This window comes from Streptomyces sp. NPDC030809 (genome assembly GCF_055572195.1).
The window spans coordinates 182,422-238,873 of the sequence record NZ_JBVIDV010000001.1 but is presented as its reverse complement, the minus strand read 5'-3'; the positions used below and the strand labels follow the sequence as shown (position 1 = coordinate 238,873).

Annotated in this window: 49 protein-coding genes and 1 pseudogene (1 of these 50 cut by a window edge); 32 read left to right on the top strand and 18 right to left on the bottom strand. The window is 74.2% G+C overall.

The annotated features are described in order from the left end of the window. The 3 genes from ACZ407_RS01035 to ACZ407_RS01025 all read right to left on the bottom strand — a co-directional run. Positions 1-352 carry the start of an AAC(3) family N-acetyltransferase gene (locus ACZ407_RS01035; protein ID WP_468124402.1) on the bottom strand. 467 nt of this gene lie to the left of the window's left edge, so 352 of the gene's 819 nt are visible here — the first part of the coding sequence; the start codon lies at positions 350-352; the stop codon falls past the left edge of the window. Between the two features lie 161 nt (positions 353-513). Beyond that, a complete protein-coding gene (locus tag ACZ407_RS01030) occupies positions 514-1,272 on the bottom strand; it encodes a hypothetical protein (protein ID WP_468124401.1) in 759 nt (252 codons plus the stop codon). Between the two features lie 156 nt (positions 1,273-1,428). Beyond that, a complete protein-coding gene (locus ACZ407_RS01025) occupies positions 1,429-2,349 on the bottom strand; it encodes an alpha/beta hydrolase fold domain-containing protein (RefSeq protein WP_468124400.1) in 921 nt (306 codons plus the stop codon). Between the two features lie 226 nt (positions 2,350-2,575). On the opposite strand from ACZ407_RS01025, the gene tdh reads away from it, so the two are divergent. The 3 genes from tdh to ACZ407_RS01010 all read left to right on the top strand — a co-directional run bounded on the left by tdh (position 2,576) and on the right by ACZ407_RS01010 (position 5,882). After that, on the top strand, positions 2,576-3,604 hold the full coding sequence (tdh, locus tag ACZ407_RS01020) for an L-threonine 3-dehydrogenase (protein WP_468124399.1): 1,029 nt from the start codon (positions 2,576-2,578) through the stop codon (positions 3,602-3,604). A gap of 151 nt (positions 3,605-3,755) precedes the next feature. Further along, positions 3,756-4,955: a glycine C-acetyltransferase gene (locus ACZ407_RS01015; protein WP_468124397.1), complete on the top strand. Its 1,200-nt coding sequence runs from the start codon at positions 3,756-3,758 to the stop codon at positions 4,953-4,955. A 12-nt stretch (positions 4,956-4,967) separates the two neighbouring features. Beyond that, positions 4,968-5,882 (top strand): LysR family transcriptional regulator, encoded by a 915-nt coding sequence (locus ACZ407_RS01010; protein ID WP_468124396.1) that lies wholly within the window; start codon positions 4,968-4,970, stop codon positions 5,880-5,882. Positions 5,883-5,913: 31 nt separating this feature from the next. On the opposite strand, the gene ACZ407_RS01005 is transcribed toward ACZ407_RS01010, so the two are convergent. Then, complete coding sequence (locus ACZ407_RS01005; protein ID WP_468124394.1) at positions 5,914-6,864, bottom strand: LysR family transcriptional regulator; 951 nt, start codon at positions 6,862-6,864, stop codon at positions 5,914-5,916. Positions 6,865-7,514: 650 nt separating this feature from the next. Here ACZ407_RS01005 and ACZ407_RS01000 point away from each other — a divergent pair. Continuing rightward, the gene (locus ACZ407_RS01000; RefSeq protein WP_468124392.1) at positions 7,515-8,408 is read left to right on the top strand and encodes an SIS domain-containing protein; all 894 of its coding nucleotides are present in this window, start codon (positions 7,515-7,517) and stop codon (positions 8,406-8,408) included. After that, positions 8,405-9,286, top strand: coding sequence for a class II fructose-bisphosphate aldolase (locus ACZ407_RS00995; protein WP_468124391.1), 882 nt, complete (start codon positions 8,405-8,407; stop codon positions 9,284-9,286). The genes ACZ407_RS01000 and ACZ407_RS00995 overlap by 4 nt, the downstream gene beginning before the upstream one ends. Positions 9,287-9,313: 27 nt before the next feature. Here the strand turns inward: ACZ407_RS00995 and ACZ407_RS00990 are convergent, their stop codons facing one another. After that, positions 9,314-10,150 carry an MBL fold metallo-hydrolase gene (locus ACZ407_RS00990; RefSeq protein WP_468124390.1) on the bottom strand — a complete coding sequence of 279 codons (837 nt, stop codon included), beginning with the start codon at positions 10,148-10,150 and terminating at the stop codon, positions 9,314-9,316. 117 nt (positions 10,151-10,267) lie between these two features. Here ACZ407_RS00990 and ACZ407_RS00985 point away from each other — a divergent pair, with 117 nt between their 5' ends. The 5 genes from ACZ407_RS00985 (at position 10,268) to ACZ407_RS00965 (ending at position 16,608) form a co-directional block, all read left to right on the top strand. Continuing rightward, positions 10,268-11,458: an acyl-CoA dehydrogenase family protein gene (locus tag ACZ407_RS00985; RefSeq protein WP_468124389.1), complete on the top strand. Its 1,191-nt coding sequence runs from the start codon at positions 10,268-10,270 to the stop codon at positions 11,456-11,458. 233 nt (positions 11,459-11,691) lie between these two features. Beyond that, a complete protein-coding gene (locus ACZ407_RS00980; protein ID WP_468124387.1) occupies positions 11,692-12,768 on the top strand; it encodes a zinc-dependent alcohol dehydrogenase family protein in 1,077 nt (358 codons plus the stop codon). Beyond that, positions 12,765-13,457, top strand: a complete 693-nt coding sequence (locus tag ACZ407_RS00975; protein ID WP_468124385.1) for a helix-turn-helix domain-containing protein — start codon at positions 12,765-12,767, stop codon at positions 13,455-13,457. Before ACZ407_RS00980 ends, ACZ407_RS00975 begins: the two co-directional genes overlap by 4 nt. After that, entirely contained in the window at positions 13,457-14,209 is a 753-nt protein-coding gene (locus tag ACZ407_RS00970; RefSeq protein ID WP_468124384.1) for an HAD family hydrolase, read from the top strand. Before ACZ407_RS00975 ends, ACZ407_RS00970 begins: the two co-directional genes overlap by 1 nt. Further along, positions 14,206-16,608 (top strand): glycoside hydrolase family 65 protein, encoded by a 2,403-nt coding sequence (locus tag ACZ407_RS00965; RefSeq protein WP_468124382.1) that lies wholly within the window; start codon positions 14,206-14,208, stop codon positions 16,606-16,608. The genes ACZ407_RS00970 and ACZ407_RS00965 overlap by 4 nt, the downstream gene beginning before the upstream one ends. Here ACZ407_RS00965 and ACZ407_RS00960 read toward each other — a convergent pair. From ACZ407_RS00960 to ACZ407_RS00945, 4 genes and pseudogenes are all read right to left on the bottom strand, one after another. Then, a pseudogene (locus tag ACZ407_RS00960) lies at positions 16,598-16,960 on the bottom strand (CBS domain-containing protein); the annotation flags it as partial. The gene ACZ407_RS00965 and the pseudogene ACZ407_RS00960 overlap by 11 nt on opposite strands. Positions 16,961-16,974: 14 nt before the next feature. After that, positions 16,975-17,580 (bottom strand): CBS domain-containing protein, encoded by a 606-nt coding sequence (locus ACZ407_RS00955; RefSeq protein WP_468124381.1) that lies wholly within the window; start codon positions 17,578-17,580, stop codon positions 16,975-16,977. Positions 17,581-17,719: 139 nt separating this feature from the next. After that, positions 17,720-18,616: a universal stress protein gene (locus tag ACZ407_RS00950; RefSeq protein WP_468124379.1), complete on the bottom strand. Its 897-nt coding sequence runs from the start codon at positions 18,614-18,616 to the stop codon at positions 17,720-17,722. Between the two features lie 13 nt (positions 18,617-18,629). Continuing rightward, positions 18,630-18,779, bottom strand: a complete 150-nt coding sequence (locus ACZ407_RS00945) for a CBS domain-containing protein (RefSeq protein WP_468124378.1) — start codon at positions 18,777-18,779, stop codon at positions 18,630-18,632. Positions 18,780-19,038: 259 nt separating this feature from the next. On the opposite strand from ACZ407_RS00945, the gene ACZ407_RS00940 reads away from it, so the two are divergent. From ACZ407_RS00940 to ACZ407_RS00930, 3 genes are read left to right on the top strand one after another with little or no spacing between them, the layout of a single operon-like run. Beyond that, a complete protein-coding gene (locus ACZ407_RS00940; protein WP_468124376.1) occupies positions 19,039-19,947 on the top strand; it encodes a universal stress protein in 909 nt (302 codons plus the stop codon). Then, complete coding sequence (locus ACZ407_RS00935) at positions 19,944-20,804, top strand: universal stress protein (RefSeq protein WP_468124374.1); 861 nt, start codon at positions 19,944-19,946, stop codon at positions 20,802-20,804. The genes ACZ407_RS00940 and ACZ407_RS00935 overlap by 4 nt, the downstream gene beginning before the upstream one ends. Before the next feature lie 7 nt (positions 20,805-20,811). Next, the gene (locus ACZ407_RS00930; RefSeq protein ID WP_468124373.1) at positions 20,812-23,391 is read left to right on the top strand and encodes a cation-translocating P-type ATPase; all 2,580 of its coding nucleotides are present in this window, start codon (positions 20,812-20,814) and stop codon (positions 23,389-23,391) included. 142 nt (positions 23,392-23,533) lie between these two features. Here ACZ407_RS00930 and ACZ407_RS00925 read toward each other — a convergent pair whose 3' ends face one another. Then, the gene (locus ACZ407_RS00925; RefSeq protein ID WP_468124372.1) at positions 23,534-24,232 is read right to left on the bottom strand and encodes a response regulator; all 699 of its coding nucleotides are present in this window, start codon (positions 24,230-24,232) and stop codon (positions 23,534-23,536) included. A gap of 230 nt (positions 24,233-24,462) precedes the next feature. Next, on the bottom strand, positions 24,463-24,927 hold the full coding sequence (locus ACZ407_RS00920) for a Crp/Fnr family transcriptional regulator (protein ID WP_468124371.1): 465 nt from the start codon (positions 24,925-24,927) through the stop codon (positions 24,463-24,465). 173 nt (positions 24,928-25,100) lie between these two features. Here ACZ407_RS00920 and ACZ407_RS00915 point away from each other — a divergent pair, with 173 nt between their 5' ends. The 8 genes from ACZ407_RS00915 (at position 25,101) to ACZ407_RS00880 (ending at position 34,318) form a co-directional block, all read left to right on the top strand. After that, a complete protein-coding gene (locus tag ACZ407_RS00915; protein WP_468124369.1) occupies positions 25,101-25,391 on the top strand; it encodes an SHOCT domain-containing protein in 291 nt (96 codons plus the stop codon). Between the two features lie 57 nt (positions 25,392-25,448). Continuing rightward, positions 25,449-25,955, top strand: a complete 507-nt coding sequence (locus tag ACZ407_RS00910; RefSeq protein WP_468124367.1) for a pyridoxamine 5'-phosphate oxidase family protein — start codon at positions 25,449-25,451, stop codon at positions 25,953-25,955. A gap of 205 nt (positions 25,956-26,160) precedes the next feature. Beyond that, positions 26,161-26,559 (top strand): hypothetical protein, encoded by a 399-nt coding sequence (locus ACZ407_RS00905; RefSeq protein ID WP_468124365.1) that lies wholly within the window; start codon positions 26,161-26,163, stop codon positions 26,557-26,559. 764 nt (positions 26,560-27,323) lie between these two features. Beyond that, complete coding sequence (locus tag ACZ407_RS00900) at positions 27,324-27,608, top strand: hypothetical protein (RefSeq protein WP_468124363.1); 285 nt, start codon at positions 27,324-27,326, stop codon at positions 27,606-27,608. 215 nt (positions 27,609-27,823) lie between these two features. Beyond that, positions 27,824-28,312 (top strand): hypothetical protein, encoded by a 489-nt coding sequence (locus ACZ407_RS00895; RefSeq protein ID WP_468124362.1) that lies wholly within the window; start codon positions 27,824-27,826, stop codon positions 28,310-28,312. Continuing rightward, positions 28,309-29,244, top strand: coding sequence for an oxygenase MpaB family protein (locus ACZ407_RS00890; RefSeq protein ID WP_468124360.1), 936 nt, complete (start codon positions 28,309-28,311; stop codon positions 29,242-29,244). Before ACZ407_RS00895 ends, ACZ407_RS00890 begins: the two co-directional genes overlap by 4 nt. After that, positions 29,226-32,570: a serine/threonine-protein kinase gene (locus tag ACZ407_RS00885; protein WP_468124359.1), complete on the top strand. Its 3,345-nt coding sequence runs from the start codon at positions 29,226-29,228 to the stop codon at positions 32,568-32,570. The genes ACZ407_RS00890 and ACZ407_RS00885 overlap by 19 nt, the downstream gene beginning before the upstream one ends. Before the next feature lie 83 nt (positions 32,571-32,653). Then, a complete protein-coding gene (locus ACZ407_RS00880) occupies positions 32,654-34,318 on the top strand; it encodes a phytoene desaturase family protein (RefSeq protein WP_468124357.1) in 1,665 nt (554 codons plus the stop codon). Between the two features lie 48 nt (positions 34,319-34,366). Here the strand turns inward: ACZ407_RS00880 and ACZ407_RS00875 are convergent, their stop codons facing one another. Next, positions 34,367-35,068 carry a YoaK family protein gene (locus ACZ407_RS00875; protein WP_468124356.1) on the bottom strand — a complete coding sequence of 234 codons (702 nt, stop codon included), beginning with the start codon at positions 35,066-35,068 and terminating at the stop codon, positions 34,367-34,369. A gap of 141 nt (positions 35,069-35,209) precedes the next feature. After that, on the bottom strand, positions 35,210-37,189 hold the full coding sequence (locus ACZ407_RS00870; protein ID WP_468124355.1) for a serine hydrolase domain-containing protein: 1,980 nt from the start codon (positions 37,187-37,189) through the stop codon (positions 35,210-35,212). A 147-nt stretch (positions 37,190-37,336) separates the two neighbouring features. On the opposite strand from ACZ407_RS00870, the gene ACZ407_RS00865 reads away from it, so the two are divergent. The 3 genes from ACZ407_RS00865 (at position 37,337) to ACZ407_RS00855 (ending at position 41,288) form a co-directional block, all read left to right on the top strand. Next, the gene (locus ACZ407_RS00865; protein WP_468124353.1) at positions 37,337-38,440 is read left to right on the top strand and encodes an NAD(P)H-dependent flavin oxidoreductase; all 1,104 of its coding nucleotides are present in this window, start codon (positions 37,337-37,339) and stop codon (positions 38,438-38,440) included. Between the two features lie 12 nt (positions 38,441-38,452). Then, complete coding sequence (locus ACZ407_RS00860) at positions 38,453-40,099, top strand: acyl-CoA synthetase (protein ID WP_468124351.1); 1,647 nt, start codon at positions 38,453-38,455, stop codon at positions 40,097-40,099. An 82-nt stretch (positions 40,100-40,181) separates the two neighbouring features. After that, the gene (locus ACZ407_RS00855; protein WP_468124350.1) at positions 40,182-41,288 is read left to right on the top strand and encodes a calcium:cation antiporter; all 1,107 of its coding nucleotides are present in this window, start codon (positions 40,182-40,184) and stop codon (positions 41,286-41,288) included. A 95-nt stretch (positions 41,289-41,383) separates the two neighbouring features. On the opposite strand, the gene ACZ407_RS00850 is transcribed toward ACZ407_RS00855, so the two are convergent. The 4 genes from ACZ407_RS00850 to paaK form a co-directional block, all read right to left on the bottom strand. Further along, positions 41,384-42,130: a YhjD/YihY/BrkB family envelope integrity protein gene (locus ACZ407_RS00850; protein ID WP_468124895.1), complete on the bottom strand. Its 747-nt coding sequence runs from the start codon at positions 42,128-42,130 to the stop codon at positions 41,384-41,386. Between the two features lie 221 nt (positions 42,131-42,351). Next, complete coding sequence (locus tag ACZ407_RS00845) at positions 42,352-42,678, bottom strand: carboxypeptidase-like regulatory domain-containing protein (RefSeq protein WP_468124348.1); 327 nt, start codon at positions 42,676-42,678, stop codon at positions 42,352-42,354. A 9-nt stretch (positions 42,679-42,687) separates the two neighbouring features. Further along, a complete protein-coding gene (locus tag ACZ407_RS00840; RefSeq protein ID WP_468124346.1) occupies positions 42,688-43,623 on the bottom strand; it encodes a trypsin-like serine peptidase in 936 nt (311 codons plus the stop codon). Between the two features lie 291 nt (positions 43,624-43,914). Next, positions 43,915-45,216: a phenylacetate--CoA ligase PaaK gene (gene paaK, locus ACZ407_RS00835; RefSeq protein ID WP_468124344.1), complete on the bottom strand. Its 1,302-nt coding sequence runs from the start codon at positions 45,214-45,216 to the stop codon at positions 43,915-43,917. Between the two features lie 99 nt (positions 45,217-45,315). On the opposite strand from paaK, the gene ACZ407_RS00830 reads away from it, so the two are divergent. Together ACZ407_RS00830 and ACZ407_RS00825 are read left to right on the top strand one after the other, a co-directional pair. Continuing rightward, on the top strand, positions 45,316-46,158 hold the full coding sequence (locus ACZ407_RS00830) for an alpha/beta fold hydrolase (protein ID WP_468124894.1): 843 nt from the start codon (positions 45,316-45,318) through the stop codon (positions 46,156-46,158). 124 nt (positions 46,159-46,282) lie between these two features. Then, complete coding sequence (locus ACZ407_RS00825; RefSeq protein ID WP_468124342.1) at positions 46,283-46,804, top strand: RICIN domain-containing protein; 522 nt, start codon at positions 46,283-46,285, stop codon at positions 46,802-46,804. 243 nt (positions 46,805-47,047) lie between these two features. Here the strand turns inward: ACZ407_RS00825 and ACZ407_RS00820 are convergent, their stop codons facing one another. Continuing rightward, positions 47,048-48,676 (bottom strand): acyl-CoA synthetase, encoded by a 1,629-nt coding sequence (locus ACZ407_RS00820; protein WP_468124340.1) that lies wholly within the window; start codon positions 48,674-48,676, stop codon positions 47,048-47,050. A 160-nt stretch (positions 48,677-48,836) separates the two neighbouring features. Here ACZ407_RS00820 and ACZ407_RS00815 point away from each other — a divergent pair, with 160 nt between their 5' ends. The 6 genes from ACZ407_RS00815 (at position 48,837) to ACZ407_RS00790 (ending at position 56,343) form a co-directional block, all read left to right on the top strand. Then, positions 48,837-49,637, top strand: coding sequence for a crotonase/enoyl-CoA hydratase family protein (locus ACZ407_RS00815; RefSeq protein WP_468124338.1), 801 nt, complete (start codon positions 48,837-48,839; stop codon positions 49,635-49,637). A 15-nt stretch (positions 49,638-49,652) separates the two neighbouring features. Next, positions 49,653-50,612, top strand: coding sequence for a Zn-ribbon domain-containing OB-fold protein (locus ACZ407_RS00810; protein ID WP_468124336.1), 960 nt, complete (start codon positions 49,653-49,655; stop codon positions 50,610-50,612). Then, entirely contained in the window at positions 50,612-51,670 is a 1,059-nt protein-coding gene (locus ACZ407_RS00805) for a thiolase domain-containing protein (RefSeq protein ID WP_468124334.1), read from the top strand. Before ACZ407_RS00810 ends, ACZ407_RS00805 begins: the two co-directional genes overlap by 1 nt. Beyond that, a complete protein-coding gene (locus tag ACZ407_RS00800; protein WP_468124332.1) occupies positions 51,667-52,833 on the top strand; it encodes a thiolase domain-containing protein in 1,167 nt (388 codons plus the stop codon). Before ACZ407_RS00805 ends, ACZ407_RS00800 begins: the two co-directional genes overlap by 4 nt. A gap of 146 nt (positions 52,834-52,979) precedes the next feature. Further along, positions 52,980-53,219 carry a DUF397 domain-containing protein gene (locus ACZ407_RS00795; RefSeq protein WP_468124330.1) on the top strand — a complete coding sequence of 80 codons (240 nt, stop codon included), beginning with the start codon at positions 52,980-52,982 and terminating at the stop codon, positions 53,217-53,219. Positions 53,220-53,502: 283 nt separating this feature from the next. Continuing rightward, on the top strand, positions 53,503-56,343 hold the full coding sequence (locus ACZ407_RS00790) for an ATP-binding protein (RefSeq protein WP_468124329.1): 2,841 nt from the start codon (positions 53,503-53,505) through the stop codon (positions 56,341-56,343). Positions 56,344-56,452: the final 109 nt, after the last annotated feature.

The window sequence follows — 56,452 nt, the reverse complement described above, 5'->3', positions numbered from 1 at the left end:
CGAGTACCCCCATGGTGGGGGCCGGGGTGACCGCCGGGTCGAAGGCGGGCATCCGGTCGCGCAGGGCCGCCACCCCCTCGGGGGGCAGCCCCCGGACCCGCTCGCGGTACTCCGGGGAGGTGTCGGAGTTCTCCGGGGTGAAGGTGGGGACGACCAGGGTCCCCGCCGGGCCGAGCGCGGCCCGCAGGGCGCGCAGCACGGCCTCGGAGCCGCGCCCCTCGGGCGGACCCGCCGGGCCGACCGCGCGCATCGACGCGTGCACCATCAGGACGCCGCCCGGCACCACGCCCAACGCGCGGAACTGGTCGGTCAGTTGGATGTCCGAGTGCAGGGTGGTGCGCTGGGTCTTCAAGCCCGTCTCATTCCTGTGGGGCAGCCCCGTCTCGTTGCTGTGGGGCAGCGGAGCGCCGCCCAGCGTAGGGCGGTCCGCCGGGGGCGGGGCGGCGGCCCGGCGAAGCCACCCGAAAGGGGTATGCGGAACGCCCGCCGAGGACGTTCCGCCCGCGCCGCCGGTCATCCCGCGGCCCGCTCCCCGGAGCCCGGCCCCAGGGCGCTGCGCATCTCGTTCTTGGCCCCCCTGAGACAGCTCAGCACCCGCTCGTGCCGGTCGCCCGCCGCGTCGCACACGCGCAGCCGCAGCTCGATGTCGTACAGCCGGCTCACCAGCCGCATGGAGAAGCGGCCCACGTCGATCGTGCCCAACTGGCCGCCCTCGCCGATGGTGTTGAGGTAGAAGTCCCGCCCGTTCAGCAACCCCTGGCCCGGCGGGTCCGAGGCGTGGCCCCGCATCAGCTCCTCCAGCGCGGCCTCCCCGGTGATCCAGTCGGTCCGCAGCCGCCGGCCCGTCGAGTCGGCCGTCATCCACTCGATCCGGTAGGCCGCGCTCTCCACGGTGGCACTGTGCGTGCCGCCGTTGAGGGCCTTCACCACCCAGACCTTCGCGCTGGTCATGCCGAAGGTGTTCTCCTGCGGCTCCCCGGACCAGCCCATCTGCGGGCGGGCCGAACGCGCGTACTGGGCGCGGGCGAAGGCCACGCCCGCCGTGAGCGCCAGCATGTTCGACACCGACTGGAGGTCGAGCAGCGAGAGCCGCCACGGCCACTCCTGCCGGGTCCCCGCCGGCAGGTTGAGCCGGACCACCTCCCAGAGCAGCAGCAGCGCCAGCAGCGCCAGCAGGACCAGCGGGATCGTGAACAGGACCATGTTCCGGCCCACCCGCCGCTGCACGTTCCCCGCGCCGGGCCCGCCGGTCCGGTCCGCACGCTCGTCCACCGCGGCCTCCTCGACGCCCCCGGGCCAGCACCGCCGCCCATCATGGGACGGCGCGCACCGCTTGAACAGGGCGCACGCACGGCGCTCGCCGCCGGCCCCCGGGGCACGTCCCGGCTGAGCGCCCGCCGCCTCCCACCCGGCCCCGGCCCCGCGGACCTATCCGCCCGACGCGACCCCGTCCAGCAGCCGCGTGATCCGCTCCCGGGCCGCCCGGCCCTCCGGGGTCGGCAGCAGCGGATAGCAGTGCGGCTGGCCGTCGGCCTCGATCAGCTCGGCCGGGGTGCCCGCGAGCCGGGCCCGCGCGAGCAGCTCCCGGCTGTCGGGAGCGAGCACGTCCCGGCTGCTGGTGAACACCGTCATCGGGGCCAGCCCCGCCAGCGAGCCGAAGAGCGGGCTGACCCGCGGGTCGTCGGTCGCGAGGGTGCCCGCGTACAGCCGGCCCGCCTCCCGCAGCCCGGCCCGCGCCAGCAGCGGATCGCGGGCCTCGATGGCCGGCTGGTCCGGGTGGCTCACCGAGAGGTCCAGCCACGGGGAGAGCAGCACGATCCGGCCGGGCTGCACCCCGTTGCGGTCGCGCAGCTTCTGGGCCGCCGCCAGCGCCAGCCCGGCCCCCGCGGAATCGCCGATCAGCACGGTCCCGCCCGGACCGCCGCTCTCGATCAGCCCGCTCAGCAGGTCCGCGGCCACCGGGACCGTCCGGTCCGCGGTCCCGCGCGGGGCCAGGGTGTAGGCGGGCACCACGCAGTGCGCCCCGGCCTCCGCCGTCAGCGTCCGCACCAGGGACCAGTGCGGGCGCACCAGCTCGTTGATGAACCCGCCGCCGTGCAGGTACAGCACCCGGGACGAAGGCTCCCGGTCGCGCGGGGAGACGTCGTACACCGGCCAGGCGCCGACGATGGTCCGCGAGACCTCCGCGACCCGCCCCAGGCTGCGCGGCGGATGGTGCGGCGCGGGCCGGCGGGCGCTCTCGGCCACCCGCGCCCGCACCGCCTCGGCACTGGCCCAGCGGCGCCTGCGCCCCGACGCGGTCATCGCGGCGGACAGCGCCCTACTGCGCAGACTCGGTACGCCCCTCACCCCACACCCCTCCCAGCGGCGGCGGTCCCGCAGCCCCTGCTCCATCACAGCAGGTAGGAGCATAGGCGTGAAGTTCTGCTGGGGGCCTGCTTAAGAAATCCTCGATGGACCGATGGCCGATCTTGTCGGCACATTGGTGCGCGTCGAGAGTACGTGCGGGGCTCGTGTGGCCCACGGTACTCATGCACCCGTCCCTCCCCGTTCTTCCCCGCATGGAGCCGCACCCATGAAGGCACTCGTCAAGCACAAGGCCGAGCCCGGACTCTGGCTCATGGACGTGCCGGAGCCCGAGTACGGCCCCGGCGAGGTGCTGATCAAGGTGCTGCGCACCGGCATCTGCGGGACCGACCTGCACATCCGGTCCTGGGACGGCTGGGCCCAGGGCGCCGTGAAGACCCCCCTCGTGCTCGGCCACGAGTTCGTCGGCGAGGTCGCCGCGGTGGGCGCGGGCGTCCAGGACGTGACCGTGGGCGACCTGGTCAGCGGCGAGGGCCACCTGGTCTGCGGCAAGTGCCGCAACTGCCTGGCCGGCCGCCGCCACCTGTGCCGCGCCACCATCGGCCTCGGTGTGGGCCGGGACGGCGCGTTCGCCGAGTACGTGGTCCTGCCCGCCTCGAACGTCTGGGTGCACCGCACCAAGGTCGACCTCGACGTGGCGGCGATCTTCGACCCGTTCGGCAACGCCGTGCACACCGCCCTGTCCTTCCCCCTGGTCGGCGAGGACGTCCTGATCACCGGCGCCGGCCCGATCGGCATCATGGCCGCCGCGGTGGCCCGGCACGCCGGCGCCCGCAACGTCGTGATCACCGACGTCAGCCCGGAACGGCTGGAACTGGCCCGCAAGGCCGGCGCCACCCTCGCCGTCAACGTCGCCGAGTCCTCGATCGAGGCGGCGCAGCAGCAGCTCGGCCTGCGCGAGGGCTTCGACATCGGCCTGGAGATGTCCGGCCGCCCCGAGGCCATGCGCGACATGATCGACAACATGACGCACGGCGGCCGGATCGCCATGCTGGGCCTGCCGGCGCAGGAGTTCCCGGTGGACTGGGCCAAGATCGTCACCTCGATGATCACCATCAAGGGCATCTACGGCCGCGAGATGTTCGAGACCTGGTACGCCATGACCGTCCTCCTGGAGGGCGGGCTCGACCTGAGCCCCGTCATCACCGGCAAGTACGCCTACCAGGACTTCGAGGCGGCTTTCGACGAGGCGGCCACCGCCCGCAGCGGCAAGATCATCCTCGACTGGACCGCCTGACCGGCCACGGGGTCTGACCACCCCTGTCCCGGCCGGGCCCCGCACCCCCTCCCCCCTCCGCGGGGCCCGGCCACCCCCTTCCCGCGGCCGCCGCCTCCCGGCCCCGGCCCACCGCCCGCCCCCGTCGACTCCGCCGCACAAGGAGCAGCACATGTTCGAGTCCGTACGCGAAGACCTCCGCGCCACCCTCGACGAGATCCGCACCGCCGGCCTGCACAAGCCCGAGCGCGTCATCGGCACCCCGCAGAGCGCCTCGGTCGCCGTCACCGCGGGCGGCGCCCCGGGCGAGGTCCTGAACTTCTGCGCCAACAACTACCTGGGCCTCGCCGACCACCCCGAGGTCGTCGCCGCCGCCAAGGAAGCCCTGGACCGCTGGGGCTACGGCATGGCCTCCGTCCGCTTCATCTGCGGCACCCAGGAGGTCCACAAGGAGCTGGAGGCGCGGCTGTCGGCGTTCCTCGGCCAGGAGGACACGATCCTCTACTCCTCCTGCTTCGACGCCAACGGCGGTGTCTTCGAGACCCTCCTCGGCCCCGAGGACGCCGTCATCTCCGACGCCCTCAACCACGCGAGCATCATCGACGGCATCCGCCTGTCCAAGGCCCGCCGCTTCCGCTACGCCAACCGCGACATGGCCGACCTCGAAGCCCAGCTCAAGGCCGCGGCCGAGGGCGGCGCCCGCCGCAAGCTGATCGTCACCGACGGCGTCTTCTCCATGGACGGCTACGTGGCCCCCCTCCAGGAGATCTGCGACCTCGCCGACCGCTACGAGGCCATGGTCATGGTCGACGACTCGCACGCCGTCGGCTTCGTCGGCCCCGGCGGCCGCGGCACCCCGGAGCTGCACGGGGTCATGGACCGCGTGGACATCATCACCGGCACCCTCGGCAAGGCCCTCGGCGGCGCCTCCGGCGGCTACGTCGCCGCCCGCGCCGAGATCGTCGAGCTGCTGCGCCAGCGCTCGCGCCCGTACCTGTTCTCGAACTCCCTCGCCCCGGTCATCGCCGCCGCCTCCCTCAAGGTCCTCGACCTGCTGGAGTCCGCGGGAGACCTGCGCGAGCGCCTCGCCGAGAACACCAAGCTGTTCCGCACGAAGATGACCGAGGCCGGCTTCGAGATCCTCCCCGGGGACCACGCCATCGCCCCCGTCATGATCGGCGACGCGGCGGAGGCCGGCCGGATGGCCGAGCTGCTCCTGGAGCGCGGGGTCTACGTGATCGGGTTCTCCTACCCGGTCGTCCCGATGGGCCAGGCCCGCATCCGGGTCCAGCTCTCGGCCGCCCACTCCACCGAGGACGTCGAGCGCGCGGTGGCCGCCTTCGCCGACGCCCGGGCCGCTCTCCAGGCCTGAGACAATGGCGGGGTGATCGACCCCCGCCGCCTGCGCATCCTGCGGGCCGTGGCGGACCACCGGACGGTGACCGCCGCGGCCGCCGCGCTCTACCTCACCCCCTCGGCCGTCTCCCAGCAGCTCGCCGCACTGGAACAGGAGACCGGGCACGCCCTGTTCTCGCGCAGCGGCCGGGGAGTGCGGCTGACGGCCGCCGGGGAGATCCTCCTCGGCCATGCCCACGAGGTCCTGGCCCAGCTCGAACGCGCCGAGGCGGAGCTCGCCGCCTACGCCGGCGGCAGCTCCGGCGAGGTCACCGTCGCCGCGTTCGCCACCGGCATCGCCGAGGTGCTGGCCCCCGTGATGGCCCGCCTCGCCCGCGAGCACCCCGGCATCCGGGTCCGCGTCCGCGACTCCGAGGGGGACCAGAGCCTGCCCCTGCTCCTCGACGGCGAGGCCGACGTCGCGCTCGCCGTCGAGTACCGGGGCGGCCCCGGCGCCGACGACGCCCGGCTCTCGCTCGTGCCCCTGTACGCCGAGCCCTTCGACGCCGTACTGCCCGCCTCGCACCCGCTGGCCATCCACCCGGCGGTCTCGCTCGCCGAACTCGCCGACAGCGACTGGATCGGCCAGAGCCCCGGCAACCCCTGCCACGACGTGGTGGTCCTCGCCTGCGAGCTGGCCGGTTTCCAGCCCCGCCTGGTGCACTCCTCCGACGACTTCCGGGCCGTGGTCGCCCTCGCGGGCGCCGGAGCCGGGGTGGCCCTCGTACCGCGTTCCGCGCTGCGCGGCATGGAGCTCAAGGACATCGTCGTACGGCCCGTCACGGGCCCGCCGGCCACCCGGCGGGTGTTCGCCGCCGTCCGCCGCGGCGCCCAGACGCACCCGCTGCTCCGGCCGGTGCTCGACGCCCTGCGGCAGGAGGCCGCGAACCTGTCCACCGGCTGAGCGGGGGCGCGATCGGCACCGGTCCCGCGTCTCAGTCCGTACGGGGGTGCGCGGCGAGCTCCTCGGGCGAGGTGCCCGGATGCCCCGAGGTGCGGGCGACCTCCGCCACCGCCTGTGCGAACGCGCACAGCAGCGGGGTGTCGTGGCCGCGCTTCCACACCAGGCCCCAGTCCAGCGGCGGGGCGTCGGTGATCGGGATGTACGCCAGGTCCGGCCGCCGGTAGAAGCGCACCACCTGGGCGCCCACCGGATAGGCCCCCTTGCCCGCCGCGATCAGCGCCAGCCCCTCCTGGAGCGAGGTGGCCTGCGCGCCCCGGTCCGCCGCCTCCTCGGCGCCCTCGCTCAGGCGCCGCGAGCGCGACCAGTACGCGGGCATGGTCGGGGTCTGGATCATGGCGACCCCGTCGAGGTCCGCGAGGGTCAGCTCGCTGCGGGAGGCCAGCGGGTGCGCGGAGGAGATCGCCAGCACCCGGGGCTCGCGCACCACCGGCGGACCCGTCGTCAGATCCGGCTCGCGGACCGGGAAGCTCGCGTTCATCAGGTCGAGCTCGCCCGAGCGCACGGGCTCCTGGGCCACTCCGAAGGCGTACTCCCGCAGCCGGACCTCGCAGTCCGGGTGCGCCGCCCGGAAGGCGTCCGCGGCCAGCACGAACAGCTGCCCCCACAGCGCGCCGACGAAGCCGACCCGCAGGGTGCCGCTGGTGCCGTGCGCGGTGGCGACCGCCCGGCGCACCGCCTCCGCGATGGCCAGCGCGTGCGGTGCGAGGTCCGCGCGCAGCTGCTCGCCCAGCGGGGTCAGCGCCACCTGGCGGCTGGTGCGCAGGAAGAGCGGGGCCCCGATGCGGCGCTCCAGCTTCTTGATGGTCTGGCTGACGTGCGCCCGGGACACCCGCAGGCGCTCGGCGGCACGGCCGAAATGCAGCTCTTCGGCGAGGACCAGGAACCCTTCGAGTTCATGCCGCTCCAACACGATGCCCTCCATCGGTAATCCTGAGTGATCGATTGTTGCAGTTTTCGGCGTTGTTCCTGGTGGGACCCGTCGAGCAAGGTGTACGGAGAGCATGCCGAGGGCCGGTTCCGGCCCCCAGGGCGCTGCTCTCCCCGGGCCGTCCGCGCTGCTCAGCCGGGCCCGGCGCCGCCCGCCCGGCGGCCGCTGACGCGTGGCGCGGGTGTCGGGGGATGCGCAGATCGTCAGGAACGGGGGTTCGGACGACCTGCCCCCGACGCCCGCGCCGCGGAACCGGGCCGGGACCGCGCCGATGCGGCGCCCCGTCCGGTCGAACCTGCCGCTGCCGCTGCCGCTGCCGCTGCCGCTGCCGCTGCCGCTGCCGTGTGCCGTGTGCCGTCTGCCGTCTGCCGTCTGCCGTCTGCCGTCTGCCGTCCGGCGCCCGCCCTCCGCCCGCCGCCGTCTGCCTGCAGCCGCCCGCCGGGGCGGCGCCGCAAGGATCCCGTACGACACCTCGTGCACCGGACCGTGACCCGGGCAGGGGGCAGTTCCTGGCGGAGATGCTTGAAGTTGCTTGAAACCAGGCGCTAACTTGCAAGAACAAGCACAGAGGCCCCGCGTGGCCTGTGTGAGAGCAAAGCGCCGGAGCACGCACGCGCAAGGGACCCCAGAGGGAGTCGCCCGTCATGAGCAGCCATGCCGCCCACGAACTGAGCTCGCAGCCCGAGTGCTGGCAGCGCGCCGCCGAACTCGCACCCGCCCACCGCGAGATGCTGCCCGCCCCCGGGGAACGGGTCGCCCTCACGGGCTGCGGCACCTCCTACTTCATGGCACGGGCCGCCGCCGCCCTCCGCGAGGCGGCCGGCCTGGGCGAGACCGACGCCTTCCCGGCCTCCGAGTTCCCCGCCGGACGCCGCTACGACCGGGTGATCGCCCTGACCCGCTCCGGCACCACCACCGAAGTGCTGGACCTGCTCGCCGCGCTGCGCGGCCGCACCCGTACCACCGCCGTCATCGGCGACCCCGACACGCCCGTGGCGGCCCTCGCCGACGAACTCGTGGTGCTCGGCTTCGCCGACGAACAGTCCGTGGTGCAGACCCGGTTCGCCACCACCGCCCTCACCCTGCTCCGCGCCCACCTGGGGGAGCACCGGCCCGCCGCCGTCGCCGACGCGCGCACCGCCCTCGCCGAGCCGCTGCCCGAAGGGCTCGCGGACTGCGGCCAGTTCACCTTCCTGGGCCGCGGCTGGACGGCCGGACTCGCCGAGGAGGCCGCACTCAAGATGCGCGAGGCCTCGCTCTCCTGGGCCGAGGCCTATCCGGCGATGGAGTACCGGCACGGGCCGATCAGCGTCACCGGGGAGTCCAGCGCCACCTGGATGATCGGCGAGGCCCCCGCCGGCCTGGCCCAGCAGGTGGCCGCCACCGGCGGACGCTGGGTGCAAGGGGAGCTCGACCCGCTCGCCGAACTCGTACGCGCCCAGCGCCTCGCGCTCGCCGTGGCCGCCCGCCGGGGCCTGGACCCGGACAGCCCCCGCCACCTGACCCGCTCCGTGATCCTCGCGGGGGAGACCCGATGACCCTGTCCGCCACCGGCGCCCTCGTCGCCGCGGCCGCCGCCGGCCGCCGGGCCGTCGCCGCCTTCAACATCATCACCCTGGAGCACGCCGAGGCGGTCATCGCGGGCGCCGAGGCCGTGGGGGCCCCGGTGATCCTCCAGGTCAGCGAGAACGCCGTGAAGTACCGGCACGGCCGGGTGCTGCCGCTGGCCAGGGCGGCCGCCGCTGCGGCCGAGGCCGCCGAAGTCCCGGTCGGACTGCACCTGGACCACGTCAAGAGCCCCGAACTCCTGCGCCAGGCCGCCGCGGCGGGCTTCAGCTCCGTCATGTTCGACGCCGCCCACCTGCCCTACGCGGAGAACCTCGCCGAGACCCGGGCGGCCGCGGACTGGGCGCACGCGAACGGCCTGTGGATCGAGGCCGAGCTCGGCGAGGTCGGGGGCAAGAACGGGGCCGCGCCGCTGGACGCGCACGCGCCGGGCGCCCGTACGGACCCCGAGGAGGCCCGCCGGTTCGTCGCCGCATCCGGGGTGGACGCACTGGCGGTGGCCGTCGGGAGCAGCCACGCCATGACCACCCGCACCGGGCGCCTCGACCACGGCCTGCTCGCCCGGCTCGCCGTGGCCGTGGACGTCCCCCTGGTGCTGCACGGCTCCTCCGGCCTGCCCGACGGGGAGCTCGCCGCGGCCGTCTCCGGCGGCATCACGAAGGTCAACATCGGGACCGCGCTGAACGTGGCGATGACCGACGCCATCCGCGCGTACCTCGACGCGCACCCGAGCGCCGCCGACACCCGCACCTACCTGTCCGTGGGCCGGGCGGCGATGGCCCGCACCGCCTCCGAGCTGATCACGGCCCTGGGCGCGGGACTGCCGCTGACGGAGCCGGCACGGGCCTGAGGCGGGCCGGGGGCCCCGCCGGTGCGGTCAGGCCCGTCCGGCGGTCGAGGACCGGGGGACCCGGGGCGGAGCCCCCGCAACGGTGAACCGCGCGCCGGGAGCGGCGTACCCGACCGGCCCGGCGAACCGCTTCGCGGCCCGCGCCACCGCTTCCTCGGGAGTGAGGAAGGGCCCGACGTGCGTCACCAGCAACCGCCCCGCCCGCGCGGCCGCCGCCGTCTCCCCGGCCTCCTCCGGCGTGTGGTGGACCGGCGGCCCGACCGGGGGCCCGTCCGGCGCACCGTCCGGCGGTGCGTCCCCCTCCGCCTCGCACAGCAGCACGTCGCAGTCCGCCGCGAGTTCGGTCAGCGCCCCGCAGGGTGCGGTGTCCCCCGAGTAGACGAGCGAGCCGCCCGCCCCCTCGATCCGCACCGCGAAGGCCGGCATCCCGTGCGCCACCGCCCGCGACTCCAGCGCGAGCGCGCCCGCCACCGCCCGGTGCCCGTCGTGCAGTTCGCGGACGTCGAACGCGTCCTCCACGGGGCTGCGCCGGGCCGAGTTCGTGAGGAAGCCCGCGAGCCGGTCGGCCGTTCCGGGCGGGGCGTACAGCGGCAGCGGTGCCCGGGGGGCGAGTTCCGCGAACAGCAGCCCGTAGTACGCCGTGAGCAGGTCCGCGCTGTGATCGGCGTGCAGGTGCGAGACCCAGACCGCGTCGAGCCGGTCCAGTTCGGTGTGGCGCCGCAGCTCCCCGAGGGTCCCGCTGCCCGCGTCCACCCAGACCCGGCTGCCGCTCCCCGTCACGAGGTACCCCGAACACGGGTTGCCGGGCCGGGGATACGGGGTCGCGGACCCCAGTACGGTCAGGGCAAGTGGATCATCGGCCATGCCCGGAGTCTACGAGCGACGGCCGGCCGCCGCGCCCCTTCCACATTCCTGGAACAGGTTCTACTCTGTGCGCCGCCGAGCGGGGACGTACCGCAGCAGCCGGACTCTGGAGGGGCCGTGCACCTCGAATACACGCCTGAGCAGCAGCAGTTGCGCGCCGAACTGCGTGCGTACTTCGCCGAGCTGGTCCCCGAGGACGTCTCCTCCCGGTACGCGGAGCCGGCCGCGCAGAAGCAGTTCTACCGCGAGACCATCCGCCGGCTCGGCGCCGACGGGTGGCTCGGGGTCGGCTGGCCCGTGGAGTACGGCGGCCGGGGCATGACCCCCATGGACCAGTTCATCTTCTTCGACGAGGCGGCCCAGGCCGTGGTGCCGCTGCCCCTGATGGCGCTCAACACCGTCGGCCCCACGCTGATGCAGTACGGCACCGAGGAGCAGAAGGCGTACTTCCTCCCGCGCATCCTCTCCGGGGAGATCGACTTCGCCATCGGCTACAGCGAGCCCGACGCCGGCACCGACCTGGCCGCCCTCAAGTGCCGGGCCGTCCGCGAGGGCGACGAGGAGACCGGCACGTACGTGGTCAACGGGCAGAAGATCTGGACCACCAACGGGGACACCGCCGACTGGGTCTGGCTCGCCGTGCGCACCGATCCGGACGCCCCCGCCCACAAGGGCATCACCATGCTGCTGGTCCCCACCTCCGACCCCGGCTACAGCTGCACCCTCATCAACACCCTGGCCTCCCACGACACCACCGCCAGCCACTACGAGGACATCCGGGTGCCCGCCTCCCGCCGGGTCGGCGCCGAGAACAAGGGCTGGCGCCTGATCACCAACCAGCTCAACCACGAGCGCGTCACCCTGGCCGCGCACGGCACCATGGCCATCCGCGCCCTGCACGACGTACAGCGCTGGGCCGCCGCCACCAAGCTCGCCGACGGCCGCCGGGTGGTCGACCTCGGCTGGGTGCGCGGCCGGCTCGCCCGCACCCACGCCCGCCTCGACGCGATGAAGCTCCTCAACTGGCAGATGGTGAACGCCGTCCAGGACGGCACCCTCACCCCCCAGGACGCCTCCGCCGTCAAGGTCTACGGCTCCGAAGCCCGCCGCGACGCGTACGCCTGGCTCATGGAGATCGTCGCCGCGGCCGGCCCCCTCAAGGACGGCTCGGCCGGCGCGGTCCTCCACGGAGAACTGGAACGCGGCTACCGCAGCGCCGTCATCTTCACCTTCGGCGGCGGCAACAACGAGATCCAGCGCGAGATCATCTCCTGGATCGGCCTGGGCATGCCGAGGGTCCGCCGCTGAACCGGTGCGACTCGGCGGCGGTCGGGGTGTGATCCGTGCGGGGGACGCGAGCCGTGCCGGCAGCAGCCTGCTTTCGGGACGGATGCCGGCCTCCACCGTCGCGCCGGCCCGGCTCTGCCCGGATGGGCCCGATCGGTCCCGGTAAGGGGCCGACCGGCCCAAGCGGGGCGAAGGGAGGCAGGCACAGCCTGGCGGTGTCCCTTCCGCACAGCACACCGAGAGAAGGCCGCGCGATGAAGGCACTCGTCTTCCACGGACCCGGACGGACCTCCTGGCAGGAGGTCCCGGACCCCTCGATCAAGGACGCTGCGGACGCGATCGTCCGGGTGGACGCCGTCACCATCTGCGGCACCGACCTGCACATCATCAAGGGCGATGTCCCCGAAGTGGCGCCCGGCCGGATCCTCGGCCACGAGGCCGTCGGCACGGTCGTGGAGACCGGCGGCGACGTGCGCTCCGTACGGCCCGGCGACCGGGTCCTGATCTCCTGCATCTCCGCCTGCGGCCGCTGCCGCTTCTGCCGCGAGGCGCGCTACGGCCAGTGCCGCGGAGGCGGCGGCTGGGTGCTGGGACACCTCATCGACGGCACCCAGGCCGAGTACGTACGCGTGCCCTTCGCGGACCTCTCCGTCCACCCGCTGCCCAGCGCCCTGCCGAGCCACGAGGCGGTCCTGCTCGCGGACATCTTCCCGACCTCCTACGAGGTGGGCGTCCTCAACGGAAACGTGCGCCCCGGCGACACGGTCGTCGTGGTCGGCGCGGGCCCGATCGGCCTGGCGGCCATCGCCTCCGCGGGGCTCTACAGCCCGTCGCGGATCATCGCCGTCGATCTGGCCGCCGCCCGGCTGGCGGCCGCACGGGAGCTCGGTGCCGATGCCGCCGTCGGCGCGCAGGAGGAGCCGGAGAAGCTGGTGGAGGACCTGACCGACGGACTCGGCGCGGACGTGGTCATCGAGGCGGTCGGGGTGCCCGAGGCGTTCGAGATGTGCACGCGCATGGTGCGGCCCGGCGGCCGGGTCGCCAACATCGGCGTCCACGGCAAGCCCGCCGTCCTGCACCTGGAAGACCTCTGGATCAAGGACGTCACCCTCACCACCGGGCTCGTCGACACCCACTCGACCCCCATGCTGCTGCGGATGATGGCCGCAGGTCGGCTGCCCGGGGCGGCGATGGTCACCCACCGCTTCGAGCTGGACCAGATGGAGGAGGCGTACGACGTCTTCTCCCACGCCGGCGACACCGGCGCGCTCAAGGTCGTGCTCGGCGGACCGCAGCACGACACGGTCGCCGTACCGCCCGAGGAGGCGTGACTGCCGTGAAGAGCATCCCGCACCCCCCGCTCCCGCCCGCCGGCGGGACGGGCGGACGCACCGACCTGGGCCGCCGCCTGGCGGCCCGCCGCGACGAACTCGGCCTGAGCCGCGAGGAGCTGGGCCGGCGGTGCGGAGCGGACGGCAACTACATCGCCTACCTCGAGGAGCGCCCGGCCTCGCCGTCCATGGGCACCCTGCTCCGTGTTGCCGACGCCCTTGGTGTGACCGTCGACGACCTGACCGGTGCGAGGGCCGACCGGGTCCCGGGACGGGCCACCCCCCGGCGCGACACCGCGCTGGTGCCGTTGGACGAGACCGAGTGCAGGCGGCTGCTGGGCACCCACGGTGTGGGCCGCATCGCGGTCTTCACTCCCGAAGGTCCGGCCGTCGTGCCCGTCAACTACATGGTGGCGGGCCCCTCCATAGCCTTCCGGACCGCCGGAGAGACCGTCGCTGCCCGGGCGGCGGGCACCGAGGTCGCGTTCGAAATCGACCACATCGACGACGTGACCGCGGAAGGCTGGAGCGTGCTGGCCGTGGGCGAGCTCCAGGCCGTGACCGACAGGGACGAAAGCCGGCACCTGGTCGTCATGGCCCGGTCCCGGCCCTGGGCCGGCGGCGACCGCGCCCACTGGATGAAGCTCACTCCCGTCCGACTCACCGGCCGCCGCGTGGTGCACGGCTGATGAACGCCGTGGACGCGGTCGTCTTCGACACCGACGGAGTGCTCCTGGCCACGGCGGCCCGGCACGCGGCCGCCTGGAAGGAGACGTTCGACCGCTGCCTCGCCCAGTGGAACCGTCCTGGTGAAAGGCCGCGTCCGTTCGATGCCGTCCGTGACTACCGGAACCTGGTGGACGGCCGGTCCCGGCTGGACGGCGTACGAGCGTTCCTGTCCGCACGCCGCATCCGCATCCCGCCCGGGGCACCCGAGGATCCGCCAGGGTGTGCCACCGTGCACGCGGTGGCCGCCCGCAAGGAGCAGATCTTCTCCGAGATGGTGCGGACCGACGGCGTCGCCGTCTTCGACGACGTCCGGCCGGCGCTCCTGCGCCTACGGGGGATGGGGATCGGATGTGCCGCCGTCTCGGCCTCGCGCCACGCCCGCTCCCTCCTGGAATCCGCGGACCTCGTTCGGTTCTTCGACGCCGTCATCGACGGTCAGGACGCCGACGCCCTGTTCCTCCCGGGCAAGCCGGCCCCCGGCCTCTTCCTCGAAGCCGCCGACCGGCTCGGTGCGGGCCCCGGGCGCGCCGCCGTGGTGGAGGACGCGCTCGTCGGCGTCGAGGCCGGACGCCGGGGCCGCTTCCGACTGGTCGTGGGCCTCGATCGCGACGGCGACCGGCGCACGGCGGACGCCCTGCGCGCCCACGGCGCCCATCTCGTCCTGCCCGACCTGGCCGCACTGCCGACCGCTCTTGAAGGCGGCCGGCCGTGAACACGGCCTGGCGGTGGGAGTACACGCGCTACGACCCCAAGACCGAGCGGCTGGTGGAGTCCCTGTGCACCCTCGGCAACGGTCGCTTCGCCACCCGCGGGTCAGCACCCGAGAGCACCGCCGACGACGTCCACTACCCGGCCACCTACCTCGCGGGCGGCTACAACCGCCTCAGCTCCACCGTCGCCGGACGCGCCGTCTCCAACGAGGACCTGGTCCGGCTGCCGGACTGGACCGCCCTGCGCTACCGCTGCCTGGCCGACGGCGCCCCGCCCGGCGACTGGCTCACCCCCGACCACCCGACCCTGCGCCACTACCGGGTCTCGCTGGACCTGCGCACCGGAACGCTCACCCGCCGCATGCTCTTCCACGACGCCGACGGACGCCGCCTGGGTGTCACCCACACCCGCCTCGTCCACATGGCCGACCCGCACCTGGCCGCGCAGCGCACCGAGTTCCGCGCGTACGGCTGGACGGGCCGGATCGAGGTCGAATCCGTCCTCGACGGCGACGTCGCGAACTCCGGCGTGGACCGCTACCGAGCCCTGGCGGGGCGGCATTTCACCGAGCAGCGGGCCGGCGTGGAAGCAGCAGGCACCGCCTGGCTGGCCTGCACGACCTCCGCCTCCCGCATACGGGTCGGGCTCGCGGTCCGGACAGGGTCACGGCCTCTGGCCGCAGTCGAAAGGACGTGCACGGCCACCACCGCCACCCAGCTCTCCGCACTGCCGATCAAGCGAGGGAGTCCGGTCGTGGTCGTGAAGACCGCCGCGCTGTTCACCTCGCTCGACCGCCCCCACGCCGATCCCGTACGGTGCAGCATCGAATCCGCCGAACACGCGGCAAGCTTCTCCTCCCTGTCGGCATCCCACAGGGCGGCATGGCAGCGGCTCTGGAGCGACGGAGGGGTGAGCGCGGCGGGTGAGACCGGCCGGATCCTGCGCCTGCACGCCTTCCACGTCCTGCAGACCCTCTCCCCGCACACCGCCGAGCTCGACGTCGGCGTCCCGGCCCGCGGCCTCCACGGGGAGGCGTACCGCGGGCACGTCTTCTGGGACGAGCTGTTCGTCCTGCCCTACCTCACCCTCCACTTCCCCGACACCGCCCGCGCCCTGTTGAAGTACCGGCACCGGCGGCTGCCCGCAGCCCGGGAGGCAGCCCGCCGGGCAGGGGCCAAAGGCGCGATGTTCCCGTGGCAGAGCGGCAGTTCCGGGGACGAGGAGACCCAGCGACTGCACCTCAACCCGCGCTCCGGCCGCTGGCTGCCCGACCACTCGCACCTCCAGCACCACGTGGGCTCGGCCATCGCCTGGAACGTGTGGCAGTACGGCCTCGCCTCCGGCGACACCGGATTCAGGCACGGCCCCGGCGCTGAACTGCTGCTCCACATCGCCCACTTCTGGGCCGACGTCGCGACCTGGGACGCCGGCCTCGCCCGCTACCGCATTCGCGGTGTCCTCGGCCCGGACGAATACCACGACGCCTACCCGGACGCGGCCGCGCCCGGCATCGACGACAACGCCTACACCAACGTCACCGCCGCCTGGGTACTCGCCCGGGCCCTCGACCTGTACGAGGAGCTCCCGGCCGCCCGACGCGCCGAACTCCTCACGCAACTCGGCTGCGAAGCCGACGCACTCGATGGCTGGGCGGAGATCTCGCACCGCATGTACATCCCGTTCCACCGCGACGTGATCAGCCAGTTCCACGGCTACGGCGACCTCGCCGAGCTGGACTGGGACACGTACCGCGCCCGCTACCACGACATCCGCCGCCTGGACCGGATCCTGGAGGCCGAAGGCGACACCCCCAACCGCTACCAGGCGTCCAAGCAGGCCGACACACTCATGCTCGGCTACCTCTTCCGCCCCGCCGAACTCTCCCGGCTCTTCGCCCGGCTCGGCTACGTCCTCGACGACGAGCTCTGGGCGCGGACGGTGACGTACTACCTCCAGCGGACCTGCCACGGTTCCACGCTCAGCAGCCTCGTCCACGGATGGGTCCTCGCCCGGCAGCAGGGCGAGGACGCCTGGCAGTTCTGCAAGGAAGCCCTCCTCGGCGACATCACCGACGTCCAGGGCGGCACCACCGGCGAAGGGATCCACCTCGGGGCCATGGCAGGCACCCTCGACCTCGTCGAACGCGGCATCGTCGGGCTCGACCCCGCCACCGACGGCCTGCACATCGACCCGGTGCCGCTCACCGACATTCCCGGATCCACGTTCTCGCTCTCCTACCTCGGGCACCGGGACATCCGCATCTGGTTCCGGCAGGGCCGCATGGGCATCCACCTCCCGCCCTCGCTCCACGGACCCGTGCCACTGGTTCTCCCCGGCGACCGGCGGGAGTGGATCGCCGCGGGCCAGGAACGCTGGTTCCGCTTGCCGGAACCCGGATGAGGTCGCCGCGGCTGAGGTCACCGATGACGCAGCCGTCCGCGTCGATGACGGGCAGTCGTTTGACCTGGTGCCGCTCCATGACCCGGGCGGCGCGGACCACGCTCCACTCGGGGCGTGCCGTGATGGCTGGGCTGGTCATCAGCTGTTCGGCCGTCGCGACTCCGCGGGCAGGACGCCGCCGCAGCAGGTCGGCTTCCGATACGACCCCGACCGGGCGCCGCGCATCGTCCACGACAGGAACGGCGGTGACGTCGAACTCCTTGAGGAGCCGCGCGATTTCCTTGAACGGGGTACCCCGCTGCACGGTGACGGCGGTCGGTGTCATCAGTTCCGCGACGCTGCGGTGCCTCATGGCGGGCCGTCGCCTCAGACGGGCATGGGGACGGTGAAGTCGGCCTTCACGTCCACGACGCCGGCCACGGTGCGCGCGGCGCGCACGAGCACGTCTCCGAGCGTGGGGTCGGGCAGGGTTCCGTTCAGGTAGACGATGCCGCTGGCGACGTGAACGTGCACTTCGGCGGAGCCGTGCGGGACGAGCTGGTACGTGATCAGCTCGCGGAGTTCGGTTCCGATGTCCGCGTCCGGCCGGAGGTAGACCTTCAGCAGGTCGCCCCGGCTGACGACGCCGACCAGGCGGCCGTCGGCATCGACCACGGGCAGGCGCTTGAGGTGGCCATGGGCCATCAGGCGGGCCGCGCCCGCGATCGTGGCGTCCTTCGGCACGGTCACGGCCGGGCGGGTCATCAGCTGCTCGGCGGTCGCATCGCGGGACGCGCCGGTCTCGTCCTGCGTCCTGAGCAGCAGGTCGGCCTCGGACACGACGCCAACCACCCGGCCGTCCTCGGTGAGGACCGGAAGAGCACTGACGTGCCACATCCGCAGCGCTTCCACGATGTCCTTGAAAGCGGTTCCGCGGTCGACGGAGACGACGGCGTGCGTCATCACGTCGTCGACGGTGCGCAGGTGCTGCATGGTCTTTCCTCCGGTGGGTGTCGCCGGGCGAGCGGGTGTCCACGATGGTGGGAGGGCGATCCGGGCGGGCTCTTTTCCGCCCTTCTGCCTGCGGTCCCGCTCTGCCGGCCATGTCGTCTCCCGCCCTTGACGGGGTGGTTCAGTCGTGCGCGACGACCGCGACCGGTGCGGCGGCGTGGTGCAGCACGGCGTGGGCGACCGAGCCCAGGTGCGCGCCGAGCGGTGAGCGGCGCAGGCGGCGTCCCACCACGACCAGTCCCGCGCCCCGGGATGCCTGGACGAGCCGCTCGCCCGCCGCACCTCTGAACACGTCGTGGCTGACCTCGACACCGGGGAACTCGTGCCGCCAGGGCAGCAGCATGTCGTCCACCATGCGGGTGACGCTCCTGCCGATGTCCCGTTCGTTGTCGGGATCGAAGAACGGGACGTACGTGTAGGCGGGCGGCAGCTTCCATCCGTGCACGGCCCGCAGCGCGCAGCCGCGCCGTGCTGCTTCCTCGAACGCGAAGGCCAGGACCCGGTCGCAGGATTCGTGGATGTCGACGCCCACGACGATCTCCGCGGACGCGCCGGTGCCCGGCCCGTCCGGCCCGTCCGGCCCGTCCGGGTCGTCCGGGTCGTCCGCGACACGGACGAGGACGACGGGCGTGTCGGTCGCGGCCAGCGTGGCCAGCGCCACCGAGCCGACGAGGAAACCGACGAGTCCACCCAGCCCACGCGAGCCCAGTACGAGCAGCCCTGCATCGGCGGCTTCGGCCGCGAGGGCTGCTGCCGGCCGGGCTGCCGGGCATCGGCTCGTGATCTCGAGGTCCGGATGGCGGCGCCGGAGTTCCTCGGCCGTCTCGGTCAGTGTCTGGTCCGCCCACCGGTCCGCCTCCTGGCGGCCCACCCCGGGGAACACCGGGTCCAGTGGCCAGTCGACCGCGTGCACGAGCCGCAGCGGTACCTGCCGCAGGACGGCCTCGCGTGCGGCCCAGCGTGCCGCTGCTCGGCTCTCCGGGGAGCCGTCGACTCCGACGGTCACGTGATTCTTCATGGCTCGGCTTCCTTCATCGGGTTTCGGTGACCGACGACCAGGGCATCGGGACTCCGCCGATGTCGGACTGGGCGAGCAGCTTGGCGACGTCCTTGAAGGTGGTGTCGGGGGCCACGGAGACCACCTCGTCGGTCATCAGGTCCGCCACCTTGACGTGCTGCATGGCGCCTCCTGCTCCGCTGTGTCGTACGTGGCTGAGGTGTCGTGCTCGTGTACCCCACCTTCCGCCGGGGCGCGGCCGGCATCGAGGGCCGAACGGCCCCGTCCCGGGACCGTGAGGGCCACCCGCTCCAGGTGGTACGGGACCCGTCCGCACGATGGGGACCTTCGGCCCCGGTCGCGGTCCCGGGCGGCCCTCCTGCGGTGTCCGCGCCGGTGGCAGCGTGAGTGGTGTTCCATCGGCTTCTCGGTTGGGAGTGACCGTGGAGAGCACCATCCGTACCCCGGACACCAGCTCAATCGTCGTCGGCGTGGACGGCTCGGAGTCGGCGCGCGGCGCCGCCCTGTGGGCCGCCGCAGAAGCCGTACGCCGTGGCCGCCCGCTGCACGTCGTCTTCGGTGCCGACACCGACGGCCGGGCCCTGTACCTGTCGGCGGAGTCCATCGAGAAGGTCCGCGCCGCAGGCCGGGAGCTTCTGGACGACACGGCGAAGGCCGTGAGCGCCGAATACCCCGGTCTGCTCGTGACCACCGAGTTCAGCCGCACCGACGCCGTCACCAGCCTGCACCGGGCCGGCGGCCTGCACGGCACCATCGTCGTGGGCAACCGCGGACTGGGCGGCTTCGACTCCCTCCTGCTCGGCTCCGTCGGCCTGGGCACCGCAGCCACCGCCAGGACGCCCGTCGTCGTGGTCCGCGGCACCGACGCGGCGGAGGAGCGCGGCACCGTCCTCGCCGCCGTCCGCGACGAGCACGACCTCGTGTGCGCCCGGTACGCGGCCCGGGAGGCCGAGCTGCGCAAGGCGTCGCTGAGGCTGCTGCACGTGTGGAACGTGCTCGGGTCCGTCGGCAACGTGGTCAGCATGCTCGACGGAGTGGACGAGATCGCCGGAGAGCACGGCGAAAGCCTGAAGGCCGTCATGGACACGATCCGCGGCGAGTTTCCCGACCTGGCCGTCGAAGCGGACGCGGACACGAGCATCTCGGTGGCCGGAGTGCTCGTCGAAGCGTCCCGCCACGCCGACCTGCTGGTCATGGGCGGCCGCAGGGCGCCCGCCCTCCTCGGACTGTCCCCCAACCTGGGCAGGGCCACGCACACCCTCCTCCACCACGCGCACTGCCCCGTCCTCCTCATCCCCCGGTCCGGCAGTCGCACCAGGAGCCGGTCATGACCACGGGGAACGGCGCGCGTGACATCGTCATGGGGATCGACCCGGCCCGGGACTGGCACCTTCCCCTGGCCTGGGCGGCCGACGAGGCCCACCGGCGGCGGCTCCCGCTGCGCCTGCTGGTCGCGGTGCCGCCGCAGCACGACACCCACCACGTCGACGACACCCCGCGGCAGACCGCGCTGCGACGGGCCGGAGCCGACAGGCTGGCCGAGGCCGAGAGCTGGGTCCTCGACCGCCATCCGGAGGTGTCCGTCACCACCGGCCTGCTGGGCGGGTTCCCCGCTCACGCCCTCGGCGCGGAGGCGAGCCGTTCACGCATGATCGTCCTCGGGTCCCGTCACCTGGGCCGCACCGCGGAGTTCTTCAGCGCCGGCTCGACCGTCGTCCCTGTGACGGCCCAGGCAGGCTGCCCGGTCGTCGTCGTGGGCGACGCCGAGCACGTCACCCGGCAACCGCCCTACGTCGTGGTCGGGGTCGACGGCAGCGCGTCCGCCTCCGACGCGCTCACCTTCGCCTTCGACGAGGCCGACCTGCGGGGAGCCGCCCTGCGGATCGTCTGCGTGTGGCAGCCGCCGCTGTTCATGCCGGACGACGAGGAGGTTGCTCTCCGAGCTCAGCGCACCCTGCTCGCCGAGGCCGCCGCCGGACGGTCGGACAAGTACCCGGACGTGCACGTCACCCATGAGGTGCTCACCGGCCATCCGGTCGAGGAACTGGCCCGCGCGGCCGAACACGCCCTCGCCGTCGTCGTAGGGCGCCGAGGCCGCGGCGGCTACACCGGCATGCGGCTCGGCTCCGTGGTCCACGGGCTGCTGCACCGGGCGCACTGCCCCGTGATCACCGTCCCCACCGGATGAGGCCGTCATGACCAGCCGCGCAAGCGCAGCACTGCCCGTCCGTGCCCCGGTTCCGCCGGGGCTGGCGCAGGCAGAGGCCGACCGCCGGCTGGCCCGGTACGGTCGCAACGAGGTGGCACCGCCGCGGCCCACGCCCGTGTACCGGAGGGTTCTGGCGCAGCTGCGCGATCCGCTGATCATGGTGCTGCTCGGTGCCGCACTGCTGACCATCGCGATCGGAGACCACCCGGACGCCGTCGTCATCGGCCTCGTGATCGTCGTCAACACGACTGTGGGGGTGGCCCAGGAAGTCCGGGCGGACCGTGCCGTCGCCGCGCTCTCCGCCCTCTCGGCCCCGCACGCCCGGGTGCTGCGCGACGGTACTCCCCACGAGGTGTCGGCGGCCCTCGTCGTGCCCGGCGACACACTGCTGCTGGGCGAGGGCGACATCGTCGCCGCGGACGGTGACCTGGTCGACGCGTCCGCGCTGCTGATGGACGAATCGATGCTCACCGGCGAATCCGAGCCGGTCGACAAGGCCCCGGGGGAGACGGTGAGCGCGGGGACCGTCGTCGTACGAGGTCGGGGCGTCGCCACTGTCACGGCCACCGGCCCGGCCAGCGCCCTCGGCCGGATCGCGGCACTCCTGGGGGACGCCGGCTGCGAATCCACCCCGCTGCAGCGCCGACTCGCCTCCCTCGGCCGGGTCCTGGCCACCGCCACCCTCGCCCTGTGCGTGCTGTTCTTCGCCCTGGGCCTGATGCGCGGCCTCGCCGTGGGCACCATGGCCGTCACCGCCATCAGCCTGGCCGTGGCCGCCGTGCCCGAGTCCCTGCCCGCCGTCGTCACCCTCGCCCTCGCCCTGGGCGCCCGCCGGATGGCAGCCCGGGGCGCGCTGGTCCGCCGCCTGCCCGCCGTCGAGACCCTGGGCTCCGTGAGCGTCCTCGCCACGGACAAGACCGGCACCCTGACCGAGGGCCGCATGGTCGTCCAGCGCGTATGGGTCCCCTCGTGGACGGCCGACCTGACGGGTACCGGTTACGCCCCCCATGGCGTCCTGACCCGCGAAGGACACCCCCTGACGCCCGAGGAGCTCCAGCCCGTGCGGGAGCTGCTCACCGCTTCCGCCCTGTGCAACGACGCGAGCCTCAAGCCGCCCCGGGACCAGTCGGACGGCTGGACGGCCATCGGCGACCCGATGGAAGCGGCACTTCTGGCAGCCGCCGCCAAAGCCGAGTGCCCGCATCCGACGGAGCTGCACCGAACCCGTCCCCGCACCGGGGAAATCCCCTTCGACAGCCTCCGCAAGCGGATGACCACCCTCCACCGCGCTCCTGACGGAACCACCTCGGTCTGCCTCAAGGGGGCACCGGAAACGGTCCTCGACCCGGAGATCCTCGGTGAACCGCCCGAGCTCCTGGATCGCGCCCGCCGACAGGCCGCAGCCCTGGCCGCCCAAGGCTTCCGCGTACTGGCGGTCGCCACCGCCGACCGGCCCCAGCCGCACGTGACGCCCGGCGAGGCGGAGCACGGACTGCGCCTGCTCGGCCTGATCGCGATCAGCGACCCTCCCAAGGCAGCTGCCGCCGCCACTCTCGCGGCCTGCCGTGCGGCGGGCATCACTCCGGTCATGATCACCGGAGACCATCCGGCGACGGCCCACGCCATCGCCGTGCGCACCGGACTCGTCGAGGACGGCCCCGCCGGTGAGGTCCTCACCGGCCCCGAGCTGGCCGAAGCCCCGGAGGCCGACCTCACGCACGTACGCGTCTTCGCCCGTACCGACCCGCAGCAGAAGCTGGACATCATCCACGCCTGGCGGGCCCGTGGCGCCGTCACCGCCATGACCGGCGACGGCGTCAACGACGGCCCCGCCCTCCGCCAGGCCGACATCGGCGTCGCCATGGGCGCCCGCGGCACCGAGGTGGCCCGCCAGGCCGCCGACCTCGTCCTCACCGACGACGAGCTCGGCACCGTCGTGACCGCCGTGGAGGAGGGCCGGCGGGTCTACGACAACGTCCGCCGCTTCCTCGTCTACGCCCTGGCCGGCGGAACCGCCGAGATCCTCGTGATGCTCGTCGGCCCGCTGCTCGGCCTGGCCCTGCCCCTGCGGGCCGGTCAGATCCTGTGGATCAACCTCCTCACGCACGGCCTGACCGGTGTGGCCATGGGCGCCGAACCCGTCGCACCCGAGGCCATGCGTCGCCCGCCCCGGCCGCCGGACCAGCACATCCTCGCGGCGGGCGCCTGGCAGCGCCTCCTCGTCCTGGCGTCGGCCGTGACGGCCACCAGCCTGCTCGCCGGTGTGGCGGCCCGCGCCATGGGCCCGCCCTGGCAGAGCGTGCTGTTCCTCGCCCTGCTCGCGGCGCAGCTGGGCGTGGCCCTGGGCCTGCGGACCCGCCTGCTGACCAGGGAGAACCTCTTCCTCCCGGTCTCCGTTGCCGGCTCCGCCCTGCTGGCGGTGGCCGCGCTCCACGTCCCTGCCCTCCGGTCTCTGCTGGAGACCGAGCCCGTGGGCTGGGGCGGGACCTGGCTCGCCGCAGCCGCTGCCGTCTTCGCCTTCCTCACCGCCCGGCTCCTGCGGGGCGCATTCCGCAGCAAGGCATGATCATGAACGCGTACGCACTCGGACACGGCACGGGACCCACTCCGGGGGGCGACCGGTCGCCGGGCGCGGCGAGGAGGAGCACGGCATGCGTCTGGAGTGGCAGGTGCCCCCGGTCGCGCGGACCCGGTGAACGCAGGCCGCCCTACTGCTTCGCCGTACCGGCGTCGTGCTCGTGAACCTGGGCGGCGATCACGGCGGCCTGCACCCGCCGCTCGACGCCCAGCTTCCCCAGCAGCCGCGAGATGTGGTTCTTCACCGTCTTCTCGGACAGGTAGAGCCGCTTGGCGATCTGCCGGTTGGTGAGACCCTCGCCGATCAGCTCCAGGACGGCCCGCTCACGCTCCGACAGCGCCGCCAGCCGGGCGTCCTCCGCTTCCTCCGCCGCTTCCGGATCCCGTAGGGAGTGCATCAGGCGGGCTGTGGTGGCCGGGTCCAGCATGGACTGTCCCGTGGCGACCGTGCGGACGGCCGAGACCAGGTCGGAGCCCTTGATCTGTTTGAGGACGTAGCCGGCGGCGCCCGCCATGATCGCGTCCAGCAGGGCGTCCTCGTCGTCGAACGAGGTCAGCATCAGACAGGCCAGGTCCGGCATGCGGGAGCGGAGCTCCCGGCAGACGGTGATGCCGTCGCCGTCGGGCAGCCGCACGTCGAGCACGGCGACATCAGGGCGGAGCGCCGGTCCACGGGCCAGCGCCTGCTCGGCGTTGCCCGCCTCTCCCACGACGGTGATGTCCGGCTCGGCGTCGAGGAGGTCCCGCAGTCCTCGCCGGACCACCTCGTGGTCGTCGAGGAGGAACACCTTGATCGGCGCCTCCGCGGAGACGTTCGGATCGTCGGACATGATCGCCCCCGGCTGGGTCCGTCGCTGTGCACTTCCACCCGAATTGTCTCAGGTGGGCGGGCAACGCACCCGCCCTGCGACCCGGGCGGAGCAATCCCTCGGGGTCGCGGCCGGACCGACGACCTCCCGGAACGACGCCTCGCGGCCGAGGGGGAGCGCAGCGTGCGTCATGACGTCACCGACGGTGTGGCGGGATGCGGGCTCGACCGGCTCCTTCGCCGTACCGATGTTCAGAGGAAGCTGCCGCTGCCGTACGGCGCGTACAGGTCGAGCAGGCGTACCCGGGCGGCCTGGAGCCGATGGGCGAGGACCTGCGCGACCCAGTGCCCGACGGCCGAGCCGAAGCCGGGATCGGCGTCCATCAGCGCCCGTACGCGCGCCGCGTCGAACTCGTACGCACGCACCGGAGTCGTCGCCTCCGCGCCCAGCCGCCAGGTGGCGGGCTTGAACAGCCAGGAGCAGCCGACGAGCTCGCCGGCCCCGAGGCTCTCGATGACGGCCGCGCGCCGACCGGGCACGTGGACGTCCAGGGCGACGGTGCCGGACCGGACGATCCAGAACCGGTCCGCGTGGCCGCCCTCGCGGAAGAGACGCGTGCCTTCGGCGAAGGCGACCTCTCGGGCCAGTTCCATCAGACGGGAACGGTGGGCGGCAGGCAGTGCCGCGGCGATACGGGTGGGGGCGGGCGTGCTCATGGACGGCCTCCTCGATCGAGTCCGCCTTCAGTCTCGGCACGAGGCCCGTCCGCCGGCATGGGCCCTGTGGACCCACATGGGGCCCGACCGGCCCATGCCGGGTCCGGTCCGGCCGGTTGACCCTGTCAGTGGACGGTCCACCCGGCCGCCCGTTCTGCCGAGGGAGTCGAGCCATGTACTGGAACGGTCACGTCATGGGTGGCTGGGGATGGTTCGCCATGTCCGTCACCACGTTCCTCCTGGTGGCCCTGATCATTGCGATGGCCGCCTACCTGCTGCGCCCCGTCACGCGGAACGGCGCGCGGAGCGAGGCTCCGTCCGGCCCCGCCCCGGCGCCCGGTTCCGAGGGAAAGGCCGAGACCCTCCTCGCGGACCGTTACGCCAGGGGCGAGATCGACGAGGAGGAGTACACGCGGCGGCTCGCGGTGCTCCGCAGCCATGCCCCCGGGCCCACGTTCCGATGAGATGCCGTCAGCGGGTAGGGGGCCTGCCGTCCCGCCCCTCGATCAAGGGTGCCCGTGATGAAGAGCGATGCGACCGCCACGACCACGACCAACAGTCCGACGACCCTCGGCGGCCGGGGGCGGCGGGCGGAGGAGCTCACCGCGGATGAGGCGTTGAAGCTGCTCGGCGCCGTCGAACTGGGCCGCATCGTCTTCACCCGCCACGCGCTGCCGGCCGTCCGCCCCGTCAACCACCTCGTCGACGCCGGCGACATCATCATCCGCGTCCAGGACGGCTCGACGCTGGCAGCCCTGCTCGCGGCCCAGGAAGGCGGGGGCGTCGTCGTCGCCTACGAAGCCGACGACATCGATCCGGACGAACGCCTGGGGTGGAGCGTGGTGGCCACCGGCTTTGCCACCGCCGTCACCGACCCGGGCGAGATCGAGCGCTACGCGCACCTCCTTCAACCGTGGGTCGAGGGCACCGCATCAGGCGCCGTCCGGATCCGCCCCGACCTGGTCACCGGCTTCCGCCTGCGCGCCGGCGGACAGGAGCCCGACTCCGGTTTCCGCCAGCACTCTTGACGGTGCGTCCGGGCCTCACGACACTGAACGCCGTGGACAGGTCCCGGGCAGTGCGCGAGGGGGCGGGGATCACCCGCCGCTGGTCCCTCACCCGGCGTCTCCACATCGATCTCCTGCGCGTGTGCAGCGCGTTCGGCCGCTCCTGCTGAGTTCCGGATCCCGCGGGCCTTGCGCCCTGCCGCCACCGCCGAACCCCAGGAGAGCCATGTTCGCCACCGTGCTGCCCGCCGCCTGTCCCTCCACCGCCGTGCGCGGCCGCATCGGAGCCGGTTTCTCACCGGCCCCCTGCCGCTACCGCCTCTACCTCGCGCAGGGCTGCGCCTCCTCCCGGCGCCTGCTCGACCTCCACGCCCGGCTCGGGCTGGGGCGGGTCGTACCCATCACACTGCTCGGCGCCCCCGAGGACCCGACCGCCGGGTACGAGGCGCTGCGCCGGGCGTACGAGGCGACCGGGCATCACTATGCGGGCGAGCTGAGCGTGCCGGCGCTGTGCGATACGTGGAGCGGGCGCATCGTCAGCAACCACGCGCCGGACATCGAGTCCGACCTCGCCGGACCCCTCTCCGGCGCCTGCACGCCGCCCCTGCCCGAAGCCGCCGCCTGACCTCGCCCCGCCGCTGCGCGGGTCCTTCCCCCACCCCGCCCCTTCCCTAACCGAGGCCCCGCCCCAGCCCCCACGCCCCCATCGCCGGCGAGGCCGCACGATTCGGGGCTCCGCCCCGGACCCCGGTCCTCAAGCGCCGGACGGGCTTGGGGTTTGTCCCGGGCAGGGGCTGGAGTGCGGGCTCTGTTCCGGGGCGGTGTCTCGCCGGACGGGGTTGGGTTCGCCCTGGGGGTGGGGGAGTCGGGGCTGTGCCGCGGATCGCGTGATGCCGGTGGGGCGGCAACATTCGGGGCTCCGCCCCGGACCCCGGTCCTCAAGCGCCGGACGGGCTGGATGTCGGCCGTAGGCCGGGCTCCGGGCGTGCATCGCGCGGGCTGCTGGATGCTGCGGGGCGAAATCAAGCCCCGCCGGCGTTTGAGGCGCGGGGGTCCGGGGGCGGAGCCCCCGAATCCGTCCGCGCCGCCAGGCGCGGCGCTTCCGCACCCGCCCGCCCCCGCCAGGCGCGGGGTCCTGGGGCGGCGCCCCGGGAAACGGTGAAAGGGTGGGGAGGGGCACAGTCCCGCAGGGGCCGAAGCGCCCCGTACGCACCGCGCATTGTTCAGACCCCGCCAGAACGCTGCTGAACAACTCCCCGCCTGCTGGACTCCCTTCCACATCCCGGCGGAAAACCTCACGCGAAACGGGGCAGACATACAGCAACACGGCACGATCCGCCGCACGGGAGCCCCACGCACCCCGCAGGCGTACAGGAAGCGGAGACCACCTTGGACACGGACCGGCGAAGGGCCCTGTGGCGCACCGGCGAACTGCTGCTCGGCCTGAGCGGAGCGGCCCTCCTCGCAGGCGCGTACCTGTGGACCATCGGCACCCGGCGCCCGGACGCGTACACGGCGGCCGTGATGGCACTCCCGCTGGCCCTCTTCGAACTCTCCTACCGCTGCTGGGAGAAGCGCTGGGCCCTCGACAACCCGACCCCCGAGACCTCCGCACCCCCGCCCCCGCCCCCGCCCCCGTCCTCGTCCGCGCCCCCGCCCCCGCATCACCCGTGAACCCCGCCCGAGCGCCCGAGGACAGCGCGCCGCGGACGCGGGGCGGCCCCGGCCCGCCGCCCATCCCACCCGTACGCCCCCCCATCCCACCCGTACGCCCTCCAGCCCCGCCGATGCCCCCAGCCCCCCGCCTCCCACGGAACCCCCCGCACCCCCACCGCGTCACAGCACCGACCGCCCCCCCCGGCCCCCCCGGACGACGGAAAGGTGACGCCATGTACCGTCCGCACCAGCTCGCCCCGTTCGCCGCCCCGCTCGCCGCCCTGCTCCTCGCCCTCACCGGCTGCGCCACGGCCGCCGAGGCCACCGCCGACGGCGCAGCGGCCACCGGCACCGTGGGCCGCGCCCCCGCCGACGCTCCCGTGGCCGTCCCCGCCGACGGGATCAAGCCCGCCCCCACCGGGCCCGACCCGGACGCCCCCCGCACCGGCCCCGCCGCCCCCAAGCCCGGCACCTGGTACCGCTACGACCTCTACACCCACTGCGGGGTCGGCACCCTCACCTTCGCCGGCAAGTACTGGGAGCTGCGCCAGATGCGGACCGACCTGGACGCCGCGGTGGACGGACCCCGCGTGAACTGGAACGACCTCTACACCCCCGGCTACATCCTCCTGGAGTCCGCGGACGTGGCCGTATTCGAGACCGCAGGGCAGCCGCCGCTGGCCTTCTCCCCGGTCGCCGCCCCCACTACGCTGTGCCGATGAGCGGATCAGACCCCGGACTGTACGGTCCCGGCTCGGTCACGTGGAACTGCCACGGCGACCCCGTCATGTGGATAGCGGGCGTCCGCGCCCTCTACCTCCAGGCGCTCCACCCGCGAGCCGTCCGCGGGGTGATCGCCAACAGCGACTTCCGCCACGACGCCTGGGGCCGCCTGCTGTGCACCGCCGACTTCGTCGGCACCGTCACCTACGGCACCACCGACGCCGCCGAGCGGGCCGGCGCCCGGGTCCGGCGGATCCACCGGAGCCTGACCGCCGCCGACCCCGCCACCGGCGAGGCCTTCCGCATCGACGAGCCCGAGCTCCTGCTGTGGGTGCACTGCGCGCAGATCGACTCCTTCCTGCACGTACTGCGCCGCTCGGGCGTCCCCCTCACCGAGGCCCAAGCCGACCGCTACGTGGCCGAAAACCGCGCAAGCGCACGCCTCGTCGGACTCGATCCCGGACAGGTCCCCGGCAGCACCGCGGAGCTGGCCGCGTACTTCCGGCGGGTCCGCCCGGAACTCGCCGGCGGGCCCGACGTGCAGGAGGTGGACGCCTTCCTGCGGCGCCCGCCGGTGCCCTGGCCGCTGGTGCCCCTGCGGGCCCTGCTGTGGCGGCCGGTGAGCGGGCTCGCGTACGGATTGCTGCCCGATCACGCGCACCACCTGTACGGGCGTCCCGCCCCGGCCCCGCGCAGCGTCACGCGGCGCCTGCGTCTGGCGGGGTTCCTGCTGCGCCTGATACCCGACCGGCTGCGCTGGCGGCTGCCGCCAGGTCACATCTTGAAAGCAATGGCCCGGCTGGGGCCCGGCAGCCGTCCCTCGCCGTACACAGCTCGCCGGGGTACGGCCATACTGGTCGGGCCGGGGAGGGCACAGCACGACAGTGGGGGCGGCAGCACGACATGGCGGAGTTGGCGGAAACCAGACTGATCCAGGGCCGGTACCGGCCGCTCGATCTCATCGGGCGCGGCGGTATGGGCGAGGTCTGGCGCGCCCGCGACGAGTCGCTGGGCCGCCAGGTGGCGGTCAAATGCCTCAAGCCGCTCGGACCGGGACACGACCCCGACTTCACGCGGGTGCTGCGGGAGCGGTTCCGGCGCGAGGCCCGCGTCGCGGCCTCGCTCCAGCACCGCGGGGTCACGGTGGTCCACGACTTCGGCGACGACACCGCCTCCGACGGCACGCTGTTCCTCGTCATGGAGCTGCTGCACGGCCGCAACCTCAGCCAGATCCTCGACGAGAACGAGCACCGCCCGCTTCCCGTGGACGAGGTCCTCGACATCGCCGAGCAGGTCGCGGCCGCCCTCGCGTACACGCACGAGCAGGGCATCGTGCACCGGGACCTCAAGCCGGCCAACATCATGCGGCTCACCGACGGCACGGTGAAGATCTGCGACTTCGGCATCGCCCGCCTCGCCCACGACATCGGCTTCACCGCCAAGCTCACGGGCGGGGGCATGGCCATGGGCACCCCGCACTACATGTCCCCCGAGCAGATCGCCGGCTCCGAGGTGGACCACCGCAGCGACCTCTACTCCCTCGGCTGCGTGCTGTACGAGATCGCCACCGGGGCCCCGCCCTTCGACCTCGGCGACTCCTGGTCGGTCCTGGTGGGCCACCGCGACACGGCGCCGGAGCCGCTGCGCACCCACCGCCCCGAGCTGCCCGCCTTCTTCGAGGAGGCCGTCCTCGACCTCCTCGCCAAGTGCCCCGAGGAACGCCCCGCGGACGCCCGCACCCTGCACCGCCGCCTGGTCGGCGCCCGCGGCGCGGACGGGGCGCCGCTTCCGCCTCCGGGCGGGGCCGCTGCTGCGGGCGCGGCTCCTGCGGCGGCCGCACCGGCTGCCGCCGAGGCCCCGCTGCCCGGCTGGGCGCGGGGCATGTCGGCCGGCCCCCGGCCCGCCGTGCCGCGCGCCACGGCGAGCGGCGCGTGGGCCCAGGCCCTGACCGGCGTGTGGACCGCCCTGCGCCGGCCTGCCCCGGCACCGCCCGCGACGGGCCCCGCCGGCGGCCCCGTCCGGACGCCGCCGCCCGCGACGGGCCACGCCGGCCCGCCCGCAGCTGCCGCCGCGGTGGGTGCGGCGGCCATCCCGGCATCCTCCGGGACCGTTGCCGGCCACCCCTCGGGCGCCGCTGCCGCTGCCGCTGCTGTGCGGCCGGCCACCGCACCCGCGTCCACGCCCCACGGGACGACCGCCGCGGGCACGACCTCGGGTACGCCGGACCCCGCCGCGGCGTGGACCGCGGGCCCCGGCGTTTCCGGGACCTCGGGGTCGGCCGCTGCGGGCGCCATCGCCGGTACGGCCGCGGCCGGCGCGGGATGGACCGCCGTGCCGGACGTTTCCGGGACGTCGGGGTCGGCGATTGAGGCCGTTGCCGGTAGGGCCGTGCCCGCCGCGGAGTGGACCGCGGAGGAGCCGGACGCCTCGGGGGCCGTCGTGCCGGATGTCTCCGGGACCCGGGGGACGGGTGTGGTGGGCGCGGTCGCCGGTGGGGCGGTGTCCGGCAGCTCATGGTCCACCGCATCGGGCAGCTCCCGGACTTCGGGTTCGTCGGCGGGTGCGCCGCCTGCGGCAGCTGCGGCAACTGCGGCAACTGCGGCAACTGTCGGTCAGGTGCGGTCCGGCACGGGGCCGGCCGCGGAGCCCGACGGTTCCGGGGCCGCCGTGCCGGTGGGCGGCCGGACGGCCGCCGCCCGCCCACCGGCGGTGACCGCCGGTGCGGCACCCGCCGCATCCCCGAGTCATGCCGGAGGCCCGTTCTCCGTCCCCGGAACGGCTGTCCTGGGCCCGCCCGTTCCGGCCGTTCCGGGTACTGCCGCCGCTGCCACGGTCCCCGCCGGAGGCCCCGGCCCCGTCCCCGGATCCGCCGTCCCGGCCACGCCCGTGCCGGGCCCCGGCGCCGCTTCCGTACCGGGCGGGGACATCCGTCCGCCCGCCGCGGCAGACCCGTTCGGCGCCCCCGCCGAAGCCGCCGTACCCGGCCACGCCGCCGGGCCCGAGGGGGCGCGTACGGACCCGCGGGTCGGGCCGCAGCGGGACCGGGCCGGGCTCGCGCCTGCCGCCGGCAGTGCCGCGGAGTACGCGGGCGGGCGGGTCGGCGGCGGCCTGCCGGACCGGTACGCCACCGCCCTCGGGCTCGGCCGGGTCGGACGCTGGGAGGAGGCGAACCTCGTGCACCGCGAGGTGGCCGCCGCCCGTGCCGAATCGCTCGGCCCCGAGCACCCCGACACCCTGGCCAGCCGTTACGAGGTCGCCTTCACCCTCTGCCGTACCGGCCGGGCCGGGGACGCCCTCGTCGAGTACGGCCACGTGGCCGGCGCCCGGGCCCGCGTCCTCGGACCGGACCACCCGGACACCCTCGCCGCCCGCCAGGAGACCGCGTACGTCCTCGCGCAGCTCGGCCGGCACAAAGAGGCGCACGACGTGTACGAGGAGGTGCTCGCCGCCCGGGTCCGCACGGCCGGTCCCGACCACCCCGACACCCTGCGCTGCCGCCACAACCTGGCCGTCAACCTCAGCCGGCTCGGCCGCCTCGAAGACTCGCAGCGCACCGCCGCCGAAGTGGCGGCCGCCCGCGCCCGGGTGCTCGGCGCGGAGCACCCCGAAACCCTCGTGAGCGCCTATGAGGCCGCGTACGCCCTCGGACAGCTGGGCCGTTGGAGCGAGGCCCTCGACGGCTACCGCGCGGTGGCGGCCGGCCGTGGCCGCACCCTCGGCCGCGACCACGCCGACACCCTCGCCGCCCGCTACGAGATCGGCATAAGCCTCGGCCGGCTCGGCCTGATCGCCGAGGCGGTGGAGCTGTACCGGGAGCTCGCCGCCGACCGCACGCGCGCGTACGGCGCGGCCGACCCCGAGACCCTGCGCGCCCGCCACGGCCTCGGGGTCAACCTCGGCCGGCTGGCCCGCTGGGAGGAGGCGCTCGCCGAGGCCCGGGAGGTGTCCGTGCTGCGCGCCGGCGTGCTGGGACCGCACCACCCCGACACCCTGGTCAGCCGCCGCGAAGTGGCCGTCGGCCTGGGCTGGCTCGGCCGCTGGGCGGAGGCCCTGTCGGTGTACCGCGAGGTGGCCGAGGGCCGGGAGGGGACCCTCGGCGCGGGCCACCCCGACACCCTGGCCGCGCGCAGCGACGAGGCGCACTGCCTGGAGCGGCTGGGGCGGGCCGACGAGGCCGAGGAGGTGCACCGCCGGGTCGCAGCCCTGCGCGGCCAGCGCCCGGCCTTCGGCAGCCCGCTGCCCCCGGTGGTCGCCTGACCCGCGGGCCCGGCCCCGGTCCCGGTCGCGACGGCCTGGCATGCACCCTGGCGGCCGCTGATCGTTCCGTGTTACGAAGAGCCATGAGCCGAGCAGCGTTCTCCAGCGATGTGGGCGTGACCAGCGGATCCGGCGGATCCAGCGGGACCAGGCGGGCCGCAGGCGGTGGCGGTGGCGGGGGCGGGGGCGGGGGTGCGTACGACGCCGTCGTCGTCGGCGGTGGGCACAACGGTCTGGTGGCCGCCGCCTACCTGGCCCGCGCCGGCCGGCGCGTACTCGTCCTCGAACGGCTGGACCGCACCGGCGGTGCGGCCGTCTCCACCCGCCCGTTCGCCGGGGTGGACGCCCGGCTGTCCCGCTACTCGTACCTGGTCTCCCTGCTGCCCCGGAAGATCGTCACCGATCTGGGGCTGCGGTTCGCCGTGCGCAAGCGGACGGTGTCCTCGTACACGCCCGCGGTCCGCCACGGGCGGGCCACCGGTCTGCTCGTCGGCGGCGGCGAAGCGCGTACCCGGGAGTCCTTCGCCCGGCTGACCGGCGACCCTGCGGCCCGTGCGTACGACCGCTGGCGGGAGTTCTACGCGACCACAGCCCGCGTGGCCGAACGGGTCTTCCCCACCCTGACCGAGCCCCTGCCCACCCGGGCCGCCCTGCGCGAGCGGATCGGGGACGAGGCGGCCTGGCGCATGCTGTTCGAGGAGCCCATCGGACGGGCCGTCGAAGCGCACTTCGACGACGACCTGGTCCGCGGGGTGGTCCTCACCGACGCCCTCATCGGCACCTTCGCCGACGCCCACGACCCCTCCCTCGTACAGAACCGCTGCTTCCTCTACCACGTCATCGGGGGTGGCACCGGCGACTGGGACGTGCCCGTCGGCGGCATGGGCGCCCTCACCGCCGCCCTCACCGAGGCCGCCCTGGCCGCCGGAGCGGAGATCCGCACCGGGCACGAAGCGGTCCGGATCGAGACGGACGGGGCCGCGGAGGCGGCCGTCACCTTCCGCACCGCGCACGGGGGCGAGGGCCGGGCCACGGCCCGCCAGGTCCTCGTGAACGCCTCCCCGCAGGCGCTCGCCGACCTGCTGGGGGAGGAGCCGGCCGCCCCGGCCGAAGGCGCCCAGCTCAAGGTCAACATGCTGCTCAAGCGGCTGCCGAGGCTGCGGGACACCGCGGTGGACCCGCGCGAGGCCTTCGCCGGCACCTTCCACATCGCCGAGGGGTACGGGCAGCTCGCCGAGGCCTACGCCCGGGCCGCCGCCGGTGAACTGCCCGCCGCCCCGCCCTCGGAGATCTACTGCCACTCGCTCACCGACCCGACGATCCTGGGCCCCGAGCTCGTCGAGCGCGGCTACCAGACCCTCACCCTCTTCGGACTGCACGCGCCGGCCCGGCTGTTCGAGAAGGACAACGACGGGACCCGCGAGCGGCTGCTCGCCGCCACCCTGCACCAGCTCGACGCCCACCTCGCCGAGCCGCTGGCGGACTGCCTCGCCGAGGACGCGGACGGCCGCCCGTGCATCGAGGCGAAGACCCCGCTGGACCTGGAACGGGAACTCCGCCTGCCCGGCGGGCACATCTTCCACCGCGACCTCTCCTTCCCGTACGCGGAGGCCGCCGAGGGCACCGGCCCCTGGGGCGTGGGCACCCGGCACGCGAACGTCCTGCTGTGCGGGGCGGGCGCGGTACGCGGGGGCGGGGTCAGCGGAATCCCTGGGCACAACGCGGCGATGGCGGCCCTCGGGCACTGATGCCGCTGCCGGACGCGGCCGCTGACGGGCCCCGGTGCGCGGGGCCCGTCAGCGGGAGAGGAGGCGGGGGCCGTGCAGCCGGGCGAGTGCCACGCCGAGGGCGAGCACGGCGGCCGGCAGCAGCAGCACGGCCAGCGGCCACCCCAGGTGGAGGAACACGGCTCCGGCCAGCCCGCCCGCGAACATCGCGCCGACGGAGGCCGCCCGCCGGGCCGTGGCCCCCGGGACGCGGCCGAAGGCGGGGTCGTGCCCGAGCAGCGAGCCGGCGAGGAAGCCCGTCATGGCCCGGGTCACGAGGGTCGTGGGCATGTCGGGCACGCTCACCCGCATCGCGGTGACGTTGCGCAGGCCCATCGCCGCCGACAGGACGGCGATCGTGGCCAGATGGCGGCCGGTGGGGTTGCTCCGGACCGGCTCCAGCCCCCAGGAGGCCACGGCGGCCAGCACGATCAGCGCGGCCTCCACGAGCACGGCCGCGGCGAACCAGCGCCTCCGCTGCTCCTCCCAGCGCCACTCCGCCCGTGCGGCGGCCACGGCCCCGGCGGTGAACGCGCCGAGCGAGGTGGTCGGCGCCACCACGGAGAGCCCGCCCTCGCCGACCGATCCGAAGGCGAGGAACAGAACGTTGCCGGTCTGCATGGCCGTGAACACCGGGCCCAGGGCGAGCAGGCTCGCAGCCTCCAGCAGGCCGGTGGCCAGGGTGAGGGCGGCCATGAGCGGGGCGAGTACGGGGGGCTTCGGTGCGTGCATGTCCCTCCTGGGGCGGGGTGGGGCTCCGCCAGTGTCCGCCCCGGCGGGGGCGCGGCCTGCTCCGGCACGCGGCACGGCTCCGCCTCCGTACCCCTGCGCCTCGATCTCCCCCGCCGGTGGAGGCCGGATGACGCGGCCGGGTCAGTCCGCGGAGCGGGTCCAGCCGACGGGTTCGAGGCGGGACGCGTCCGCGGGGCGGTCCTCGGCGAAGAGGAGGCCGCCCGGCTCGGACACCCGCAACACGTCCACGTACACCCCGCGCCCCACGTACCGCCCCGTCGTCTCGTACCGGAACCGCAGCCGCACCGTACGCCCCGCCCACGCTCCCAGCGGCGCCTCCAGCCGGTGCCAGATCCGCTGCGACCAGCCGCCCGCCGTGCCCTCGGCCCACTGCTCCGGGCTGCCGCCGGTGGTGCGCACCGTGGTGAACGGCACCGGCTGCCACGCTCCGTCCGCCTCCGCCGCCTCCAGGTGGAACGCCCCCGCCCCCGGCACCGTGTCCCACCACACCGCGCAGCGCAGCCGTGCCCCGGCTCCCGCGAAGGTGAGCGGGGGCAGGGTCAGGGTGCCGGAGGCGCCGGTCTCCATGCCGGAGAACCAGGCCGGGCCGCCGTGCCGGGTGCGGACCGGGACCGCCCGGGCGAAGCGGTTGCCGGCGGCGACCCGCGGTGCGCTGCCGGCCCGCCAGGTGCGCACCGGGTGGACGGAGTTGCCCAGCAGGATCAGATAGGAGTCCGTGGACGGGTCGAGGACCAGCGAGGTGCCGGTGAACCCGGTGTGGCCGGCCGAACCGGGCGTGGCCATCGCCCCCATGTACCAGTGCTGGTAGAGCTCGAATCCCAGGCCGTGGTCGTCGCCGGGGAAGGCCGTGTTGAAGTCGGTGAACAGCAGCTCGACGGAGGCGGGGCGCAGGATGCGCTTGCCGGCGTAGACCCCGCCGTCGAGGAGGGTGCGGGCCAGTACCGCGAGGTCCCAGGCGGTGCCGAACACCCCCGCGTGTCCGGCCACCCCGCCCAGCGCGTACGCGTTCTCGTCGTGGACCTCGCCCCACACCAGACCGCGGTCGAGCCCGGACCAGGGCGGGCGCTGCACCTCCGTGGCCGCGGTCGAACGCCGCCACGAGAGCGGGGGATTGAAACGTGTGCGGTGCATTCCGAGCGGAGCAGTGATCTCTTTGTGGAGCAGGGCATCCAGAGTGTGACCGGTGATCCGTTCCAAGAGCAGCTGGAGCGCGATGAGGTTGAGGTCGGAGTAGCGGTAGACCGTGCCCGGGGTGTCCTGCGGCCGCACCGACCACAGCAGCCGCAGCTGCCCCTCCCGCGTGGACTCCTGGTAGAACGGCGCCCAGGAGCGCAGCCCCGAGGTGTGGGTGAGGAGCTGGCGGACCGTGACCAGCTCCTTGCCTCCGCCGGTGAACTCCGGCAGGTAGCGGTGGACCGGTGCCTCCAGCTCCAGGCGCCCCCGCTCCATCTGCTGGACCGCGAGCAGCGAGGTGAACAGCTTCGTCAGCGAGGCCAGGTCGAAGACCGTGTCCTCCGCCATCGCGATCCGCTCGGCCTCCGGGAACTCCCGGGCCCGGTCGGTACGGCCGTCGTAGTCCGCGTACCGGACCGCGTGGCCGAGTGCCCGGTGGAGTGCCACCGTACGCCCGCGCCCGGCCAGCACGACCGCCCCCGCGAAGTGCGGGTACACGGGGGAGGGCCCCAGGAAGCGGCGGACCTCCGAGACCACTTCCTCCAGGTGCCCGTCCAGCAGCCCCGCCTGGCGCGCCGACCCGTACCGCAGCCGCAGCCCCTGCAACGCCCGCCGCTCGACGGGGTTCTGCGCCGCGCCCGCCCCCGCCGCACCCGGCAGGGCGTGCAGCACCAGCACCCCGCCCAGCGCGAGCAGCCGCGCCCCCAGCCGCCGCCGGCTCAGCACCGGCAGACGAAGTCCCGCCGTTCCCGCCGCCACCGTGCCCTCCGCCACCGGGCTTTCCGCCGCCGTGCCCGCCACCGGGCTTTCCGCCACCGGGCTTTCCGTCCCCGGGCCCTCAGGCCTGCGTCCCGCCGCCCCGCCGCCGGGCAGTCCACCCGTCGCCGTCGCGCGCTCGTCCGTCCGTGCCCCCGTGACCTCGTCCATGGCCGGCCCTCCTGTCCCGTCCCGCGCTCGCCAACGAGTATCTGCCCGCGGGCGCCGCACACCCCGCGCCGCGCGGGGTGCAAAGAACCTGACACAGCATCAGAAAGTCTCTTCCCTCGGTCGCCGGGCTGCGGCATCCTGCCGCCCATGGAGACGGAGCTGAGCAAGAAACTGGGAGTCGAGCACGCCATCTTCGGATTCACGCCCTTCCCGGCGGTCGCCGCTGCGATCACCCGGGCGGGCGGTTTCGGCGTGCTCGGCGCGGTGCGCTACACCGCCCCCGACGAACTCGCCCGCGACCTCGACTGGATGCAGGAGCACACCGAGGGCAAGCCGTACGGACTCGACGTCGTGATGCCCGCCAAGAAGGTGGAAGGGGTCACCGAGGCGGACGTCGAGGCGATGATCCCGGAGCGGCACCGCGAGTTCGTCCGCGAGACCCTCGCCAAGCACGGCGTCCCCGAGCTCGCCGAGGGCGAGGCCTCCGGCTGGCGGATCACCGGCTGGATGGAACAGGTCGCCCGCAACCAGCTCGACGTCGCCTTCGGCTACCCCATCAAGCTCCTCGCCAACGCCCTCGGTTCACCGCCCGCGGACGTGATCGCCCGCGCCCACGAGCACGGGGTCCTCGTCGCCGCCCTCGCCGGCAGCGCCAAGCACGCCCGCCGGCACGCCGACGCCGGCATCGACATCGTCGTGGCCCAGGGCTACGAGGCCGGCGGGCACACCGGCGAGATCGCCTCCATGGTGCTGGTCCCCGAGGTGGCCGAGGCCGTCGCCCCGCTGCCCGTGCTCGCCGCCGGCGGCATCGGCAGCGGGGAGCAGGTCGCGGCCGGACTCGCCCTCGGCGCCCAGGGCGTCTGGCTCGGCTCGGTCTGGCTCACCACCACCGAGGCCGACCTGCACTCCCGCGCGCTCACCGAGAAGCTCCTCGCCGCCGGCTCCGGGGACACCGTGCGCTCCCGCGCCCTCACCGGCAAGCCGGCCCGCCAGCTGCGCACCGAATGGACCGACGCCTGGGAGGACCCCGCCGGCCCCGGCCCCCTGCCCATGCCGCTGCAGGGGCTGCTCGTCGCGGAGGCCGTCTCCCGCATCCAGAAGTACGAGGTGGGACCGCTGCTCGGCACCCCGGTCGGGCAGATCGTCGGCCGCATGACCTCCGAACGCAGCGTGCAGGCCGTCTTCGACGACCTGACCCGCGGTTTCGAGAAGGCGATCGACCGCATCAACCGCATAGCCGGCCGAGCCTGAGGAGCATCCAGCATGACCGACTCGCAGCCTCCCAACGGCTTCTGGGCCCAGGCGGCCGCAGACCCGGACCGCATCGTGCTCACCGCCCCCGACGGCGAGCAGTGGACCGCCGGCCGCCTGCTCGCCGACGTCAACCGCATGGTCCACGGACTGCGCGCCGCGGGCCTGGAACGGGGCGACGCCTTCGCCGTGGTCCTGCCCAACGGGGTCGAGTTCTTCACCGCCTACCTCGCCGCCTCCCAGGCCGGCTTCTACCTGGTCCCCGTCAACCACCACCTGGTCGGGCCGGAGATCGCGTGGATCGTCGCCGACTCCGGGGCGAAGGTGCTCATCACCCACGAGCGCTTCGCCGCCGCCGCGACCGCCGCGGCCGACGAGGCGGGCCTCCCGGCCGGCCACCGGTACGCGGTCGCGGACCCCGGCCACCGGTACGCGGACGCCGCCGCCCCCGGCCGGGAGCAACCCCCCGCCGGCACCCCGCACCCGGCCGCCCCCGCCGCTCCGACCGTCCCAGGCTTCCGCCCGTACGCCGCCCTGCTCGACGGGCAGCCCGCCACCACCCCCGCGGACCGCACCCTCGGCTGGGTCATGAACTACACCTCCGGCACCACCGGCCGGCCCCGCGGCATCCGCCGCCCCCTCCAGGGGAAGGCCCCGGAGGAGGCCCACCTCGGAGGTTTCCTCGGCATCTTCGGGATCCGGCCCTTCGACGGAAACGTGCACCTGGTCTGCTCGCCGCTCTACCACACGGCGGTGCTCCAGTTCGCGGGGGCGTCCCTGCACATCGGGCATCCGCTGGTCCTCATGGACAAGTGGACCCCCGAGGAGATGCTCCGCCTCGTCGACCGCCACCGGTGCACCCACACCCACATGGTCCCCACCCAGTTCCACCGCCTCCTCGCCCTCCCCGAGACCGTCCGCTCCCGTTACGACGTGTCCTCGATGCGCCACGCCATCCACGGCGCGGCCCCCTGCCCCGACCACGTCAAACGGGCCATGATCGACTGGTGGGGGACGTGCGTGGAGGAGTACTACGCGGCCAGTGAGGGCGGCGGGGCCTTCGCCACGGCCGAGGACTGGCTGAAGAAGCCCGGCACCGTCGGCAGGGCCTGGCCCATCAGCGAACTCGCCGTCTTCGACGACGAGGGCAACCGGCTGCCGGCCGGGGAGGTCGGCACCGTCTACATGAAGATGAGCACCGGCGGGTTCAGCTACCACAAGGACGAGGGCAAGACCCGCAAGAACCGCATCGGGGACTTCTTCACCGTGGGCGACCTCGGGCTGCTCGACGAGGAGGGCTACCTCTTCCTCCGGGACCGCAAGATCGACATGATCATCTCGGGCGGGGTGAACATCTACCCCGCCGAGATCGAGGCCGCGCTCCTCACCCACCCGGCCGTCGCGGACGCCGCCGCCTTCGGCATCCCGCACGCCGACTGGGGCGAGGAGGTGAAGGCCGTCGTCGAGCCCGCCGAGGGCTTCACCCCGGGGGAGGCCCTGGCCGCCGAGATCCTGGCCCACTGCGAGCGGCGGCTCGCCGGCTACAAGCGGCCCAAGAGCGTCGACTTCATCGGGGCCATGCCCCGCGACCCGAACGGCAAGCTCTACAAGCGGCGCCTGCGCGACCCCTACTGGGAGGGGCACGAGCGCGCCATGTGACGGTTTGTGACGATTGCCACCCCGGGCCCGCCCCGGCCGCCGCCACGGCCCGGGAGCGGGGCCGGCGTGGCAGGGTGGGGGCATGAGTACGGCAACGCACCGGCACCCCCTGACCGACTGGACCGTGGTGGTCCCCGCCCTCGCCCTCGTCGCGCTGGTCCTGACCTGGGGCCGCGACCTGCCGGGCTTCGCGGTGGGGCTGGTCGCGCTCTGCCTGGCGGGCGCGGTGCTGGCCGCGGTCCACCACGCCGAGGTCGTGGCCCACCGGGTCGGGGAGCCCTTCGGCTCCCTGGTCCTGGCCGTTGCCGTCACGGTCATCGAAGTGGCCCTCATCGTCACCCTGATGGCCGATGGCAAGAGCGGCTCCTCCACGCTCGCCCGCGACACCGTCTTCGCCGCCGTGATGATCACCTGCAACGGCATCGTGGGCCTGTCCCTGCTCGTCGGCGCCCTGCGCAACCGCGTGGCCGTCTTCAACGCCGAGGGCTCCGGCGCCGCCCTGGCCACCGTCGCGACCCTGGCCACCCTGAGCCTGGTCTTCCCCACCTTCACCACCAGCAAGCCCGGCCCCGAGTTCTCCGCCGCCCAGCTGGCCTTCGCAGGCGTGGCCTCCATCTGCCTGTACGGGCTCTTCGTCGCGGTGCAGACGGTCCGCCACCGCGACTACTTCCTGCCGGTCGCCACCGAGCAGAACCGCGGGGACTCCGAGGACGACCACGCCGAGCCGCCCACCAACCGCGCCGCGCTCGTCAGCCTCGGCCTGCTCCTGGTCGCCCTCGTCGCCGTCGTCGGCAACGCGAAGGCCGTCTCGCCCACCATCGAGTCCGGAGTCGCCAAGGCGGGCCTGCCGCACGCCGTGGTCGGCGTCATCATCGCCCTGCTCGTGCTGGCCCCCGAGACCCTCGCCGCCGTACGCGCGGCCCGCCGCGACCGCGTGCAGACCAGCCTCAACCTGGGCCTGGGCTCGGCGATCGCCAGCATCGGCCTGACCATCCCGGCGATCGCCCTCGCCTCCATCTGGCTCTCCGGCCCGCTCGTCCTCGGCCTCGGCGCCACCCACATGGTCCTGCTCGCCCTCACGGTGGTCGTCGGCGCGCTCACGATCGTCCCCGGCCGCGCCACCCTCCTGCAGGGCGGCGTGCACCTCGTCATCCTCGCCGCCTACCTCTTCCTCGCCGTCAGCCCCTGACCACGGAGCCGTCAGCCCCGGCCCGGCGCCGTCAGTTCCTGATTCCGGCTGCGTGAGCCCATCCCGCCGTCACCGGGCCCCGCCCCCCACCAGGGTCAGGGTTCGGGGTAGAGACCCGACTCGCGCAGCCGGCGCAGCGTCAGGTGTTCGTGCACCAGCCGGCCCACCAGGGCGCCGCCGTAGACCACGAAGCCCACCCCCACCAGCCAGGACTGCGCGACCAGCAGGGTGCCGAAGGGCCCGTACGTCACCGCGTTCGAGGCGATGAGCGGGGAGAACACGAGCTGGGAGAAGAGCCGGAGGCCGAGCAGGCCCAGGGCGGTGGCCGCCGCGCCCGGCAGCAGGGCCCGCCAGCGCACCCGGCCGCCCAGCAGCAGTCGCTGGGAGCCCCAGAAGAACAGGCAGGTGCCCACCAGGTCGACCGAACCCCCCATCAGCGTGTTCACCACCGTGTCGTCGGTGGCCGACACGGCGACCAGCACCCCCAGGTAGAAGATGAGCAGGGCCAGCCACACCACGTGCCGCCACATCGTGTGCCAGCGCGCCGCGGGCAGGTCCCACACCTTCTCGTACCCGGTCTGTACGACGGATCCGAAGGTGAGGCCGAAGACGCAGAGCGCGGCCAGGCCGAAGGCGGTGGTCCGCTCCAGGGCCTGCCCCGGCATCCCGAACAGGGCCTCCACCTGCAAGCGGGACTCCCGCGAGACCCCGAGGGCCTGGCCCAGCCAGCGGCCGAAGCCCTGCCCGCTGGCCGGGGCCGCGGCGGCCACCACGATCAGCAGCGGCACCAGGGTGAGGAACCCGAGCGCCGCGAACCCCATGGCCCGGTGCATCAGCTCCATCTCGCGGCCGCGGCTCCAGGCCAGGCCGGCGGGGGAGGCCTGGATGCGGTCGTGCGCGTGCCGGAATCGGTGCCGGTGAGGATCGGGCGTCACGGGGTTCGATTACCCCGGATTGCCGCCCAATCGGCATGTAACGGGCCGAACAGGTGGTTTTCGAAGGGAGGGAGCCCCCTGACGGGCCCGGCATGGCGCGAGCCCGACGCGCGCCGACGACCGCCGGCTCAACCGAGCCTGAGCTCCACCGACTGCGCACCCGACCCCGCGCCCGCGCCCGAGTCCGCCCCTGACCCCGACCCCGCCCCCCTGGTGCCGACCTCCACCGAGACCCGGGCGCTCCTTCCGTCCCCGGCCGTCCCCTGCACCGTGTAGACGCCCTCGGCGGACACGGAGAACGAGAACCGGCCGTCGGCGCCGGTCAGGGCGGCGATGTCGGGAAAGGGCCCGGGCCCGTCGGCGATGGCGACGACGACGCCCGCCACCGGATCACCGTGCGCGTCGAGCACCGCTCCGCTGATCGGGTGGGTGCGGCCGCCGCCGTCCGCTGCCATGGTCCGGACTCACGCCTTCCAGGACAGGAGGTTGTCGAAGACGGCCTTGGTGATCCGGGTCCCGGAATTGACCGTCGCGCCGCCGTAGGCGTGGATCGCGATCCCGTACCGGCCGCCGTTGTGGATCCGGTACACGGCGCTGCCGCTCTGGCCGCCGAAGGTGTCGATGTCGTAGAAGACCTTCAGGGGGTTCACCGAGCTGATCCCCCGGCCGTCGTACCACTGGGTCCCCACGGGCTGGTCGCCCGGGTATCCGGAGATGTTCGCGGAGGTCTTGAGCAGGTCCGCGTCCGGCCAGGAGCCGAATCCGAACCAGCCGGTGGTGGCGCCGAGCTCGGTGGGGATGATGATGGCCCCGTAGTCGAAGTTCTCGTCCCCGGAGTCGGTCCAGCCGGTGACGGAGCGGAAGCTCGTGCTGGTGACGGAGCCGAACGGGAGGGAGGCCCCGTTGCGGCCCGGCATGACCTGGATGCTCTTGACCCAGCCGTCCCGCCCGGGCACGCCGCTGTTCTTGATGTGGACGACATGTCCCGCGGTGACCAGCGTGTGCGGCCCGATGAACCAACCGGTGCCGATCCACTGGGAGTTGTCGGCCGCGGTGATGAGCAGCGAGGCGTGCGCCCGCCACGGGTAGTTCGTGGTGTCCGTGATCTTGACCCGGTCGTCCGGGCCGTGCACGGTCTCCAGCGCGTCCGGGGGCCCGAAGGACGCCTCCCCGATGTCCCGCAGCGGGGCGGTGGGTGCCACCCACGTCTCGGCCGGCAGCTCTTCGAACACGCTGCGGCTGTGGCCGCCGACCTGTTCCAGGCCGTCGGAGGTGAAGGGTGTGGGACTGCCCTGCACCCCTTCGGAAGGCCCCTCGAACACCGGCTGTTCGGAGGCGGGGGCGGGCAGTTCCTCGGGCTGGTTGGACACGGGCGTGTGCGGGCCGTTTGCGTTCGGCATGAGGACTCCTCGGGTGAGTCGCCTGAGGGCGCGTCAAGGCACCTGGAGGCATGCGGAAGCCTGGAGGCGTGCGTGGCCTGAAGGCATACGTGAAGGGGCTCCACGACGGATCCGCCTCAAGGACGCACCGGGTCCGAGCGCGCACCGTCCGGACGGGGCCCACGACCATGTAAAGCCGATCCGCCGGTGATCGCCACGCGGCGCCGCCGTCCGTGCCAGGTGTCCGTGCCGGCCCCGCCCGGCCGGGCCCTCGGCGGCGCCGCCGTCCGTGCCACCCGGCCACCGCGTCGGCTACCGCCCTGCCGGGCCCTCCCTCAGGTCCACGATGCGCCGGATCTTGCCCACCGAGCGCTCCAGGGTCTCCGGGTCGACGATCTCCACCGCCGCGGTCACCCCGATCGACTCCTTCACCGACCGGGCGACCGAAGCGGCGGCCGCCTCCCGGTCGGCGGCCGTGGCCTCCCGGCGGGCCTCGGCCCGTACGGTCAGCGCGTCCAGCCGCCCCTGCCGGGTCAGCCGGAGCTGGAAGTGCGGGGCCACCCCCGGGGTGCGCAGCAGGATCTCCTCCACCTGGGCCGGGAAGAGGTTCACCCCGCGCAGGATGATCATGTCGTCGGACCGGCCGGTGACCTTCTCCATCCGGCGGAAGGCGGGCCGGGCGGTGCCCGGCAGCAGCCGGGTCAGGTCCCGGGTCCGGTAGCGGACCACCGGCATCGCCTCCTTCGTGAGGGAGGTGAACACCAGCTCGCCGTGCTCCCCGTCGGGCAGCACCTCCCCGGTCACCGGGTCCACCACCTCCGGCAGGAAGTGGTCCTCCCACACGTGCAGGCCGTCCTTGGTCTCCACGCATTCCTGCGCCACGCCCGGGCCGATCACCTCGGACAGGCCGTAGATGTCCACCGCGTCGATGCCGAGCCGCTCCTCGATCTCGCGCCGCATCTCCTCCGTCCACGGCTCCGCGCCGAAGATCCCGGTCCGCAGCGAGGTGGAGCGCGGATCGACGCCCTGGCGCTCCATCTCGTCCAGCAGGGTCAGCATGTACGAGGGGGTCACCATGATGACCTCGGGCTCGAAGTCCAGGATCAGCCGGACCTGGCGCTCGGTCATGCCGCCCGACGCGGGGATGACCGTACAGCCCAGCCGCTCGGCTCCGTAGTGCGCGCCCAGGCCGCCCGTGAACAGCCCGTACCCGTACGCCACGTGGACCTTGTGGCCGGGCCGGACGCCGGCTGCGCGCAGGGAGCGGGCGACCACCTCCGCCCACATCTCCAGGTCGCCCTCGGTGTAGCCGACCACGGTCGGACGCCCGGTGGTGCCGCTGGAGGCGTGGATCCTGCGCACCCGGTCCCCGGGGACGGCGAACATGCCGAACGGGTACGTGTCGCGCAGGTCGGTCTTCGTGGTGAAGGGGAAGCGGGCCAGGTCGGCGAGGCTGCGGCAGTCGCCGGGGTGCACTCCGGCCTTGTCGAAGGCGGCGCGGTGGTAGGGGACCTGCTCGTACACGTAGTGCAAGGTCGCCTGCAGGCGCTCCAGTTGCAGGGCGGCCAGCCCCGCCCGGTCGAGCCGCTCCGCCGCGTCCGGGAGATCCGTCACCGTCGCCCCTCTCGCCCGATCGACCGGTCGGTCGGTCGGTTCCGGGTAGGCAATCAAAGCAGAGGCGGCCGCGTCAAGGAGTCTGCTTGGATGGCGGCCATGCCGATCTTCACCACATACGACGGAACCCGCCTGGCCTACCACGAGCAGGGGGCGGGCGAGCCGTTGATCTGCCTGCCGGGCGGGGCGATGCGCGCCTCGGAGTACCTGGGGGACCTCGGCGGCCTGCACCGCGACCGCCGGCTGATCCTGCTCGATCTGCGCGGTACGGGGGACTCCGCCCGGCCGCAGGACCCGGCCGGCTACCGGGTGGACCGCCAGGTCGCCGACGTGGAGGCGCTGCGCGTGCACCTCGGCCTGGAGTCCGTGGACCTGCTCGCCCACTCCGCGGGCGGCACCCTCGCCATGCTCTACGCGGTGGCCCACCCCGGCCGGGTCCGCCGGATGGTCCTGGTCACCACCCCCGCCTGGGCGGTCGGCATCCCGACCACCCCGGCCGCGCGGCTGGCGGCGGCGCGGCTGCGGTCGGGCGAGCCGTGGTTCGAGGAGGCCTACCCGGTCTTCGAGAAGATCTGGGCGGGCGCGGAGGTGGACGACACCGGCTGGAACCTCGTCATGCCCTTCTTCTACGGCCGTTGGGACGAGGCGGCCCGCGCGCACGCGGCCGCGGGCGACCGCCAGGTCAACGAGGAGGCCGCCGCTGCCTACGCCGCTGAGGGCGCGTGCGATCCGGCGGCGACCCGCGCGGCCCTCGGGCGGTCGGCCTCACCGGTCCTGGTCCTCGCCGGAGAGCTCGACGGCAACCCGTCCCCGGCGGCCGCGGAGGCCCTGGCAGGCGTCTTCCCGCACGGCACGTGCGAGGTGCAGCCGGGCGGGAACCACTTCCCGTGGCTGGACGACCCCGAGTGGTTCAGCGGCCGGATCGCCCGCTTCCTGGGCTGACCGTCACCCGCTTCCCGGGCCGACCACCGCCCGCTTCCCGGGCCGGCTCCGGATGCGGGGTTCCCCCGGACGGCGTACACAGGAGGGGTGGACGGTGGGGGTGCTGCCACGAGGGAGGTCGAGCATGCCCGGCGTTTTCCCGCGCCGCACCGGCCTGGCCGCGGCGCTGACGGCCGCCGTGTCGGCCGGCCTCCTGTGGGTCTGCGGACCCGCCGGGGCGGCCACCTACGTACAGCTGGTCTCGGCGTCGAGCGGCAAGTGCCTGACCGTCGACGGGGCCTCCGCCGACGACGGCGCGGCGGTGGTGCAGTGGAGCTGCGGGGACTCCCCGAACAGCCGCTGGGCCTTCGAGCCGGCGGCCGACCAGCCGGGCTACTACCGGATCAGCGCCCAGCACAGCGGCCTGTGCCTGACGGTGGCCGGGGCCAGCCGGGACGACGGCGCCGCGGTGGTGCAGTCGGCGTGCGGCGGCGGGGCCGAGGGGAACTGGACGGTCGTCGGCCGCACCGCCGAGGGCTACCTGCTCCAGGTCGGCCACAGCGACAAGTGCCTCGCGGTCTCGGACGCGAGCGAGGACGACGGGGCCGCGGTCGTGCAGACGGACTGCGATGTGAACGCGCCCGAGGACCGCTGGTCCCAGCAGTAGCGGGGCGGCCGGACGGGCGGAGTGCCGGACGGGCGGGGCGGACATGCGGGCGTGTGGACATGCGGATGTGTGGACATGCGGGCGTGTTGCGGCGGATCCGCCCCCGCCCGTTCCCGGCCTGCCTCCCCGACCTTCCCGACCTTCCCGACCTTCCCGATCTTCCCGACCTTCCCGATCTTCCCGACCTCCCCGAACGTCCCGGAACGTCCCGCGCCCCCGCTCGGCCCGCCGCCCGCGCCCCTCTCAGCCCCCCGCCCCGTCCGCCGCCACCGCCACCGCCTTCGCCCACCGGTAGTCCGCCTTGCCGCTCGGAGAACGCCGGATGCTCGGGGCGATCACCAGCTGGCGGGGGATCTTGTACCCGGCCAGCCGGGTGCGGCAGTGGCCCTGTATCTCCTCCAGCGTCGGCGCGGCCGCCCCCTCGCGCACCTGCACCACCGCCGCCACGTGGCTGCCCCACTTCGCGTCCGGCACGCCCGCGACCAGCGCGTCGTACACGTCCGGATGGGACTTGAGCGCCTGCTCGACCTCCTCCGGGTACACCTTCTCCCCGCCGGTGTTGATGCACTGCGAGCCGCGCCCGAGCACGGTGACGATGCCCTGCTCGTCGACCGTCGCCATGTCCCCGAGCAGCACCCACCGCTCCTCGCCCCGCCGGAAGAAGGTCTCGGCCGTCTTCACCGGGTCGTTGTAGTAGCCCAGCGGCACGTGTCCGCGCTGCGCGAGCCGCCCGGGCACGCCCACCGGCACCGGCTCGTGCGTCACGGGATCGACCACGGCGGTCCGCTCGTTGACCTCCAGCCGGAAGCCCTTCTCCGGCCCCGAGTCGGCCGTCGCCTTGCCGTTGGAGCCGGACTCGGAGGAGCCGAAGTTGTTGAGCAGGAGCACGTTCGGCACCAGTTCCTGGAACTGGGCCCGCACCGTGTCCGACATGATCGCCCCGGAGGAGGAGAGGCTGAACAGGGAGGACATGTCGGTGCCCCGCAGCGGCCCCCGGAGCGCGTCCACGAGCGGCCGCAGCATCGCGTCGCCGACCAGGGACACGCTGGAGACCCGCTCCTTCTCGATCGTGCGGAGCACCTCCTCCGGCACGTACTTGCGGTGGACGACGATCCGCTGGCCGTAGTTGAACGCGACGAACGAGGTCAGGGTCGACGTGCCGTGCATCAGCGGGGGAGTGGGGAAGAAGGTGAGCCCCGAGCCGCCCGCCGCCACCCGTTCCGCCAGCTCCTCCGGCCGCTTCACCGGCTCGCCCGACGGGGCGCCGCCGAACAGCCCGGCGAAGAACAGGTCCTCCTGGCGCCACATCACGCCCTTGGGCATGCCGGTGGTGCCGCCCGTGTAGATGATGAAAAGGTCGTCGGCCGAGCGCGGCGGGAAGCCCCGCTCCGGGGAGCCGGCCGCCTCCGCCTCCTCGAAGGCCACTGCGGGCAGCTCCGGGGCGCCCTCCGGGACCGCCCCCACCCGGACCAGGTGGCGCAGCCGCTCCGTCTTCGGCAGGGCCGCCGCGACCCGCTCCGTGAACTCCCCGTCGAAGACCAGGGCGGCGAGGTCGGCGTCCCGGTAGAGGTAGACCAGCTCCTCCTCCACGTACCGGTAGTTGACGTTCACCGGCACCAGCCGCGCCTTGAGGCAGGCCAGCACGGTCTGGAGGTACTCGACCCCGTTGTAGAGGTGCAGCCCCAGGTGCTCGCCGGGCTCCAGCCCGCTGTCCAGCAGGTGGTGGGCGAGGCGGTTGGCCGCCGCGTCCAGTTCGCCGTACGTCAGCCTGCGCTCGGAGCCGGTTCCGGGGTGGTCCACGTACACGAGGGCCTCGCGGTCCGGGACCACGTCCACGACCGATTCGAACAGGTCGGCAAGGTTGTACTCCACCGTTCCTCCTGACCCCGGGTTCCGATGGCGGTCATTAGAGCGACACGCAGCGCAATGCGGAAGGGCGCCGCCCAAGAAATCTGACTGTCTGTCAGAAAGCTATTGAACTGCCACCCCGGCTCCTGCAACCTGTTCTAGGTCTTGAGACGGGAGGACGGCAATGGGTGGGACGGAACACCTCACCGTGACGCGCCGGGGCGCCACCCTGGTGCTCACCATGAACCGGCCGGAGGCGAAGAACGCGCTCTCGCTGCCGCTGCTGGTGGGGCTGTACGACGGCTGGCTCGAAGCCGACGCGGACGACGGGATCCGCTCGGTCGTGCTCACCGGCGCCGGCGGGGACTTCTGCGCCGGCATGGACCTCAAGGCCCTGGCGGGCAAGGGCATGGCCGGAGAGCAGTACCGCGACCGCCTCAAAGCCGACCCGGACCTGCACTGGAAGGCCATGCTCCGCCACCACCGCCCCCGCAAGCCGGTCATCGCCGCCGTCGAGGGCCACTGCGTGGCCGGGGGCACCGAGATCCTCCAGGGCACCGACATCCGGGTCGCCGCGGAAGGCGCCACCTTCGGCCTGTTCGAAGTCAGGCGGGGCCTCTTCCCCATCGGCGGCTCCACCGTCCGGCTGGCCCGCCAGATCCCCCGCACCCACGCCCTGGAGATGCTGCTCACCGGCCGCCCGTACAGCGCGGCCGAAGCCGCCCGGATCGGGCTGGTCGGCCACGTCGTCCCCGACGGCACCGCCCTCGACCGGGCCCTCGCCATCGCCGAGCAGATCAACGCCTGCGGCCCGCTCGCCGTCGAAGCCGTCAAGGCCTCCGTCTACGAGACCGCGGAGATGTCCGAGACCGACGGGCTCGCCGCCGAACTCGTCCGCGGCTGGCCCGTCTTCGACACCGCCGACGCCAAGGAAGGCGCCCGCGCCTTCGCCGAGAAGCGCCCGCCCGTCTACCGCCGAGCCTGAGAAGGAGCGAGCGCCGTGACCGAAGTCCTCCGTGCTCCCCTCGTCGTCGCCTTCCCCTTCACCCGCTCCCTCGGCCCGGTCCAGAGCGCCTTCCTCACCGGACTGCGCGAACGCACCGTGCTCGGCGTACGCACCTCCGCCGGCACGGTGATGGTGCCCCCCGCCGAATACGACCCCGCCAGCGCCGAGGAACTCCGCGAACTCGTCGAGGTCTCCGCCACCGGCACCGTCACCACCTGGGCCTGGAACGCGCAGCCCCGCCCCCAGCAGCCCCTGGAGACCCCCTTCGCCTGGGTCCTCGTACGCCTCGACGGAGCGGACACCGCCCTGCTCCACGCCCTGGACGCACCCGGGCCCGAGGCCGTGCACACCGGCATGCGGGTCCGGGTGCGCTGGGCCGCGGAACGCACCGGCGCCATCACCGACATCGCCTGCTTCGAACCCGACGGGGACACCGCGCCCCGGCACCGGGAGCCCGCCCCGCACGACGGGGTCTTCCCCGACCCGGTCACCGGCATCGTCGCCGAGGCCCGCCTCGACTACACGTACAGCCCCGGCCGCGCCCAGACCGCCCACCTCGAGGCCCTCGCCGAACGCAGGACCGTCGGCGAGCGCTGCCCGGAGTGCCTCAAGGTGTACGTGCCGCCCCGCGGGGCCTGCCCCACCTGCGGGGTCGCCACCGCCGAACGGGTCGAGGTGGGGCCCCGGGGGACGGTGACCACCTTCTGCATCGTGAACATCAAGGCACCACGTACCGCAAACGGAGACATCGAGGTCCCCTACGTCTATGCCCACATCGCCCTCGACGGGGCCGGCCTCGCCCTCCACGGCCGCATCGGCGGGATCCCGTACGACCAGGTCCGCATGGGCCTGAGGGTGGAGCCCGTCTGGACCGAGGGCAGCCGCCACCCCGACCACTACCGCCCCTCCGGCGAACCGGACGCCGCGTACGACACGTACAAGGAGCTCCTCTGATGCCGAACCACGCACGCGAGGTCGCCGTCGTCGCCTTCGCGCAGAGCGACCACCGGCGGCGCACCGACGAACTCAGCGAAGTCGAGATGGTCATGCCGGTCCTGCACGAGGTCCTGCAGCGCACCGGACTCAAGGCCGGGGAGATCGGCTTCACCTGCTCCGGCTCCAGCGACTACCTCGCCGGCCGCCCGTTCTCGTTCACCATGACCCTCGACGGGGTCGGCGCCTGGCCCCCGATCTCCGAGTCCCACGTGGAGATGGACGGGGCCTGGGCCCTCTACGAGGCCTGGGTCAAGATCCAGACCGGCGAGGCCGACACCGCCCTCGTCTACGCGTACGGCAAGTCCTCGCCGGGCTCCGTCCGCGACGTCCTCACCCGCCAGCTCGACCCCTACTACCTCGCCCCCCTCTGGCCCGACTCCGTGGCCCTCGCCGCCCTCCAGGCCCGCGCCCTCATCGACGCCGGCGACACCGACGAGGACGCCCTCGCCGCCATCGGCACCCGCAGCCGCGCCGACGCCGCCGCCAACCCCCACGCCCAGCTGCGCGGCCCCGTACCGCAGGGCGCGCACGAGGTCGCCCCGCTGCGCACCGGCGACTGCCCGCCGGTCGGGGACGGGGCCGCCGCGGTGGTCCTCGCCGCCGGCGACACCGCCCGCCGGCTGTGCGGCCGGCCGGCCTGGATCACCGGGATCGACCACCGGATCGAGGCCCACGGCCTGGGCCTGCGCGACCTCACCGACAGCCCGTCCACCCGGCTGGCCGCCGAGCGCGCGGGCGCCTTCGACCGCCCGGTGGACACCGCCGAACTGCACGCCCCGTTCAGCTCCCAGGAGGTCGTGCTCCGCAAGGCGCTGCGCCTTCACGACGGGGTCCGCGTCAACCCCTCCGGCGGCGCACTGGCCGCCAACCCGGTGATGGCCGCCGGCCTGATCCGCATCGGGGAGGCCGCCGCCCGCATCCACCGGGGCGAGTCCGACCGCGCCCTCGCCCACGCCACCTCCGGCCCCTGCCTCCAGCAGAACCTGGTCGCCGTCCTGGAAGGAGACCCGGCATGAGCAAGGAGCCCGTGGCCGTCGTCGGCATCGGCCAGACCAAGCACGTCGCCGCCCGCCACGACGTGTCCATCGCCGGACTCGTCCGCGAGGCCGCCCGCCGCGCGCTCGACGACGCGGGCCTCGACTGGGCGGACGTGGACGCCGTGGTCATCGGCAAGGCCCCCGACTTCTTCGAGGGGGTGATGATGCCGGAGCTCTACCTCGCCGACGCCCTCGGCGCGGTGGGCAAGCCCATGCTCCGCGTGCACACCGCCGGTTCGGTCGGCGGCTCCACCGCCCTGGTCGCGGCCAACCTCGTCGCCGCCCGGGTCCACCGCACCGTCCTCACCCTCGCCTTCGAGAAGCAGTCCGAGTCCAACGCCATGTGGGGCCTGTCCCTGCCGGTGCCCTTCCAGCAGCCCCTGCTGGCCGGCGCAGGCGGGTTCTTCGCCCCCCACGTCCGCGCCTACATGCGCCGCACCGGAGCCCCCGACACCGTCGGCTCGCTGGTCGCGTACAAGGACCGCCGCAACGCCCTCAAGAACCCGTACGCGCACCTGCACGAGCACGACATCACGCTGGAGAAGGTCCAGGCCTCCCCGATGCTGTGGGACCCCATCCGGTACTCGGAGACCTGCCCGTCCTCGGACGGGGCCTGCGCGATGGTCCTCACCGACCGGGCCGGCGCCGCCCGTTCGCCCCGGCCCCCGGCGTGGGTGCACGGCGGGGCCATGCGCAGCGAGCCCACCCTCTTCGCCGGCAAGGACTTCGTCTCCCCGCAGGCCGGCAAGGACTGCGCCGCCGACGTCTACCGGCAGGCCGGGATCACCGACCCGCGCCGCGAGATCGACGCGGTCGAGATGTACGTGCCCTTCTCCTGGTACGAGCCGATGTGGCTGGAGAACCTGGGCTTCGCCGCGGAGGGCGAGGGCTGGAAGCTCACCGAGGCCGGGGTGACCGCACTCGACGGGGACCTGCCGGTCAACCCCTCCGGCGGGGTGCTCTCCACCAACCCCATCGGCGCCTCCGGCATGATCCGCTTCGCCGAGGCCGCCCTCCAGGTGCGGGGCGCGGCCGGGGAACACCAGGTGCCCGGAGCCCGGCGGGCCCTGGGCCACGCGTACGGCGGCGGGGCCCAGTTCTTCGCGATGTGGCTGGTCGGGGCCGAACCGCCCGCCGGCTGAGCCGCCGGGGACGGCCGGCCGGTCCGCGCCCGGCCCCCGAGCCGCCGGGCGCGGGCGGCCCCGCCGGGCCTGCCGAGGCACCCTGTCGGGCACCCGGGTCCGTCGCTACCCTGGCCCCGGACGACGGACCCGGGAGGAGCAGGCACATGGCCGAGAGCACGATCTCGCAGTCCCCCGCAGGCTGGAGCAGGCACGGACTCGACCTCAGCGGCGCGCAGTGGCAGTCCGGCGGCCGGGGCGCGGGCGACGTCCAGATCGCCTTCGTGGAGGGCTTCATCGCCCTGCGCAGCAGCCGGCGGCCGGGCCGCCCCTCGCTGGTCTTCGCCCCCGACGGCTGGCGGGCCTTCGTCCTCGGCGCCCGCGCGGGCGGGTTCGACACCGACTGACACCGCGCCCCGGCCCCGGCGCGCTCCCCGGACCGCACCGGGGCCCGCGCCTTCCCCGAACGAGTGAGCCGCACACGGCGTGTGGGGTGAACCCGAACGCGTCACACGGAACCGGCGCGGCGGGTGCCGGCGGGGCGCCGACCCGCCCGCCGCCCGGCCCCGCAAGGCCCGCTCGGCATTCAACCGCCGGTGAAAAGATCCGATCAGTCCGTGACACTGGGCCACAACCGCGCGTGCGCGGGCGTACGCTGATGCCCCCGAACCGCCCTGGGGGGTACCAGCCATGACGGAACGCCAGCTCCGGATGCGGCGCACCATGTTCGAACGCGAGGCCGAACTCGCAGCCGTGGACGAGGCCCTGGGTGAACTCACCGAATCCGGGCCCGCGCCCGGCGGCGGCCTGCTCGCCTTCGCCGGCCCGGCCGGACTCGGCAAGACCACGCTCCTCGCCGAAGTGCGCCGCCGCGCGCACGCACTCGGCTGCACCGTGCTCTCCGCCCGCGGCGGCGAGCAGGAACAGGGCGTGGCCTTCCACGTGGCCAGGCAGCTGATACAGCCACAGCTGGCCGGCACGTCCCAGGGCGACCTGCGCGAGAACCTCGGCAGCTGGTACTCGATCATCGGCCCCGCCCTCGCCCTGTGCGCGGCCGGCGACGGCCCGCCGCCCGACCCCCAGGGTCTGCGCGACGGCCTCGACTGGCTGCTGACCGACCTCGCGGTCCAGCGCGCCCCGATGGTCCTCGTCCTCGACGACGCCCACTGGGCCGATCCCGAATCCCTCAGCTGGCTGGCCTCGTTCGCCCCGCGCGCCGAGCACCTCCCGCTGCTCCTCGTCGTCGCCTACCGGCCCGACGAACTCCCCAACCACGCCGAGACCTTCCGGGTGCTGCCCGGCCGGGTCGGGCAGCGGCCCATCGCCCTCGACCCGCTGACCCCCGACGCCGTCGGCCGCCTGGTCCGCGAGACCATCGGCGACGAGGCCGACGACGCCTTCTGCCGGGAGTGCTGGGCCGTCACCGCCGGCAACCCCTACCAGGCGGTCGAACTCGCCGCGAAGGTGCGCGACCGCGGTCTGACCCCCGACGAATCCGGCGCGCCCCTGCTGCGCGACCTGGCCGCCGCCCAGCGCGGCAGCGGCTTCATCACCCGGCTCGAACGGCTCGGCAGCTCCACCGTCCGGTTCGCCTGGGCCTGCGCCGTCCTCGGCATCGCCGTGCCCCAGGCACTCGCCGCCCGGGTGGCCGGGCTCGGCACCGAGGAGGCCGTGGACGCCACCGACCGGCTCCGCGAGGCCCGCATCCTCTCCGGCACCCTCAACGGCGACGGCACCCTGGAGTTCGAGCACCCGCTCATCGCCACCGCCGTCTACCGGGCCATTCCCGACGCCGTCCGCGTCGCCATGCACGGCCAGGCCGCCATGGCCGTGGTCGACGGCGGCTTCGGCGCCTCCGCGGCCGCCCGACACCTCCTGGAGACCCACCCCGACGGCGACGACCAGGTGGTCAAGCTGCTCCGCGAGTCGGCCCGGGAGCACCTGCGGGCCGGCGCCCCGGACGCCGCCCGCCGCCAGCTCGCCCGGGCCCTCCAGGAACCGCCCGCCTTCGAAGAGCGCGCCGCCGTCCTCTACGAGCTGGGCTGCGCCTCCCTGCTCACCGAACCCGCCAACACCGTCAACCACCTGCGGGCCGCCCTCGACGAGGCCGTGGACGACCCCGCCCTCCGGCAGGGCATCGTGATCCGCCTCGCCCAGGTCCTCGCCCACAGCAACCGGCACGGCGACGCCTCGGCCACCCTCGCCGCCGAGATCGCGGTCGCCACCGACGCCCGGTCCAAACTGCGCCTGCAGTCCGAGCAGTTCATGTGGGACGCCTTCCGCTCCGACGAACCCGACGCGCCCGCCCGGTCCCGGCGGCTGGCCCGCCTCGCGGACCACCTCTCCGGCCGCGACCTCACCGAGCGCTACATCATCGGCATGCGGGCCTGGGACGCCACCCTGCGCGGCGAACACGCCGACACCGTCCTGCACCACACCCGCCGGGCCCTCGGCGACGAGCTCAGCTGGGCCGACGCGGACCGCGGCTTCGAACTCCCGGTCGTCGTGGCCCTCACCTACATGTACTGCGACCGGCCCGGCCGCGCCGAGGAGCTCTTCGCCAAGGGCACCGCCGAACTCGAACGCCAGGGCTGGCGCGGCGCCCACCTGTCCTTCGCGTACAGCCTGCTCGGCTACATCCGCTTCCGCCGCGGACGGCTGATCGAGGCGGAGGACTACGCCCGCGCCGGGCTGCGCCTGGCCGAGCGCGTCGGCCGCAAGACCCCCGTCCACTGGTACGCCGTGACCATCCTGATCCAGGTGCTGCTCGGCCGGGGACGGGTGGACGACGCCTGGGAGCTGGCGCGCGAGCACCAGTTCGGCGAGCCCTTCCCGGCCGCGATGGTCTTCCCCGACTCGCAGACCGTGTACGCGGAACTGCTCCTGGCCCGCGGCGACCGCAAGGCCGCCATCGCCGAGCTGGAAGCGGTCGGCCGCAGGCTCACGCCCCGCGGCATCCAGAACCCGTCGTTCTGCCCCTGGCAGCTGCTCCTCGCCCAGGCCGAGGCCACCGACAACCCCGGCAAGGCCCGGACCCTCGCCGAGGACGCCGTCCGCCGGGCGCGGGCCTTCGGCGCCCCCTCCGCCATCGGCCAGGCCCTGCGGATGGCCGCCCCGGTGCTCGGGAAGGGACTGGACGAGGCCGTGGAGTGGCTGGCCTCCTCGCCCGCCGGATACGAGCTGGCCTGCGCCCAGGTCGCCCTGGGCATCGAACTGCGCCGTACCGGTCTGCTGCACGAGGCCCTGGAGACGGCCGTGGCCTGCGGGGCCGACGGCCTGGCGGTCACCGCCCGCGAGGCCCTGTCCGCGGTCGGTGCGCGGCCCCGGCCGCCGCTGTCCGGCGAGGGGGTGCTCACCGCCCGTGAGGAGCAGGCCGCCCGGCTCACCGTGGCCGGCGAGCCGGCCGTCAAGGTGGCCGCGGCCCTGTCCACGGACGAGTCCGAGGTGGCCCGCCTGCTGTCCGCGGTCTGCCGCAAGCTGGGCACGGACGTGGCGGGCCTCGCGGAGGTCCTTCCGGGGGCCTCCTCGTAGCCCGCAGCCCCCGGCAGCCCCCTCGGCTGCCGGGAGCGCCCGCGGCGCCGGGGGGGGGGGGGGGGGGGGAGGGGGGGGGGGGGGGGGGTGGGGGGGGGGGGGGGGGGAG

What these genes read in the sequence shown, in the direction of transcription:
- tdh (WP_468124399.1), top strand. Translation starts at nt 2,576, where the DNA reads ATGAAGGCACTCGTCAAGCACAAGGCCGAGCCCGGACTCTGGCTCATG.
- ACZ407_RS01015 (WP_468124397.1), top strand. Translation starts at nt 3,756, where the DNA reads ATGTTCGAGTCCGTACGCGAAGACCTCCGCGCCACCCTCGACGAGATC.
- ACZ407_RS01005 (WP_468124394.1), bottom strand. Translation starts at nt 6,864, where the DNA reads ATGGAGGGCATCGTGTTGGAGCGGCATGAACTCGAAGGGTTCCTGGTC.
- ACZ407_RS01000 (WP_468124392.1), top strand. Translation starts at nt 7,515, where the DNA reads ATGAGCAGCCATGCCGCCCACGAACTGAGCTCGCAGCCCGAGTGCTGG.
- ACZ407_RS00995 (WP_468124391.1), top strand. Translation starts at nt 8,405, where the DNA reads ATGACCCTGTCCGCCACCGGCGCCCTCGTCGCCGCGGCCGCCGCCGGC.
- ACZ407_RS00990 (WP_468124390.1), bottom strand. Translation starts at nt 10,150, where the DNA reads ATGGCCGATGATCCACTTGCCCTGACCGTACTGGGGTCCGCGACCCCG.
- ACZ407_RS00980 (WP_468124387.1), top strand. Translation starts at nt 11,692, where the DNA reads ATGAAGGCACTCGTCTTCCACGGACCCGGACGGACCTCCTGGCAGGAG.
- ACZ407_RS00970 (WP_468124384.1), top strand. Translation starts at nt 13,457, where the DNA reads ATGAACGCCGTGGACGCGGTCGTCTTCGACACCGACGGAGTGCTCCTG.
- ACZ407_RS00955 (WP_468124381.1), bottom strand. Translation starts at nt 17,580, where the DNA reads ATGCAGCACCTGCGCACCGTCGACGACGTGATGACGCACGCCGTCGTC.
- ACZ407_RS00950 (WP_468124379.1), bottom strand. Translation starts at nt 18,616, where the DNA reads ATGAAGAATCACGTGACCGTCGGAGTCGACGGCTCCCCGGAGAGCCGA.
- ACZ407_RS00945 (WP_468124378.1), bottom strand. Translation starts at nt 18,779, where the DNA reads ATGCAGCACGTCAAGGTGGCGGACCTGATGACCGACGAGGTGGTCTCC.
- ACZ407_RS00935 (WP_468124374.1), top strand. Translation starts at nt 19,944, where the DNA reads ATGACCACGGGGAACGGCGCGCGTGACATCGTCATGGGGATCGACCCG.
- ACZ407_RS00930 (WP_468124373.1), top strand. Translation starts at nt 20,812, where the DNA reads ATGACCAGCCGCGCAAGCGCAGCACTGCCCGTCCGTGCCCCGGTTCCG.
- ACZ407_RS00925 (WP_468124372.1), bottom strand. Translation starts at nt 24,232, where the DNA reads ATGTCCGACGATCCGAACGTCTCCGCGGAGGCGCCGATCAAGGTGTTC.
- ACZ407_RS00920 (WP_468124371.1), bottom strand. Translation starts at nt 24,927, where the DNA reads ATGAGCACGCCCGCCCCCACCCGTATCGCCGCGGCACTGCCTGCCGCC.
- ACZ407_RS00915 (WP_468124369.1), top strand. Translation starts at nt 25,101, where the DNA reads ATGTACTGGAACGGTCACGTCATGGGTGGCTGGGGATGGTTCGCCATG.
- ACZ407_RS00910 (WP_468124367.1), top strand. Translation starts at nt 25,449, where the DNA reads ATGAAGAGCGATGCGACCGCCACGACCACGACCAACAGTCCGACGACC.
- ACZ407_RS00905 (WP_468124365.1), top strand. Translation starts at nt 26,161, where the DNA reads ATGTTCGCCACCGTGCTGCCCGCCGCCTGTCCCTCCACCGCCGTGCGC.
- ACZ407_RS00895 (WP_468124362.1), top strand. Translation starts at nt 27,824, where the DNA reads ATGTACCGTCCGCACCAGCTCGCCCCGTTCGCCGCCCCGCTCGCCGCC.
- ACZ407_RS00890 (WP_468124360.1), top strand. Translation starts at nt 28,309, where the DNA reads ATGAGCGGATCAGACCCCGGACTGTACGGTCCCGGCTCGGTCACGTGG.
- ACZ407_RS00880 (WP_468124357.1), top strand. Translation starts at nt 32,654, where the DNA reads ATGAGCCGAGCAGCGTTCTCCAGCGATGTGGGCGTGACCAGCGGATCC.
- ACZ407_RS00875 (WP_468124356.1), bottom strand. Translation starts at nt 35,068, where the DNA reads ATGCACGCACCGAAGCCCCCCGTACTCGCCCCGCTCATGGCCGCCCTC.
- ACZ407_RS00870 (WP_468124355.1), bottom strand. Translation starts at nt 37,189, where the DNA reads ATGGACGAGGTCACGGGGGCACGGACGGACGAGCGCGCGACGGCGACG.
- ACZ407_RS00865 (WP_468124353.1), top strand. Translation starts at nt 37,337, where the DNA reads ATGGAGACGGAGCTGAGCAAGAAACTGGGAGTCGAGCACGCCATCTTC.
- ACZ407_RS00860 (WP_468124351.1), top strand. Translation starts at nt 38,453, where the DNA reads ATGACCGACTCGCAGCCTCCCAACGGCTTCTGGGCCCAGGCGGCCGCA.
- ACZ407_RS00855 (WP_468124350.1), top strand. Translation starts at nt 40,182, where the DNA reads ATGAGTACGGCAACGCACCGGCACCCCCTGACCGACTGGACCGTGGTG.
- ACZ407_RS00850 (WP_468124895.1), bottom strand. Translation starts at nt 42,130, where the DNA reads ATGGAGCTGATGCACCGGGCCATGGGGTTCGCGGCGCTCGGGTTCCTC.
- ACZ407_RS00845 (WP_468124348.1), bottom strand. Translation starts at nt 42,678, where the DNA reads ATGGCAGCGGACGGCGGCGGCCGCACCCACCCGATCAGCGGAGCGGTG.
- ACZ407_RS00840 (WP_468124346.1), bottom strand. Translation starts at nt 43,623, where the DNA reads ATGCCGAACGCAAACGGCCCGCACACGCCCGTGTCCAACCAGCCCGAG.
- ACZ407_RS00830 (WP_468124894.1), top strand. Translation starts at nt 45,316, where the DNA reads ATGCCGATCTTCACCACATACGACGGAACCCGCCTGGCCTACCACGAG.
- ACZ407_RS00825 (WP_468124342.1), top strand. Translation starts at nt 46,283, where the DNA reads ATGCCCGGCGTTTTCCCGCGCCGCACCGGCCTGGCCGCGGCGCTGACG.
- ACZ407_RS00815 (WP_468124338.1), top strand. Translation starts at nt 48,837, where the DNA reads ATGGGTGGGACGGAACACCTCACCGTGACGCGCCGGGGCGCCACCCTG.
- ACZ407_RS00805 (WP_468124334.1), top strand. Translation starts at nt 50,612, where the DNA reads ATGCCGAACCACGCACGCGAGGTCGCCGTCGTCGCCTTCGCGCAGAGC.
- ACZ407_RS00800 (WP_468124332.1), top strand. Translation starts at nt 51,667, where the DNA reads ATGAGCAAGGAGCCCGTGGCCGTCGTCGGCATCGGCCAGACCAAGCAC.
- ACZ407_RS00795 (WP_468124330.1), top strand. Translation starts at nt 52,980, where the DNA reads ATGGCCGAGAGCACGATCTCGCAGTCCCCCGCAGGCTGGAGCAGGCAC.
- ACZ407_RS00790 (WP_468124329.1), top strand. Translation starts at nt 53,503, where the DNA reads ATGACGGAACGCCAGCTCCGGATGCGGCGCACCATGTTCGAACGCGAG.